Genomic DNA, 55567 nt, shown 5'->3' with positions numbered 1-55567 from the left:
ACGGGCGCCGCCTACCTCGAGCACTGCCGCAAGCTGCTCGACGAGCTGGCGCAGGCGGAGGACATGGTGGCCCATTCCACGGCGCACGTGACGGGCCGCTTGCGCATCAACGCGCCGCTGACGCTGGGCGTGGGCGAGCTGGCCGAGGGCCTGGCCGATTTCATGGCCGACTGGCCCGCGCTGCGCCTCGATGTCGACCTGAAGGATGAATATGTGGACCTGGCGGCCGCCAATTACGACCTGGGCTTTCGCGTCACCACCGCCCTCACCGATTCGAGCTACGTGGCGCGCCACATCCACGACTACCGCCTGCACATCTGCTGCGCGCCCGCCTACCTGGAGCGCCACGGCCCCTTGGCCGAACCCACGGATCTGACGCGCCAGCGCTGCTTCATCTACAGCCACGCCCTGTTCGGCAGCCGCTGGCCGCTGCGCCATGCGGGTCCCCACAGCGACATCGAAGTGCCGAACTGGGTGCGCACGAACAACACGCTGTTCATGCGCAGCCTGATCCTGCGCGGCCTGGGCATCGGCATCCTGCCCACCTTTGTCTGCCGCGAAGAGCTGGCCAGCGGCGCCCTGGTCGAGCTGTTCCCCGACGTCGAGCGCCCCAGCCTGGCGCTGTTCGCCATCTACCCGTCGCGCCAGCTGGTGGCGCCCCGCGTGACGCGCTGCATCGAGCACCTGAAGCAGTGGTATGCGCAGCGCTATCCCACGCCGGCGGCGTGAAGCCGGTAAAATCATGGCCACTCTCAATCAAGGATGACCCATGATCAGCTGGCAATGGAACACGTTCGACGAACTCGGCCCCCACGATTTGTACCAGGTGCTGGCCTTGCGCCAGCGCGTGTTCGTCATCGAACAACAATGCATTTATCCGGACCTGGACGGCCATGACCAGCAGGCGATGCATCTGCTGGGCTGGCAAACGGACGATGGCCAGCGCCGGCTGGCCGCCTACCTGCGCGTGCTGGCGCCGGGCGCCAAGTATGTGGAAATGTCGCTGGGCCGCGTGCTGACGGCGCCCGAGGCGCGCAGCACGGGCGCCGGCAGGCAGTTGTTGCTTGAGGGCATCGCGCGGGCGGAACGCCAGCACCCTGGCCACGCCATCCGCATCGGCGCCCAGCACTACCTGGAACGCTTCTACCAGTCGTTCGGCTTTGTCACCGTCAGCGCACCGTATGACGAAGACGGCATCCAGCACGTTGACATGCTGCGCGCGGAGCCAGCGGCATGACGACGGCCCTGATTTCCTGGAGCGGCGGCAAGGATTCCTGCCTGGCCCTGTGGCGCGCGCGCAATGCCGGCCTGGCCGTGCCGCTGTTGATCACGGCCATGGATGAAGATGGACGCAAGTCGCGCTCGCACGGCGTGCCGCCCGAGTTGCTGGCGGCGCAGGCGGCCAGCCTTGGCGCGCGCCTGCAGCGCTATCACGCCAGCTGGGCCAGCTATGAAGAGAAATTCATCGCCATGCTGCGCGCGGCGAAGGAGGACGGCATAGCCCACGCCATCTTTGGCGACATCGATCTGCAGCCGCACCGCGACTGGGAAGAAAAAGTCTGCGCCGCGGCCGGCCTGACGGCGCACCTGCCCCTGTGGGGCGAAGGGCGGCGCGCGCTGGTCGACGAATTTCTCGCCGCCGGCTTCAAGGCCATCGTCGTGTGCATCAATGGCCAGCATCTGCCGCGTGAATTTTGCGGGCGCGAGTTCGACGCCGCCTTCCTGGCCAACCTGCCGCCCGGCGTCGACGCCTGCGGCGAAAACGGCGAATTCCACACCTTCGTCTACGACGGCCCCGCCTTCAGCGCGCCCGTGGCACTGCGCCGCACGCAGGTGCTGCAATATGATGCGCCGGCCAGTCTGGGCGGCGCCACGTATTACTTCCAGGAGCTGGCGCCCGCTTAAACCGGCCAGCAAAGCAAAAAGGGCGATTCCGTGGAATCGCCCTTTTCGTGTGCCTTGCGCGCGCTTACTTTTTCGTCACGGCCACCAGCTTGATCTCGAACAGCAAGCCCGCGTAGCCAGGAATCTTCGGCGCGCTGCCCGCCTTGCCATAGCCGAGGTCATACGGAATGGCCAGGGTGCGCGTGCCGCCCTCCTTCATGCCGACCAGGCCGCGGTCCCAGCCCAGGATGACCTGGCCGATGCCCAGGGTGAACTTGAAACCGCTGCCGGCCAGGCTCGCATCGAACTGCACGCCCTTGTTGCCCGGCTTGCTTGCGTCATACAGCCAGCCCGTGTACGTCACCAGCAGGGTATCGCCCGCCGCCGCCGCCGTGCCGGTGCCCACCACCGTATCGGTAATGGTCAGTTCCTTCACTTGCGTATTCGGGTCCAGCACGACCGGCTTCTCCGTGTTGGCAGCGGCACCGCAGGCGGTCAGGGCCACGGCGCAAGCGAGGGTGGCGATCAATTGAAATACCGATTTCATGGTTTCCCTTTAAATATTGGAGTGTGGCTGAGGCCCGTACGGTGCGGACCGGTACGGGCTGCAGTTTAACAGGACTCACGCAGCCCATTTGTAAGCAGACGTAAGCATGGCGCGAGTTGTGTGCCGATACAACGTTGACACAATAGCCACATTATCTAGATTTCCACCTGCGTGCCCAGTTCGATCACCCGGTTGCTCGGGATCTGATAGTAGTCGGCCGCCGTGCGCGCATTGCGCGACATGGTGACGAACAGGTGCTCGCGCCACGGCATCATGCCGGCGCCCGGCGTCGAGATGATGGTCTGGCGCGCGATGAAGAACGACGTTTCCATCATCTCGAAATCGAGTCCCTGCTCGGCGCATTGCGCCAGCGCCGCCGGAATGTCCGGTTCATCCTTGAAGCCGTAATGCACGTTGACCTGGTAGCACTGGTGGCCCAGGTCCACCACGCGCACGCGCTCGGACGGCGCCACCCACGGCTCTTCATGCATGAAGACGGTGAGGAAAATGACGCGCTCATGCAACACCTTGTTGTGCAGCAAGTTATGCAGCAGCGCATGCGGCACGCCATCCGTTTCGCCGCGCAGGAAGATGGCCGTGCCCGGCACGCGCAGCGGCGGCGCGATGAACAGCGACGAGAGGAAATCGGCGAGCGGAATCGCATGCTTTTCCAGGTTCTGGAACACCAGCTGGCGGCCCCGTTTCCAGGTCAGCATGACGATGAACAAAATCGAGCCCAGCAGCAGCGGGAACCAGCCGCCGTGGAACAGTTTCAATGCGGTCGCCGACACCAGGTTGACGTCGATGATCAGGAAAAAGCCCGTGGCGGCCCAGCACAGCGCCAGGTTCATCTTCCAGCGGTAGCGGATGACGAAGAAGGTCAGGATGGTGGTCGACAGCATGGTGGCCGTGACCGCAATGCCGTAGGCGGCGGCCAGGTTTTCCGAAGAGCCGAAGCCGACGACGGCCAGCAGCACCACGGCCAGCTGCAGCCAGTTCACGGCGGGGATGTAGATCTGCCCGATTTCGCTTTCCGACGTGTGGCGCACGCGCATGCGCGGCAAGAAACCCAGCGCGATGGCTTGCTTGGTCATCGAGAAGGTGCCGGAAATGGTTGCCTGCGAAGCGATCACGGTGGCCATGGTCGACAAAATCACCAGCGGGTACACGCTCCACGCGCCCAGCTGCTGGTAAAACGGATTCGAGACGGCTTCCGGATGGGCCAGCAGCAGGCCGCCCTGGCCCAGGTAGTTCAGCGCCAGCGCGGGAAAGGCGATCAGGAACCAGGCCAGGCGGATCGGCTTCTTGCCGAAGTGGCCCATGTCGGCGTACAGCGCCTCGGCACCCGTCAGCGCCAGCACCACGGCGCCCAGGGCGACGAAGGCGACGAAGCCGTTATTCATCAGGAAGGTCGCCGCGTGCAGGGGATTGAGCGCGGCCAGGACGGCGGGCGACTTGATGATGTTGACCACGCCCATGCCGGCCAGCGCGGCAAACCACAGCACCATGACGGGGGCGAAATAGCGGCCGATGCCGGCCGTGCCGTGCGACTGCACCGAATACAGGCCCACCAGCACGGCGATGGTCAGCGGCACCACGTAGGGACTGAAGGCGGGCGTGGCCACTTCCAGGCCTTCGATCGCCGACAGCACGGAAATGGCCGGCGTGATCACGCTGTCGCCATAGAACAGGGTGGCGCCGAAGACGCCGATCACCATCAGCGGGAAATGCCAGCGCGACAGGCGGCTGACGGATGACAGCACCAGCGCCATCAGGGCCATGATGCCGCCCTCGCCGCGGTTGTCGGCGCGCAGCACCAGGGTCACGTACTTGAGCGAGACGATCAGGGTCAGGCCCCAGAAAATCAGCGAGACGATGCCCAGCAGGTTCTCGTGCGAGAGCGCCAGGCCGTGGGCCGGGTCGAAGACCGTCTTCAGGGTGTACAGCGGACTGGTGCCGATATCGCCGTAAACGATGCCGACGGCGGCCAGCGTCAAGCCGGCCAGGCCGCTTTTTTTATGTTCCGACGTCAAGATTGCACCCGTTTTTGTTTTGTTGCATCGCACAATATGATAGGTATTAGCAAATAGCAAGAGTATTTTTGCATGGTTCCGGGCTGCCCCAATGTCGTGGTTTTGTGCCGCTCCGCCTTGCTGCGCGGGCTTGCGGCCATTGATTTGTTGCCATTCTACGCCTCGCCAGCGGCGCCGGGCAGCCCCCGATGTTTTCGGACATAATGACAGACTGTCTACTCTCCAGCGAAGCCCATCATGAATCCAGGCATGCTCTACGCCTCCCTCGCCTTCCTGTGCTGGGGCCTGTTCCCCCTGTATTTCCATGCCATCGGCGAGATCGCGCCGCAGGAAATCCTGGCGCACCGCATGGTCTGGTCGCTGTTGTTCCTGGGCATCGTGCTGACCGTGCGCCGCCAATGGAGCTGGCTGGCGGCCCTGAAAGGCCAGCCGCAGGTGGTGGTCAGCTTCGTCGCCAGCGCGTTTTTGCTGTCCGCCAACTGGTTCATCTATATCTGGGCCGTCAACAACGGCCACGTGGTCGACGCCAGCCTCGGCTACTTCATTACGCCCCTGATCAATGTCATGCTGGGCTTTTTGCTGCTGCACGAGCGCCTGCGCCGCCTGCAGTGGCTGGCCATCGGCCTGGCCGCCTGCGGCGTGGCCTGGCTCACTTGGCAGGCGGGGCAGGTACCGTGGATCGCCCTGCTGCTGGCGGCCACCTTCGGCGGCTATGGCTTGCTGCGCAAGACGGCCGCGCTGGGCGCGCTGGAAGGCTTGTCGTTCGAAACCTTGATCCTGTTTCCCCTGGCGCTGGCCTATATGCTGTGGCTGGCCTGGCATGGCCAGAGCGGCTTCGTCAATACGGATTCCACCGCCACGCGCGCGCTGCTGCTGGCGTCCGGCCCCATCACGGCCATTCCCCTGCTGCTGTTCGCGGCCGGCGCGCGCCGCCTGCCGCTGGCCGTGCTGGGGCTGTTGCAATACATCGCCCCCACGGGCCAGCTCCTGATCGGCGTATGGGTCTTCCACGAATCGTTCACGCCAGAGCGCATGCTGGGCTTCCTCGTCATCTGGACGGCGCTGGGCCTGTATGCGGCCGAAGGGCTGTGGACGGCCCGCCGCGCGCGCGCAACCGCCTAGCCCTGCCCCTGGCGCCCGTTTCCGCAGCGCACAGCGCTGGCCGGAAGCGGGCGTTTACCGTATCCTGTCCGTCTTTGTATATCACCCGAGATTTCTAATGGCAAATTACGTCTACACCATGAATCGCGTGGGCAAAATCGTCCCGCCCAAGCGCCAGATTCTGAAAGATATTTCCCTCTCCTTCTTCCCAGGCGCGAAGATCGGCGTGCTGGGCCTGAACGGCTCCGGCAAATCGACCCTGCTGAAAATCATGGCAGGCATCGACACCGACATCCAGGGCGAAGCCGTGCCGATGCCGGGCCTGAACATCGGCTACCTGCCGCAGGAACCGCAGCTGGACCCGGCAAAAACCGTGCGCCAGGAAGTCGAATCGGGCCTGGGCGAAGTGTTTGAAGCGCAAGCCAAGCTGGAAGCCGTGTACGCCGCATATGCCGAGGAAGACGCCGATTTCGACGCCCTGGCCACGGAACAGGCGCGCCTGGAAGCGATCATCTCGACCTCCGACGGCGGCAATCTGAATCTGCAGCTGGAAATGGCCGCCGACGCGCTGCGCCTGCCGCCATGGGACGCCACCATCGGCGTGCTGTCCGGCGGTGAAAAGCGCCGCGTGGCGCTGTGCAAGCTGCTGCTGTCCAAGCCCGACATGCTGCTGCTCGACGAACCGACCAACCATCTGGATGCGGAATCGGTGGACTGGCTGGAACAATTCCTGCTGCGCTTCCCCGGCACCGTGGTGGCCATCACCCATGACCGCTACTTCCTCGACAACGCGGCCGAGTGGATCCTGGAGCTGGACCGCGGTCACGGCATTCCATGGAAGGGTAACTACTCGACCTGGCTGGACCAGAAGCAAGCCCGCCTGAAACAGGAAGAAGCGACGGAATCGGCGCGCCAGAAGGCGCTGCAGAAGGAATTGGAATGGTCGCGCCAGAACCCGAAAGCGCGCCAGGCCAAGTCGAAAGCCCGCCTGGCCCGCTTCAACGAGCTGTCCGAGCACGAATACCAGAAGCGCAACGAGACGCAGGAAATCTTCATTCCCGTGGCAGAGCGCCTGGGCAATGAAGTCATCGAGTTCAAGAACGTGTCGAAAGCGTTCGGCGACCGCCTGCTGATCGATAACCTGAGCTTTACGGTGCCGCCAGGCGCCATCGTCGGCATCATCGGCCCCAACGGCGCCGGTAAATCGACCCTGTTCAAGATGATCACCGGCAAGGAAACGCCGGACAGCGGCGAAGTGGCCATCGGCCAGACGGCGCGCGTGTCCATCGTCGACCAGAACCGCGATAGTCTCGCCGACAACAAATCCGTGTTCGAAGACGTCTCCGGCGGCGCCGACATGCTGACGGTCGGCCGCTTCGAAATGCCGTCGCGCGCCTACCTGGGCCGCTTCAACTTCAAGGGCTCGGACCAGCAGAAGCAAGTGGGCAACCTGTCCGGCGGTGAGCGTGGCCGTCTGCACCTGGCGAAAACCTTGCTGATGGGCGGCAACGTCCTGCTGCTCGATGAACCGTCGAACGATCTGGACGTGGAAACCCTGCGCGCGCTGGAAGACGCCCTGCTGGAATTTGCCGGCAGCGTCATGGTCATCTCGCATGATCGCTGGTTCCTCGACCGTATCGCCACGCACATCCTGGCGTTCGAAGGCAATTCGCAGGTCACCTTCTTTGACGGCAACTATCAGGAATATGAAGCCGACAAGAAGAAACGCCTGGGTGAAGAAGGCGCGAAACCGAAGCGTATCCGCTACAAGCCTTTGACCACGTAATTTCGGTCCGGCAATGCAAAAAGGCAGTTACCTCGCGGTAACTGCCTTTTTTTTCAGCAAACTTCCGGTAAATTAGAAGTTGTAGCGTGCGCCTAAAGCGAGCCCGGTGGCCTTGCGGCCCTGGTCGGCGCTCTTGCCGAAGTGTTCCACTTCCGCCGTCAGCGAGACTTTCTCGTTGATCGCGTACTGGGCGCCGACGGAAGCGTACACGCCCGTCTTGTCGTTGCCGCTGATGCCGGTCGACAGGCCCGTGCCGCTCAAGCTGTTCTTGACCTTGGCCACGCCCAGCTTGCCGAACACGCCGACTTTGTCGCTCACGGGCATGGTGGCCTTGCCTGCCAGGTAATAGCCATGCGAATCGCTTTTCACGGAACCGTTGCCGGCGCCCGTGACATAGCTGTAATCCTTGCTGCCGAAATCGGCGTAGCCGCCCTCGACCGCCCAGGTTTTATCGAAATCGTAACCGGCGAAGATCTTGGCGCCGGCCTTGTAGCCGCTGTGATTGTCGGCGCTGGTGGCGCCAGGAATATCGAAGTTGTAGCGGTTACCCGTGACGCCGGCGCCCACATAGGCGCCTTCGGCGTGCGCGGCGCTCATGCCGGTGAATGCGGTAACGGAAGCGATCATTGCAAACAGGATTTTCTTCTTCATCATGTTCTCTCTCTCAATTAGTGAATGGTGCCTGGATTCGCAGTTCAGCGAAGTGCGATGAGTACACAATAACAGCCGAAAAAAGCTACGTCTTTCTCCATTCCGTAAGAACTGTGACAAGATGTAAGCGGACATTGCAAACTGACAATAACCGTAAAATGTGCACCGTTGAGCGAACTTAAGATAGACTTAAGGACATTAGCGATTTTCAGTCAAGAGGAGAAGTGCATGCATAAACGCCAGTTTCTCGCCGCCGCCATGGCTGGTGCGGCCCTGCCCGCCATCGCCCGGGCGGCGCCCGCCGGCCTGCGCGGTCCTGCCCTGCTGACCGTCACGGGCAGCATCGACAAGCCGAACCGGGGACCGTTCGACGCCGTGCGCGACCAGATGATGCACAAGCAAAAAATCAGTTTTGAGCGGGCGCGGGCATTCGACTTTGCGGCGCTGGCGAACTTGCCTGCGCGCACTATCCACCCCACCCTGGAATACGACGGCAAGGCGCACGCCCTGCGCGGGCCGCTGCTGGCCGATGTCTTGAAGGCGGCGGGCGCGCCCGAGGAAGATGCCGTGCGGCTGCTGCTGCGCGCCGTGGATGGCTATGCGGCGGCGCTGACCATGGCGCAGGCGCGCGCACAGCGTTTTATCGTCGCCACCCACCTCGATGGGCAGCCGATGGCGCTGGGCGGCCTGGGCCCGCTATGGGCGATCCATGACGCCGACCGCATCGCGGCCGTGGCGGCACTGCCCCTGGCCGAACGGTTCGCCAGCTGCCCGTGGGCGCTGTATCACATCGGCGTGGAGGCGGGTTGAACTATCTAAATAAAACGCCAGACAAAACCGTAGCGAGCGGAAGGGAGAGGTGGCTGAGAAGCGGAGCTGTGCTAATGCACGGGGCCGCCGAGGCAGTGAGCATCGCAGGCCGCCTATACCGACGCGCAGCAGGTTTTGACAGGCGTTTAGGCGTAGGCTTCCGCCATCGACATGACCCGCGGGGCGATAGCAATGCCATGCTCCTCGAACAGGGCCGTGATGGCCGCCAGGTTGTGCGCGCACTCTTCGGTTTTCCAGCCCTTGAAGATATCCGTGCCATCCTTCTGGAAATGCAGGTCCAGCACCTTGCCTGAATCCTTGTGCAGGTAGGGCGAACTATAGGTGTTCTCGAAACCGAGCGCCTTCAATTGCCCCAGCAAGGCCAGCGGCGGATGGTCGGGATCGGTGGCGAGAAAAATGCCGAAGGTCTTGCCGGGCGGCTTGGCCGCGATGTCGACCTCGTAGATGCCGGGGGCCTTGCTGACGGACGTACTCTTTAAAAATAACATGCAACACTCCCTGCGCGGAATGTCCCGCGCCTGAAACGGGCGACAAGACAGGGGCGGTGCGCAATGATTCCCCTCGTCAAATCTTATTGCTAATTTGCATCTTTGTCGACAAATCGGCACTTTTATTTGGTAAGTCGTGGTTATCTTGTCGCGTTCGCCGGCTTAAATTATCAAGAAAACCAGTTATCATTGCGCCAATATCCGCCCTGTTGCATACTTTTAGCTTGCCTCACGATGGCCTTCCCGCTGCCACTACCTCGTCTCCATGCGTCTTCTGTCGATCAAGTACCGCCTGCTCATCCTCCTGACCCTGATCCTGGGGGCGGGCTTCATGGCGACCAGCCTGGCCAGCTACCTGGCTTCGCGCCAGGCCATCGAGCACGGCATCGCCGACCAGACCTTGCCGCTGACGGGCGACAACATTTACTCGGAAATCCAGAAGGACATGCTGCGCCCCGTCTTCATCTCTTCGCTGATGGCGCACGACACCTTCGTGCGCGACTGGATACTCGCCGGCGAAAACAAGCCGGAACAGATCGTGCGCTACCTGGCCGAGGTCAAGAAGAAATACGGCGCCATCACCAGCTTTCTCGTGTCGGACAAGAGCAGCAAATATTATTATGCGGAAGGCACCTTGAAATCCGTCAGCCCGCAAGCGACGCGCGACATCTGGTATTACCGCGTGCGCGCCATGGACAAGACCGACTATGAAACGAATGTCGACGTGGACATGGCCAACCGCGACAGCATGACCATCTTCATCAACCACCGCGTCTACGATTACAACGGCCAGTTCATCGGCGCCACCGGCATCGGCCTGACCCTGGCCACCATGAGCCACATCATCGACCGCTACCAGGCGCGCTTCCACCGCAACATCTATTTTGTCGATGCCGCCGGCACCCTGGTGCTGGCTGGCAAGACCATGCGCAACGGGCATGGCAACATCCGCAGCTTGCCTGGCGTGAACGCCATTGCCGGGCAAATCATCAACCACCGCAGCGAACCGACGCATCTGTCGTACCAGCTGGGCCGCGCGCAAATCCTCGTCAACTCGCGCTTCATTCCCGAACTGGGCTGGTATCTGGTGGTCGAGCAGAACGTCAGCGACGAAGTCCAGTCGCTGCAGCGCGTGTTCATCTTCAATCTGGCCATCAGCTTCGGCGTCACCCTGCTGGTGCTCGTGCTGACCTTGCTGACGGTGAACCGCTACCAGCGCCGCATCGAGCGCATCGCCTCGACGGATGCGCTGACCGGGCTATTGAACCGCCAGTCGCTGGAATTGCTGTTCCAGCGCGCGATGTTATTGTCCAAACGCAACGAGCAGCCGATGTCGGCCATCCTCTTCGACATCGATTTCTTCAAGCGCGTCAACGATACCCACGGCCACCTGTGGGGCGACAAGGTCATCCGTGGCGTGGCGGACGTGGCGCGCGCCACCGTGCGCGAAAGCGATGTCATCACGCGCTGGGGCGGCGAGGAATACCTGGTGCTGCTGAATGACTGCAGCCTGGCCAAGGCGGCGGAAGTGGCGGAAAGCCTGCGCGCGGCCATCGAACGCCACGATTTCGGCCTGCCCGAACCGCGCGTCCCCGTGACGATCAGCCTGGGCGTGACCGAGTACCGGCCAGAGGAAAGCGAATCGGCCTTCTTTTCGCGCGCCGACAGCGCCTTGTACCAGGCCAAGGAGCAGGGCCGCAACCGCCTGCACGCCGCCTAAAGCACGGACTTGCGCCGGGCCAGATCCTGCGTGGGCGCCACCAGCGCCCGGTACAACTCACCCGTGGCGGCATCCCAGCTTTGCACGGCCAGCTGCTGGCGTTGCACGGTGGCCGAATCGCCGCGCGCGATGGGACCGGACAGCGCGGGCGCGGCGCCCAGGCGGAACACGTTCGCCACCGCTTCCGTCACCAGCGGCTGCGCCAGTTCGCGCGCCACCGGTTCCGGAATGCCGGCCGCCTGGTAGGCGCGCAAGGCCGCGTCGAGCACCGTCACCAGGTAATTGCTGGCGAAGACGGCAGCGGCGTGATACAGGGTCTTGGCGGCCGGATCGATGGGCACGGGGCGCGCGCCGATGGCGATCAAGGCCGGCGTGAGGAAAACCAGCGCCAGCGGGTCGCCTTCGACGCCGCAAAACGTGCCGTCGAAGGTGGCGGCCACCTGCCGCGGGTCGGCAAAGCTGCGGATCGGGTGGGCGCTGGCGACAAAGGCGCCGGCCTGCGTGGCCGCCAGCAGCACGTTCGAGGCCAGCGCGCCGCTGCAGTGAAACACGATGGCGCCCGCCTGGCGTCCCTCGGCCACCAGCGCCGCGCAGGCCGGGCCGATCTGGTCGTCCGACACGGCCAGCAGGGTGACGTCGGCGCGCCGCAAGGCCGCATAGCTGTCGACGGGAGTGCCGGCGCCGATGAAGTCCACGGCCGCCTGCGCCGACGCCATCGAGCGCGTCAACACATCCTGCAGCGCGATCCCGTCCACGCCGGCGAACAGCCGGCCCAGCACCTTGCCCACGTGGCCGGCGCCGATGATATTCAATGTCACGTTCATGATGATTGTCTAAAAGCTCGATCCCGGCTGGCGCAGGAATTCCACTTCTTCGGGCGTGGAGGGGCGGCCGAGGATGGCATTGCGATGCGGGAAGCGGCCGAAGCGGGCGATCACTTCCTGGTGGCGCCCGGCGTAGTCGAGCATGCTCTCAAAACCGGGCTGCGCCTGCGACAGGCGCTGGAACAGCTCGACGGCGCGCGCCTGCATGGCCAGGTCTTCCGCATGTTCGAACGGTAAATACACGAAGGCGCGCAGCATCGGCGGCAGCTGCTGGTCGAGTCCCTGCTGCGTCATGGCGACGGCCAGCGCCAGCGCCTGGGCGTCGCCGGCAAAGGCGCGCGGCGTGCCGCGGTACACATTGCGCGTAAACTGATCGAGCACGATGAGGCGCGCCAGCGCGCCGTGCGGCATGGCATCCCAATCGCGCAAGCCGCCGGCTATGGCGGCATCGATCAGCGCGCCGAAACGCGCGCGTATCTGCGCATCGAAACCGTCGTCCTTGCGGAACCATTCCATGCGCGCCTGGCCGTGGCCGGGGTGATCCGGCGGCAGGAACCAGAAATCGAGTACTTTTTGAGCCCGGGCGTCCATGTCCATCCTTTTCAGTTGCGTGCATGCGACAGCTGGAAGCCGGCGATGCCTTCGAAGGCGGCCAGTTCGGCCGACATGGCCGACAGGCTGGCGCCCGTGTTCTTGCCATGCGCGATGGCGACAAAGCGCCATTCCTGCATGCCGTCGTTGCTGCCGATGGTCAGCGAGCCGCCCGCGATGTCGTAGCCGCGCTTGGCGGCCATGCGCCGCAGCGCATCCTCGCGTGGAATGAAGCCTTGCTTGAAACGCATGGTGATGGCCACCGCGTGGCGCGACGGCAGCCAGTTCTCCAATTTTGACAGGAAAATCATCGCCATCGCGCACAGGAAGGCCAGGCCCATGGCCGACAGATAAAAGCCGATGCCGACCATGATGCCGATCACGGACGAGGCCCAGATCGAGGCGGCCGTCGTCAGGCCGCTGATATTGAAGCCCTCGCGCATGATGACGCCGGCGCCCAGAAAGCCCACGCCCGTGACGATGCCCTGGATGACGCGCGTGGGATCGCTGCCGACGATGGCGCCATGGCCGCCGTACCAGAACTCGGGATAGCCGCCCAGCACCGTCAGCGCGGCCGAGGCCATGCAGACGAGGCTGTAGGTGCGCATGCCGGCCGCGCGCCCGTGATACGAACGTTCATAACCCACCAGCAAGCCCAGCAGCAGCGCGCCCAGCAGATTCAGCAGGATCACGCCGTTCGTCGCCAGCTCGGCCGGCGACCAGTAGGCGCGCAGGAAGTCGATGGTCGGCATCTAGAGCTTTTTGGTCAGCTGCTTTTCAAACGCCACGTCGAGCTTGCTGACGCGGCGCGCCTTTTGCGGCCCCAGGCCATTCACGAAGGCGACAAAGGCGTCCAGTTCCAACGGCGGGCACAGGGGCGGCAAGCCGGGGCCTTCCGTGAGGAAGAACAGTTCATCGCCCGTGCGCGCCATCGTGTAGAGGCGGTTGCCGGTGCGTTCCTTGAGCCGCTCGATGGCGGACGTGGCGCGGGTCGAGCGCATCAGATGGCTCCCGTGCGCTGTTCCAGCCACGCCAGCGCAGGCGCATCGGCCGGCGCCGCCAAGTGCGGCGCCAGGCGCGCGCGCACGGTGGCGTGGTAGTCGTTGAGCCAGGCCGCCTCGTCGTCGCGCAACAGCGAGCGTTCCACGCAGCGCGTGTCGATCGGGCACAGGGTCAATGTTTCGAAGCGCAGGAATTCCCCGAACTGCGTCGTATCGGCCGGCACGTTCAGCACCAGGTTCTCGATGCGGATGCCCCACTGGCCGGGACGGTAGATGCCCGGCTCGATGGAGGTGATCATGCCCGGTTCCATCGCCGTCTGCGGCTCCGGCATGGCGGACTGCGAAATCGATTGCGGCCCTTCGTGGACGTTGAGGAAAAAGCCTACACCATGACCCGTGCCGTGGCCAAAGTCGATGCCTTCGGCCCACAGGGGCGCGCGGGCAATCGAATCGAGCATGGGCGACTTCACGCCGCGCGGGAACTGCGCGCGCGACAGGGCGATCATGCTGCGCAAGACGAGGGTGAAATCGCGCCGGTGTTCTGCCGTGATCGTGCCGACGGGGACCACGCGCGTGATATCCGTGGTACCGCCCCAGTACTGGCCGCCCGAGTCGATCAGCAGCAGGCCGTCGCCTTCGATGGTGGCAGCCGAATCCGCATGCGCGTGGTAATGCATGATGGCGCCATGCGCATTGAAGCCGGCGATGGTGCCGAAACTGGGGCTGACAAAACCGGCGCGGCGGGCACGCGCGGCCGTCAGGTGCGCGTCGACGCCGATTTCCGTCAACGGCGCGCGCTGCGGGTCGGCCAGGGTGGCGTCCAACCAGCTGAAAAATTCGCACAGGGCGGCGCCGTCCTGCTCCATGGCGGCGCGCACGTGCGCTGCTTCGCTGTCCGTCTTGCGCGACTTGGCCAGGGTGGTGGGGTTGATCGATTCGACCACCCGCACGCCCTCGGCCACGGCCTGGCGCGTGCCGAACGTGACGCGGCGCGGGTCCAGCAGCAGGGTGGCGCCGGCCGGCAGGGCGGCCAGCGCGGCGGCCGCGCGGTCATACGCGGCCACGTCCACGCCTTCGCTCTCCAGGATGGCGCGCAGGGCGGCGGGCAGCTTGCCGTCGGCGACGAACAGGGTGGCGCGCTCAGGGCCCACCAGCGCATGCGCGAGGAAGACGGGGTTGTAGTTCACGTCGGCGCCGCGCAGGTTGAACAAATACGCGATATCGTCGAGGGTGGAAATGACGTGGTGGCTGGCGCCGTGCGCCGCCATGCCGGCGCGCAGGGCCGCCAATTTCTCACTGCGCGACAGGGCCGGATACGCTGCCGCATGCTCGTACACCGGCGCGGCAGGCATGGCCGGGCGATCCGGCCAGACGGCTTGCAGCACGTCGGTACCCGTGCGCAGGGTCACTTGCTCGCCCAGCGCCTGCTGCAGCAGGCGCGCATTGGCCAGGCCCAGCACGGCGCCATCGACGGCCACCGTCTGCCCCGGCTGCATGGTCTCGCCCAGCCAGTCGATATACAGCACGCTGGCGCCGGACGGGATTTTCTTCAGGACGATGCCGCTGCCGGCCAGTTCGTCTTCCGCCTGCTCCCAGTAGCGGCCATCGGTCCACACGCCGGCGAAATCCTGCGTCACGACCAGGGTACCGACCGACCCCGTGAAGCCCGACAGCCACTCGCGGCCCTGCCAGCGGGCCGGCAGGTATTCGGACAAATGCGGGTCGGCGGATGGCACGATCAGGGCATCGATGTGCTGCGCGCGCATGGCGTCGCGCAGCTGCGATAAACGGGAAGCGGGAGTGGATTGGTCTGGTGTCTGCATGGGAGCGAAAATGGAGCGGTACCGGGAAGCGTCTATGATACCGCGATTAGCGGCCGGACTGCACTCGGTGCTGCGCCAGCAGCGCCCCGGCGGCGGCGGCGATTTTTTCCAGCAGCGCCTCGTCGTAGGGCAGCCACGGCACGGCGCCCAGCTTGCTCCCCATCGCTACCACCTCGATCACCGCCTCGGCGCCCTCCTTCGTGGCCCTGCCGGTGCTCAGGTGGATCGCATGCCCGCCCACCATCAGGTGGCGCGCTTCGAACGCCATGCGGCCGTCCTCGATCTGGTCCGCGAATACCTGTTCCAGCACGGCGCGCCGCATGCCCGCCATCGGCCCCGGTGCCAGGTTGGACAGGTAAAACAGGCGCTGTTCGCGCTCCACGCTTTGCTCGTCCTCGACCAGCGCCAGCGCGCTGGCGCTGACCAGCAGGTCCACCGCGCGGCACGCTTCCGAATAGGCCACCGGCGTCATCGGCATCATCTGCGCGGGCGCCAGCCCGTTTGACGTGCAGGCGCCGCCCGCCCCCGGATACACGTGCCCCTCGAGGCGAAGCAATACGCGCCAGGCGCCGAACTGGCGCGACAGGCCTTCATCGCAGTCCAGGCGCCAGCCTTCGCGGCGCGCCAGTCCCAGCAAGGTGGGCAGCGACAGCTGGTAGCCGGCAAATGCGGCACTGCCGTCGCCGGGCGGCGCATATATTTCGCGATAGACCTGGCGCAGCGGCTGGCGCAGGCGCCGCTGCGCGATCAGCGCTTGCCAGGCGGCGCGCTCCTCCACGCTGCCATGCAAGGGGTGCCACAGGCCGATCTCGCCTTGCCCAGGCAAATCCACTGGCTGCCCCTGCGCATCGATGGCGCCTTTCCCGTCGAGCATGAAGGCCAGCCCATCGCCCGTGCGCCAGACCAGCGCGCGCGCCACCGCGTCGATATCGGCATCGTCGCGCAGGGCACGCCATTGGTCCAGGCCAAACCACACCTCGCTGGCGTAGCCCGCTTCCAGGCGGCGCGCCAGCATGGCCTGGCGCCGCTTGCCCATGGGGCCCGGCATGCCGACCCTCCAGGCGATATCGGGCCGTTCGGCCAGCGCCCGTTCGGCCGGTTTCAGATTGCGTTCCAGTTTCTTGCGGATGCCCGCATGGCGTACCTGGGCCAGCGCCGCGCGCAGGGCCTGCAGGCTTTCGGGCGTGGGGATGGTTTCCACCGCATGGCCCAGCGCCATCGCCAGCGACTGCGACGGCGCGCTCTTGGCCGCGCCGGGCGCCACGCATGCCAACGGCAGCAAGACGGTAATCACGGGCCTGAACCAGGCATCATCGCGATAGGACGCCACCCGCGCGGCGCGCGCCAGCACCGGAGAATCTGCCGTGGCAAAGGCGGCATCGGCCGCATACGGCACGCTGCCGTCATGGATGGCGGCGATATGGCGCGCCGCCTGTTCCAGTATCGTGCGGGAAAAATCCACATACGCCGCATCGTCGGCCAGCACGTCGGCGGGATCGGCCTCGCCGATGCTGTCGCGGTTCCAGTGGCCGCTGTAGCGCGAGCCGGCCAGCGCCAGCAGGGATGCTCGCGCCAGTTGCGGCAGTACGGTGAGTTCCTGCAAGGTCAAGGGCATCGGGTAGCGCGCATGGCGCTCCTCCATCATCTGCCCGAACTGGGCCGGGGCGTCGCCGCCGGCCAGCTGCGCCAGCAGCCAGGCGGCAAAATGCTGTTCGCCCCAGTGCTTCGGTTCATCCAGGATGCGCAGCGCCAGCTGCGCGCTGCCTTCCGGTGGCGCGCCGCGCAGACAATCCAGGCAGCCGATTGCGTAGTCCCAGTCGTGCACGCGGGCCGCATCCAGCGCGTCGAGGAACACATCGCCTGCCAGCGCCGGTGCCAGCTTCATGCTGCTCGCTTGTGCCAATAGCGCCATCGCCAGTTCGCGCCGCGCAGGATCGTCATGGCCAAAGCGCGCCGCGCGGTGCAGCGCCCCCCAGACAGCGCCCAGTTCTTCGGGAGTCCAGTCGCTGAAATCGACCGGCGGCCCCGTGAAACGCGTATGCTCGACAAAGCCGCCATCGAGGCGCGCGCGCAGCGCCGCGGCGCGAGTGGACTCAGATGGCATCATCGGCCTCGTAGCGGCGCAAGCCTTCCAGGTCCAGCACGCGGATGCCGCCGTAATCGAGGCGCAACAAACCCTTTTTTTCCAGCACCTGCAAGGCCTGGTTGGCACGCTGGCGCGAGGAGCCCGACAGCAGGCCGATCTCTTCCTGCGACAGCTGCACCAGGGTTTCCACGCCCGGGTACAGATGCGAGTTGAACATCGACGCCAGGCAGCGCGCCACGCGCGTATTCAGGTCCAGCAGGCGCTCGTTTTCCACCATGCCGATGAACTGGCCCAGGCGCTCGTTGAGCTGCATCAGCAAAAAGCGCGTGAATGGCAGGCTCGTTTCCAGCAGCCAGTGGAAAGTGGCGCCGGGCAGGCGCGCCACGCGCGTGTCGCGCAGGGCCATGGTGTCGTATTTGCGGATCTCGTTCTTCAGCAATGAACCTTCGCCGAACCAGCTGCCGGGGGGCACGCCGATGAAGGTCATGGCCTTGCCGGAGGCGGAAAAATTATTCATCTTGACCATGCCGCTGATGACGCCGATCCAGTTGTCCACCGGTTCGCCCTTGCGGCAGACAAAGCCGCCTTTCGGCACGAAAGTCTCGAACACATCCGCCTCGACCCGGGCCATTTGCTGGGGATCGAGCAGCTGCGCCCAGTTGGCCGCGCGCACGGCATCCTTGAGGCTGATATCAGGGTTGGTCATTGTGCGATGCACCATCGAAAAGTGGGTAAATGTCCCCGAAAAGACAACTCGGCAAACTAACGCAAGCTACTATCATTGCACAAACGCCTTACACATAAAAAATACAGAGCGCCATCCGACGAGGTGGGGCCTGAGACAAGCAACAGGGAGACACTGGTGCAAACGCATACCACAGCAGCAATGCCAACTTTTCCGCGGCGCTTATTGCAACACGGGACAGTACGATCCGACAAGCCCGCCTTTCGCGAAAAACACCTGGGCATCTGGCAGACCTGGACCTGGGCCGAGGTCAACGAGGAGGTGCGCGCGCTGGCCTGCGGCCTGGCCGCCATCGGCTTCCAGCGCGGCATGAACCTGGCCATCATCGGCGACAACCGTCCCCGCCTGTACTGGGCCATGCTGGCCGCGCAAAGCCTCGGTGGCGTGCCCGTGCCCCTGTACCAGGACGCGCCGGCCGCCGACATGGCGTACGTGCTGCAGGATGCGGAAATCCGCTACGCCATCGTCGAAGACCAGGAGCAGGTCGACAAGCTGCTCGAACTCAAGGCCCTGTATCCGCACGTCGCCCACATCGCCTATGACGATGAGCGGGGCATGCGCCATTACCGCCAGCCGGAGCTGACGTCCTTTGCCGCCCTGCAGACGCTGGGCCGGGCCTACGACCGCGAGCATCCCGGCTTCTTCGACGCCGCCGTGGCAGCGGGCCAGGGCAGCGACTCGGCCGTGATCCTGTACACCTCGGGCACCACGGGCAAACCGAAGGGCGTGTGCCAGAGCCATACGGCGCTGCTGGCGGCCGGCGAAGGCGGCGTGGCCTTCGACCAGCTCACCGACGAGGAAGACATCCTGTCCTACCTGCCCATGGCGTGGGTGGGCGACTGCCTGTTCTCGCTGGCGCAGGCCATGGTGGCCGGCTTTACCGTCAACTGCCCCGAATCGGGCGACACGGTGATGATCGACATGCGCGAAATCGGCCCCACCTGCTACTTTGCGCCGCCGCGCGTGTTCGAGAACATGCTCACCAGCGTGATGATACGCATGGAAGACGCCAGCAGCATCAAGCGCCGCATGTTCAGTCATTTCATGGACGTGGCCAAGCGCTGCGGCGCGCAGATCCTGGATGGCAAGCCCGTTTCGCTGGCGGACCGCCTCGGCTACAAGCTGGGCGAGCTGCTCGTCTACGGCCCCCTGAAAAACGTGCTGGGGCTGTCGCGCGTGCGCGTCGCCTACACGGCCGGCGCCGCCATCGGCCCCGACCTGTTCCGCTTCTACCGCTCGATCGGCGTCAACCTCAAGCAGCTGTACGGCTCCACCGAAACCTGCGCCTACGTTTGCTTGCAACCGGACGGCAATATCAAGTTCGACAGCGTCGGACTGCCGGCGCCAGGCGTGGAAGTCAAGCTGGCGGCCAATGGCGAAGTGCTGGTCAAGTCGCCCGCCACCATGAGCGGCTACTTCAAGCGCCCTGACGCCACCGCCGAAGTGATCGACAACGACGGCTACTTCCATACGGGCGACGCGGGCGTGTTCGACAGCGAAGGCCATCTGAAAATCATCGACCGCGCCGCCGACGTGGGCAAGATGAATTGCGGCGCCATGTTCGCCCCCAACTACATCGAAAACAAGCTCAAGTTCTTCCCCTTCATCAAGGAAGTAGTGGCCTTCGGCAATGCGCGCGACCAGGTTTGCGCCTTCATCAACATCGACATCGAAGCGGTGGGCAACTGGTCGGAGCGGCGCGGCATCGCCTATTCCGGCTACACGGACCTGGCGGCGCGCGCCGAAACCTATGGCCTGATCCGCGACTGCATCGAGCAGGTCAACGCGGAACTGGCGGCCGACCCGCTGATGGACCGCACGCAGGTGCACCGCTTCCTGGTGCTGCACAAGGAACTCGACCCGGACGACGACGAGCTGACGCGCACGCGCAAGGTGCGCCGCAAATTCATCGCCGAAAAATACGCGGTGCTGATCTCCGCCCTGTACGAGGGCAAGGCAACGCAATACATCGAGACCCAGGTGAAATTCGAGGATGGCCGCCTTGGTTCGACCAGCGCCAACCTGCAGATCTGGGACAGCAAAACGTACCGGCCCCAGGGCCTGGCCGCATGATGGAGCACAGCACGATGCAAATGAACGAACCCGACGCCCATTTCGGCACGGCCCGCAAGACGGGTCCCGTGATCCTCGACCTGAAGAACATCTCGCTGTCGTTCGGCGGCGTGAAAGCGCTGACCGATATCTCGTTCGACGTGAAGCAGCATGAAATCCGCGCCATCATCGGTCCGAACGGCGCGGGCAAAAGCTCGATGCTCAACGTGATCAATGGCGTGTACCGCCCGCAGCAGGGCGAGATCATCTACCGGGGCGAACACCGGCGCGGCATGGATTGCTACGCGGCCGCCAAGTCTGGCATCGCCCGCACCTTCCAGAACATCGCCCTTTTTAAAGGCATGACGGTACTCGACAACATCATGACGGGGCGCAACCTCAAAATGAAGTCGAATTTCCTGCTGCAGGCCCTGTACTGGGGTCCCGCGCGGCGCGAGGAAATCGAGCACCGCAAGAAGGCCGAGGAGATCATCGACTTCCTGGAAATCCAGGCCATCCGCAAGACGCCCGTGGGACGCCTGCCCTACGGCTTGCAAAAGCGCGTGGAACTGGGCCGCGCGCTGGTGGCCGAACCGGAGATTCTGCTGCTGGACGAACCGATGGCCGGCATGAACGTGGAGGAAAAGCAGGACATGTGCCGCTTCATCCTCGACGTCAACGACCAGCTGGGCACGACCATCGTGCTGATCGAGCATGACATGGGCGTGGTGATGGATATCTCCGACCGCGTGGTGGTGCTCGACTACGGCAAGAAGATCGGCGACGGCACGCCCGACGAGGTGCGCAGCAACCAGGACGTGATCAATGCCTATCTCGGCGTGGCGCACTAGACAAGGAATAGCAATGAATATCAATTTTTTCTTTGAAGTGCTGATCGGCGGCCTGCTGTCGGGCGTCATGTATGCGCTGGTGGCGATCGGTTTCGTCCTGATCTACAAGGCCTCGGGCGTATTCAACTTCGCGCAGGGCGCGATGGTGTTCTTCGCCGCCCTCACCTGCGTCGGCATCATGGACAAGTTCGGCCTGTCCTTGTGGCTGGCCATCCCGCTGACGATGGTGACGATGATCGTGCTGGGCATGGCGATTGAAAGGGTGGTCTTGCGGCCCCTCGTCAACCAGCCCGAAATCACGCTCTTCATGGCCACCATCGGCCTGACCTTTTTCATCGAGGGCCTGGCGCAGCTGATGTGGGGCTCGCAGGTGCACAAGCTGGACCTGCCCATCGAAGACGTGCCGATGCCCTTCCTGATGGACCATTTCAATATCATCATCTCGCAGTTCGACATGGTGGCGGCCGGCATCTGCGCGCTGCTGGTGATTTGCCTGGCCTTGCTGTTCTCGAAGACCAAGGTGGGCCGCGCCCTGCGCGCCGTCGCCGACGATCACCAAGCGGCGCTGGCCGTGGGTATTCCGCTGCAGCGCATCTGGGCCGTGGTGTGGGGCGTGGCGGGCCTGGTGGCGATGGTGGCCGGCTTGCTGTGGGGCGCGCGCAACGGGGTGCAGTTCGCCCTCACCTTCATCGCCCTGAAAGCGCTGCCCGTGCTGATCCTCGGCGGCTTTACGTCGGTGCCGGGCGCCATCGTCGGCGGCCTGATCATCGGCGCGTCGGAAAAGCTGGCCGAAGTCTACCTGGGCCCCATGGTGGGCGGCGGCATTGAAGGCTGGTTCCCGTATGTGCTGGCCCTGCTGTTCCTGCTGGTGCGCCCGGAAGGCCTGTTCGGCGAAAAGATCATCCGTCGCATATAACACCACCGAAACAGCATCGTAGGTCGGGTTAGCGCATGGCGCGTAACCCGGCAACAGCCAAAACAGCCCGCAAAGGACACGCCATGATTTACCGTGAAGCAGGACAATTCAAGACCAGCTACCAGGCTGACAACCAGATTTTCCCGATCCGGCAAGACCGCCTGGCGCTGACGGCCACACTGCTCGTCGCCGTCTTCCTCCTGCCGTATTTCGCCTCGCCGTACATGCTGTCGGCGATCCTGATCCCCTTCCTGATCTTCGCCCTGGCGGCATTGGGCCTGAACATCCTGACCGGTTACGCGGGCCAGCTGTCGCTGGGCACCGCCGCCTTCATGGCCGTGGGCGCGTTTGCCTCGTATAACTTCATGGCGCGCCTGCCCGGATTGCCGCTGCTCGTGTCGTTCATCCTGGGCGGCCTGTGCGCGGCAATGGTGGGCATCGCCTTCGGCCTGCCCTCCCTGCGCATCCGCGGCTTTTACCTGGCCGCCTCCACCCTGGCGACGCAGTTCTTCGTTGTCTGGTGCCTGACCAAGATCCCGTATCTGACCAACTACAGCTCCTCGGGCGTGATCACGGTGCAGAAGATGACCATCCTCGGCTACCAGTTCGACACGCCGCAAAGCAAATACCTGCTGGTGCTGGCCATCGTGGCCGGCATGGCCCTGCTGGCCAAGAACATGATCCGCTCGAACGTGGGCCGCTCGTGGATGGCCGTGCGCGACATGGACATGGCGGCCGAAGTGATCGGTTTTCGCCTGATGCGCACCAAGCTGCTGGCGTTTGCCGTCAGCTCGTTCTACTGCGGCGTGGCCGGCGCCCTGTATGCGTACGCCTACCTGGGCACGGTGGAACCGGAAGCCTACAACCTGGACCTGTCCTTCCGCATCCTGTTCATGATCATCATCGGCGGCGTCGGTTCGATCCTCGGTTCCTTCCTGGGCGCGGCCTTCATCGTGCTGCTGCCCGTCTTCCTGAACACCATCGCGCATGGCCTGGCATTGCCCACCAGCGTGGCCTCGAACCTGGAACTGATGGTGTTCGGCGCGCTGATCATCTTCTTCCTGATCGTCGAGCCGCACGGCCTGGCCAGGCTGTGGCAGATTGCGAAGGAAAAGTTGCGACTCTGGCCCTTCCCCCATTAAGTTTTGCAGTCGATGTCGGTTCACTTGAATACCAAATAAAACAAGAGGAGACACACAATGAAACACATCAAATCGCTCATGCTGGCCGCCGCCATCGCCAGTGCCGCACTCACCATGGCCGGCAGCGCCCAGGCGCAGGACAAGGAACAGTACATCGCCCTGCCGTCCTACCGCGTAGGACCGTACGCGGCCGGCGGCTCCGGTTTCTACGGCGGCATCATCGACTACTTCAACCTGGTCAACCAGGCCGGCGGCGTCAATGGCGTCAAGATCAGCTGGGAAGAATGCGAAACCGAATACAACCCGTCGCGCGGCGTCGAATGCTATGAACGCCTGAAAACCAAGCAGGGCGGCGCCACCCTGGTCGAAACCCTGTCCACGGGCGTCGCCTACGGCATCCTCGACCGCGTGGCGCAGGACAAGATCCCCATGACGATGATCGGCTACGGCCGCTCGGATGCCGCCAACGGCAAGGTCTTCCCGTATGTATATCCGCTGATCTCCAGCTACTGGAGCCAGGCCGCCGCCATGATCAAGTATTTGGGCGACAAGGATGGCGGCATGGACAAGCTGAAAGGCAAGAAGATCGTCCACCTGTACCACGACTCGGCCTTCGGCAAGGAACCGCTGCCGGTGCTCGAAGCGCTGTCGAAACAGTACGGCTTTGAACTGGTGAAAATTCCCGTCGCGCCGCCCGGCAGCGAACAGCAATCGCAATGGCTGCAAATCCGCCAGGCCAAGCCGGACCACGTGATCCTGTGGGGCTGGGGCGTCATGAATTCCGTGGCCATCAAGACGGCGCAGCGCAACGGCTTCCCGCGCGACAAAATGCTGGGCGTCTGGTGGGCCGGTTCCGAGGAAGACACGATTCCATCGGGCGACGCGGCCAAGGGCTACACGGCGATGACGTTCAATACGCCGGGCAACTACCCCGTGCTCGACGACATCCGCAAGAAACTCTACGCCACCGGCAAGGGCAACCTGTCCGACCAGTCGCGCATCGGCTCCGTCTACCACATGCGCGGCGTGACGGCCGGCATCCTGTGGGTCGAAGCGATCCGCGTGGCGCAGGAAAAATTCGGCAAGGGCAAGCCGATCACGGGCGAGCAGATGCGCTGGGGCCTGGAAAACCTGAACGTCGACGATGCGCGTCAAAAAGCTGTGGGGGCGCTGGGCATGTTCCCCACCGTGAAGACCAGCTGCGACGACCATGAAGGCTCGGGCGCCGTGAAGGTGCAGCAGTGGGATGGCAAGAAGTGGACCGCCATCACGCCGAAATGGATCGTCGGCGACAAGGCCCTGGTGCGCAAGCTGGTCGAGGAATCCTCGAACAAGTACGCCGAAGAGAAGAAAATCACGCCGGCGTGCATGAAGTAAATCGCTGCCGATGGTGGTGTCGGATTACGGCCTGCGGCCTAATCCGACCTACGCCGCATTCACGTAGGTCGGATTAGCGTAGCGTAATCCGACAGCATCGCCAACACATATGAAAACGAAGCAGCCATGAGCCACACTGCCACGCAAACACCAGACGCCGCACCGCCGCCCTACCTGTCGGTCAACAATATCGAAGTCATCTACGACCACGTGATCCTGGTCCTGAAGGGCGTGTCGCTGCAAGTGCCGCAAGGCAAGATCGTGGCGCTATTGGGCGCCAACGGCGCCGGCAAGTCGACCACCCTGAAAACCATCTCGACCCTGCTGCGCGGCGAACGGGGCGACGTCACCAAGGGCGAAGTCCAGTTCAAGGGCGAGCGCGTGGACCAATTGACGCCGAATGAACTGGTCAAGCGCGGCCTGTCGCAAGTGATGGAAGGGCGGCACTGTTTCGGCCACCTCACCATCGAGGAGAACCTGCTGACGGGCGCCTACACGCGCAGCCTGTCGCGCGGCGAACTGAAAGACGCGCTGGACAAGGTGTATCACTACTTTCCGCGCCTGAAAACGCGGCGCAGCAGCCAGGCCGGCTATACCTCGGGCGGCGAGCAGCAGATGTGCGCCATCGGCCGCGCGCTGATGGCCAAGCCGTCGATGATCTTACTGGACGAGCCCTCGATGGGCATCGCGCCGCAGATCGTCGAAGAGATCTTCGGCATCGTCAAGGATTTGAATCACAAGGAAAACGTGTCTTTCCTGCTGGCCGAACAGAACACCAACGTGGCGCTGCGCTACGCCGACTTCGGCTACATCCTGGAAAACGGCCGCGTCGTGATGGAAGGGCAAGCGCAGGAACTGGCCAGCAACGAGGACGTCAAGGAGTTTTACCTGGGCGTGTCCAGCGCCGGGCGCAAGAGCTTCCGCGACATGAAGTTCTACCGCCGCCGCAAGCGCTGGCTGGCCTGATACAGGAAGCAAGTCATGGACCTGGAACGGGCGAAGCAAGTGTGCCGCGGCTTTCCCGGCGCGACCGAAGACATCAAGTGGAGCAACGTGCTGGCGTTTTGCGTCGGCGGCAAGATGTTCGCCCTGTGCGGCGCGGAAGCGCACAGCACGCGCGGCATGAGCTTCAAGGTCGATGCGGAGCGCTTCCTGGAATTGACGGACCGTCCCGGCATCCGCCCGGCGCCCTACCTGGCGCGGGCCAAATGGGTGCATATCGCCAGCCCCGACGCCCTCGGCGACGGGGAAATGGCCGCCCTGCTGCACCGCTCATACAGCCTGATTTTTGCCAGGCTGACGAAAAAACTGCAACGTGACATTGGAGAATCCGCAACATGACCGATACGCTCGACAGTCTGGAAGCACGCGCCCCCGAAGCGCGCGAACGCGAATTGATGGCCGGCCTGCCGCAGCTGATCGCGCGCGCGCAACAGGCGCCGGGCTGGGCCCGCATCCTCGACGGCGTCAACGCGGCCGGCATCACCAGCCGAGCCGCGCTGGCGCAGCTGCCCGTCACGCGCAAGTCCGACCTCAAGCAATTGCAGCACGCGCAGCTGCCCTTTGGCGGCTTGAACACGACGCCGAAAAACGCCCTGTCGCGCGTGTTCGTCTCGCCCGGCCCCATCTTCGATCCGGAAGGCCGCGGCCCCGACTGGTGGCGCTTCGCGCGGCCCATGTATGCCGCCGGCGTACGCGCCGGCGGCTTGCTGCAGAACTGCTTTTCGTATCACTTCACGCCGGCCGCCTTCATGGTCGAAGGGGGCGCCGCGCGCATCGGCTGCACCGTCATCCCGGCCGGCATCGGCCAGACGGAAATGCAGGTGCAGGCGATGGCCGACCTGAAGCCGGACACGTATATCGGCACGCCCTCATTTTTAAAACTGATCATCGAGAAGGCGCGCGAAATGGGCGCCGACATCAGCAGCGTCACCAAGGCCCTGATGGGCGCGGAAGCCTTGCCCGAATCCTTGCGCAGCTGGTTTGCCGAGAACGGCGTGCCGCACGTGTTCCAGACCTATGCCTCGGCCGATATCGGCAGCATCGCCTATGAAACGGCCAGCCATGGCAAGCTCAATCCCGGCATGGTCGTCGATGAAAACGTGCTGCTCGAGATCGTCCATCCGGGCAGCGGCATTCCCGTCGCGCCGGGCGAAGTGGGCGAAGTCGTCGTCACCGTCTTCAATGCCGACTACCCGCTGATCCGCTTTGCCACCGGCGATCTGTCGGCCGTGCTGATGGACGCGCCGGAGTCGCCGTGCGGGCGCACGAATACGCGCATCAAGGGCTGGATGGGACGCGCGGATCAAACCACCAAGGTGCGCGCCATGTTCGTGCATCCGTCGCAGGTGCATGAGATCGCGCGCCGCCACCCGCAAATCAGGAAGGCGCGGCTGGTGGTGTCGGGTCGCATGGCCAACGATGAGATGGCCCTGCATTGCGAAGTCGACGATCCGGCGGACGCCAGCGGCGTGGAAGCCATCATCGGCTCGATCCGCGAACTGACCAAGCTGCGCGGCGACGTGGTGCTGGTGGCGGTGGGCAGCCTGGCCCAGGACGGGAAAATCATCGACGACATGCGCGATTACAAATAAGGCCGATTTGCGGGATAATACCGGCATTGACCATCAGCCCTATTCATCGCCATGCAAGAGTCCATGCAAGAATTTCATCACAACCGTGCCCGTGACCTGATCAAGAACGCGGAACTGCTGTTCGACCAGGAGGCCGTGCAGGCGTCGATCACGCGCATGGCCGATGTGCTCAACACGCGCTTCAACGCCGAGGATTCGAAAGAGTTCCCGCTGGTGCTGGGCGTGATGGGCGGCGCCGTCGTGTTTACGGGCAGCCTGCTGCCGCAACTGAGCTTCCCGCTCGAATTCGACTACATCCACGTCAGCCGCTACGGCGACGACGACAAGGGTGGCGAAGTGGTGTGGAAAGTCATCCCCCGCTCGAACGTGGCGGGCCGCACCGTCATCGTGCTCGACGATATTCTCGACGAAGGCGAAACCCTGGCGCACGTCAAGCAGCGCCTGCTGGACATGGGCGCCTCGGAAGTCATCCTGGCCGTCTTCGCCGACAAGGCCATCGGCAAGAAAAAGCCCGTACAAGCCGACATCGTCGGCCTGGTGATCCCGAACCGCTTCGTCGTCGGCTTCGGCATGGATGCGTACGGCTACTGGCGCAACCTGCCGGGTTTGTGGGCCATCAAGCCGGAGGATTTGAAGCAGGAGTGATTGTGGTGTTGTCGGATTACGCGCTGCGCGCTAATCCGACCTACCGAATCCATGGTCGTAGGTCGGATTAGCGCAGCGTAATCCGACACCACCATCATCGCAACAACGATTACAGCTTCAACCGCGCGCGCGCCGCATCGTATTCGGCCTTCAGGCGCGCCACCATCTCTGCCACGCTGGGCACGTCGTCCATCAAGCCCACGCCCTGGCCCGCGCCCCAGATGTCGCGCCAGGCCTTGGCGCTGCCGGAACCGAAGTTCATCGCGCTCTTGTCCGCTTCGGGCAAGGCTTCCGGATCGAGTCCGGCCGCTTCGATCGATTTTTTCAGGTAATTGCCGTGCACGCCCGTAAACAGGTTCGTGTAGACGATGTCCGCCGCGCTGGAATCCACGATGGCGTCGCGGTAGCCGTCGCTGACGTTCGATTCCTTGGTCGCCAGCCAGCGCGAGCCGATGTAGGCAAAGTCGGCGCCCATCGCTTGCGCGGCCAGCACGGCGTCGCCCGTGGCGATGGAGCCCGACAGCGCCAGCGGGCCGTCGAAGAATTTGCGCACTTCGCCCACCAGCGCGAACGGCGACAGGGTGCCCGCGTGGCCGCCGGCGCCGCTGGCGACCAGGATCAGGCCATCGACACCGGCTTCCAGCGCCTTTTTCGCGTGGCGGATCGAGATCACGTCGTGCAGCACGATGCCGCCATAGCTGTGGATGGCGTCGAGCATTTCCTTGGGAGGCGCGCGCAGCGAGGAAATGATGATGGGGACCTGGTGTTTCACGCACACTTCCACGTCGTGCGCCAGGCGGTCGTTCGACTGGTGCACGATCTGGTTGACGGCGATCGGCCCCACTTTTTTATCGGGATTGGCGGCCTGGAAGGCGGCCAGCTCGGCCTGCAGGTCGGTCAGCCACGTGTCGAGCAATTCGGCGGGACGCGCGTTCAGGGCCGGGAAGGAACCGACGATGCCGGCCTTGCACTGCGCCGCGACGAGGGCCGGGCCGCTGGCGATGAACATCGGCGAGGCGATAACGGGTAAGGAGAGGTTTTGCAACGCAACAGGCAATGCCATGGCGGACTCGCTGGAAAGTTGATCGGACGTGAAAGACACACTGAACGTTGATTATAGTGCAGAAAAAGTACGATCGTGCTGAATTTATCGCAAGTCCCGCTCAACCCTCGTTGAGCAAGTACTCACCCTCGACACGCGCCGCAGCAGCCCTGCATAGCTGCGATATGGCCCACTCGGCCAGCGCGGCCGCCTCCTGGCGCAGGAAGCGCCGGTTGGCCTCCTCGAAGATCGGCATGCCGCGCAGCATGGCCGGTATCCCGGCCAGGGCGATGCGCTGGCGCTCCAGCAGCAAGAATTTCAGCAGCACTTTGACCGCATTCTGCGCATTGCGCACGGGGTCGGACGCCAGGTAATCGAGGCGCGAATAGGCGCGCTGCAGGGCGCCGGCGGCGTCCGTAAATGGCCGCCCGTGGCCGGGAATGACGACCCGCACGTCCAGGCCCGCGATCAGGTCCAGCGTGGCGCGCGCTTCAGGAAAGCCGGAGCCGCCATCGAGTTCCGGGAAGATCACGCCAAAGCCGTTTTCCCACAGGGCGTCGGCGGAAATCAGGATGCCCTCGCCGGCGCAGTAAAAAATCAGCGAGTGCGGGTCGTGGCCCGGTGCGCCCAGCGCCTGCCAGGCCATGCCGGCCAAAGTCAAGGTGTCGCCGGGAGAGACGGTGGCGTCAAAGCCGAAGCGCGGGCATTGCTGGCCCGTGGCCTGGAAGCTGAGGGCATCGGCATCCCACGCGCGCACCTTGTCCGCTTCCGCCACGGGAATGGCCGTGTGGCAGCCGTATGCGGCTTGCAGCAGCGCGTTGCCGCCGCAATGGTCGGAGTGCAGGTGGGTGTTGAACAGGCGGTCCAGCGGCCGGCCGGCCAGGCTGTGGCGCAGCAGGGCCAGGGTTTGCGGCGCATGCGTGACATAGCCGCTGTCGATCAGGGCCGTGTCATCCGTCCCCTGGAACAGGATGTTGTTCGACGACAGCCAGCCGCGTTCGAACACCTGCATGGCATCGGGGAACAGCGCTGGCGATCGCGGCATGGGCTTCCTCAGTAGTCGGGCTCGAAATCGAGCAAGGATTCGCGGCCTGGCAATTCGGCCCACACGGCGCGCTTGAAGTCGTCGTCGGCCTTGCTCCAGGCGATGATCTCGTCGAGCGTGCGCAGGCAGCCTTCGCACAAGCCGCTGTTGCGGTTCATCTTGCACAGGCTGACGCAGGGCGACGGCACCGGCGACGGGAACGGAACGGCTGGCGGAGGTGGGGGAGCGACCATCATGGAGCGGCATCGGTAAACGTGAAGGCTTTCATTATGCCGCGAAACCGCGCCGGCGAGGCGATGGCATCGCCTTGCAATGTTTCCGTGAATATATTTTCCAGCGAAACAATGGTCAACAACTGCTCTTCCGGAAATATATTTTTCACACATTCTCACTCTACGGGTGCCCGTCCTACACCACGATCAGGCCAGATCCTGCTTGACTTGAGACATTTCAGAACTATACTACCATCCATACAGATGGCAAATGGATGCCACGTGGAGTTTTTGGAGAGATATGGCCAAGCAAGACAGCAAGCCCAAAATTGGGGAATCCGAGAAAATCACCATCAACCTGGGCTTGATCGACCTGGGGCAGATCGATCTGCTGGTCCAGGAGGGATTTTATTCCAACCGCACGGATCTGATCCGTACGGCCATACGCAACCAGCTGGGCACCCACGCCGACGTGGTGAAACAGACCGTCGCCCGTAAAAGCCTGGTATTGGGCATGCAGCATTACTCGCGCGCCGACCTGGAAGCGATCCAGGCAGCCGGCCAGCGCCTGCAGATACAGGTGCTGGGACTGGCCAGCATCGCCAGCGACGTCTCGGTGGAACTGGCACTGGCCACCATCGAGTCGATTTTCGTATTAGGTGCCCTGCACGCCAGCACCGTCGTCAAGACGGCGCTCGCAGGGCGAATTCACTAGCGTATTGGTTCGCGGCGATGACCCGGCCGATGCGCGGCACCGTTAAGGATGGTCATGAAACTACCTCTCAACATGCTGGCGCAGATGCGCGCCGCGACCCGTAATCTGATGGGCAGCGGCCCTGCCGCCGCCACCGAAGCGATCCAGCAGGCGCTGTCTGCAGCCGGCCTGGCGCCGCAAGCGGCCGCCACGCAAGCGCCGCCACCGCAGCCGATGCGCGACATTAATCCGCCACCTGCGCCGCCACCTGCGCCGCCACCGGCACAGGCCCGGGCCGGGCAGCCGCAAGCTGACGCCGCACCGGAAGCGGCATCGGTGCCGCCCACGCCCGCGCAGGCGGCGCAGGACTTCGCACAGGATTTCATGGCGCGCCTGGGCGTGCCGGCCGGCCTGGGCCAGCACAGCTTCGACATGCCCAGCTTCGAGCTGCCGAATTTTCATCCGCCCGGCTTCAACGCGCCGGCCGCCACGCCGGCGGAGATCCCCGCCGGCGCGCAGTTCATCGATGGCGTGTACCGCAACCATGCAGGCACGCGTTCGTACAAGCTGTATATCCCCAGCAGCTACCACGGCCAGGCCATGCCGCTGATCGTCATGCTGCACGGCTGTACGCAAAATCCCGACGATTTCGCCGCCGGCACGCAGATGAATGCGCTGGCCGAAGAAAAGGAGTGTTTTGTCGTCTACCCGGCGCAGACGCAGGGCGCCAACAGTTCGCGCTGCTGGAACTGGTTCAACGCCATCGACCAGCAGCGCGGCCAGGGCGAACCGTCGCTGATCGCCGGCATCGCGCAGCAAGTCATCGACGACTACCCGGTCAACGAGCGTGAAGTGTTCGTCGCCGGCCTGTCGGCGGGCGGCGCCATGGCCGTCATCGTCGGCACCCTGTACCCCGACCTGTTTGCCGCCGTCGGCGTGCATTCGGGCCTGCCCTTCGCCTCGGCGCAGGACTTGCCGTCGGCGCTGGCCGCCATGAAGGGCGGCGCCATGCCCAATGCCCAGCGCAAGGCGCCGGCAGGCGGCGTGCCCATCATCGTTTTTCACGGCGACCGCGACACCACCGTCAACCCGCGCAATGGCGATGAACTGATCGCCCAGGGCGTGCGCAGCCAGGCGGGCGGCAAGGCGGCCAGGGCCGCCTCCGTCGACGGCAGCGTGCCGAACGGCCACCGCTACACGCGCACCACGCACAGCCAGGCCGACGGCTCGCCGCTGGGCGAACACTGGGTCATCCACGGCGCCGGCCATGCCTGGTCCGGCGGCAGCAACAACGGCAGCTATACGGACGGAAAAGGGCCGGACGCCAGCCGGGAAATGCTGCGCTTCTTCAAGACCGTCAGCTGATGTTCTCGATGTAGGGCGCGATCTGCCGCTGCTTGTCGGCGATCTCGCATACGCCGTCGGCATAGCGGTTGGAGATGGCGATGAACTGGTCCTGGATCTGCAGGAAGGCGTCGACGATCTCGGCGTCGAAGTGCGAACCGCGTCCCTCGACGATGATCTGCACGGCCTGCGCGTGGTCCATGCCCTGCTTGTAGATGCGCCGGCTGATCAGGGCGTCGTACACGTCGGCCAGCGCCATCAGGCGCGCCGAAATCGGGATAGCGTCGCCCGCCAGTCCTTGCGGGTAGCCGCTGCCATCCCATTTTTCATGGTGGCTGTAGGCGATCTCTTTCGCGTACTTGAGGAAATCGACCTCAATGCCCAGCTCGTGCTCGGCCGCCAGGATGGCGTCGCGCCCCAAGGTGGTGTGCGTCTTCATGATGGCCATTTCATGCGGCTCGAAACGCCCCGGCTTGAGCAGGATATGGTCGGGGATGCCCACCTTGCCGATATCGTGCAGCGGCGCCGTCTTGAACAGCAGTTCGATATTCTTGTCCGTCAAAAAGTCGCGGAAACGCGGCAAGTTGCGCACCTTCTCGGCCAGCGCCTTCAGGTAGTGCGAGGTGCGGCGGATATGGTTGCCCGTCTCGCTGTCGCGCGTCTCGGCCAGCGAGGCCATGGCGTGGATGGTGACGTCCTGCAGCGCCGCCACTTCCTGCACGCGGCGCTCCACTTCCGTTTCCAGGTACTGGTTCTGGTCGCGCAGGAAATCCTGCATCTGCTTCATCGCCAGCTGCGTCTTGATACGGGCCAGCACGATGGGCGCGGAAATCGGCTTGGTGATGTAATCCACGGCGCCCAGGGCCAGGCCCAGCTGCTCGTCGGCCACCTCGCTCATGGCGGTGACAAAAATCACGGGGATGCCGGCCGTGGCGGGATCGGCCTTCAGCGCGCGGCACACATCGTAGCCGCTCATGCCCGGCATCATGATGTCGAGCAGGATCAGGTCGGGCTGGTCGCCGCCGGCGGCGATCTTCAGGGCGCGCTCGCCATTGACGGCGATCTTGGTGCGGTAGTCGTCTTCCAGCACCGCGCGCAGCAGGTCGATATTGTCTGGCGTGTCATCGACCACCAGGATGGTTGGCTTGCTTGCCGGCGCTCTCATGCCCGTCCTTCGCTCTGCATAGTTATCCTTGTCACAGTGTCAGCTCCAGCGCATCGGCCACCTCGCCCAGCTGCGCCAGCGCACCTTCGAAATCGTATTGTCCCAGCATGCGCTTCAACTGGCGCGCATGTTCCGCCTGCCCCGCCGCGACCAGCACGGGACCGATGCCGTCAAGGTGCTTGACGGCCTGCGCATCGTCCTGCTGCAGCAGCTGCGACAGCTCGCGCAAGCCCGCTTCCAGGCAGGCCCGGTCCACCGGCGCCACGTGCGCCACCGGCGCGCCGCCCGCCTCGGCCGCGTTGCCGCGCGACTGCATCGCCAGCACGATCTTCGGCACCAGCTCGTCGAGCGCCAGGGTGCAGGCGGACAGCGCCTGCGGCAAGCCATCGTGCGAGCCCAGGCTGAGCAGGTGCTCGACCCGCGCGGCGCTGTCGGCCAGGCCGCCGGCGCCGATATTGCCAGCCAGGCCCTTCAGGGTATGCGCTTCGCGGATCGCCGTCTCGAGCTGGTTGTTCTCGATGGCGGCAACGATGCGCTGCATGGCGTCGAACTGGGTTTCCACAAAACGGTCCAGCAATTTTCGCATCAAAGCGGCATTGCCGCCCACGCGGCGCATGGCCTCCGTCATTTTCAGGCCGGCGATCACGGGCAGCTCCGCTTCCGGCTGCGCCGCTACCGACGTCATTGCCTGCGGCGCGGCCGGCGCGATCCAGCGCGCCAGGGTGCCGAACAGCTGCGCCACGTCGATCGGCTTGGCGATGAAATCGTTCATGCCGGCGTCCAGACATTTTTCCTTGTCGCCGACCATGGCATTGGCCGTCATGGCGATCACGGGCAAATTCGAGTAACGGGGGTCCTGGCGCAGCTTGCGCGTCGCCTGGTAGCCATCCATCACCGGCATCTGGCAATCCATCAGCACGCCGTCATAGGCGTTTTCCTCGATCTTCGCCAGCGCGATGGCGCCATTGCCGGCGATGTCGACGCGGATGCCGGCGTCGTTGAGAATATGCTGCGCCACTTCCTGATTCACTTCATTATCCTCGACCAGCAGCAGCCAGGCGCCGCGCAGGGCGCGTTCGTCGTCGCGGTAGCTGCTCTGGCGCTGCGTCTTGCGGCTCTGCCCCGTCACGCCGCCAAACACGAACGATATCTGGTCGAGCAGGGTCGAAGCGCTGACGGGCTTGTTCAACACGCCGTCGAGCGGCAAATCGCGCTGGCGCGCCGCCTCCAGCAGCGCTTCGCGATGGAAGGCCGTGACCATGATGCAGGCCGGCGTGGCATCGATGCCGGCGGCATCGGCGCGGATGCCGGCCAGGGTATCGAGGCCGTTCATGCCCGGCATTTTCCAGTCCATCAGCACCAGTCCGTACGGCCTCCCCTCGGCGCGCGCCTGCGCCACGGCGCCGATGGCCGGCACGCCGCCAAACACGGCCCGCGCCTCGAAGCCGAGCGCCGTCAGCATGCTGACGAAGATTTCACGCGCGCTGGGGTTGTCGTCGACCACCAGCACGCGCAAGCCCTCGAAGCGCTGCGGAGCAAGCAGGCTGTCGCGCGGCACGGCGGCCAGGCCGAAGCGGGCCGTGAAGAAAAAGGTGCTGCCCACGCCCGCTTCGCTGACCAGGTCGATCTCGCCTTCCATCATCTCCACCAGGCGCTTGCTGATGGTCAGCCCCAGGCCCGTGCCGCCATGGTGGCGCGTGGTGGAGGTGTCGGCCTGGGTAAAGGCCTGGAACAACTTGCTGCGCTGGGGCGGCGTCAGGCCGATGCCCGTGTCGCGCACGTCCACGCGCAAGACAGCCGCATGCTCTTCCAGCTGCTGCAGGCGGATGGTGACGACGATCTCGCCCTTGTCCGTAAACTTGATCGCATTGTTGGTGAGATTGATCAGTACCTGGCCCAGGCGCAGCGGGTCGCCCTGCAAGGCGTTCGGCACGTCGGGGGCGATGTCGAACAGCAGTTCGAGCCCCTTGTCCTGCGCCCGCATCACGGACAGGTCGGCGATCTGCGCCAGCACGTCCTCGAGGAAGAAATCGACTTTTTCAAAGGCCATCTTGCCCGCCTCGATCTTCGAGAAATCGAGAATGTCGTCGATGATGGCCAAGAGGTTCTTCGAAGCCGACTCCACCTTCTCCAGGTAGTTGCGCTGGGTCGACGTGAGCTCCGTCTGCAGCGCCAGGTGAGTCATGCCGATGATGCCGTTCATCGGCGTGCGGATCTCATGCGACATATTGGCCAGGAAGTCCGACTTCATCTTGGTCGCATCCTCGGCCACTTCGACGGCATGGCGTAGGTCCTGCTCGACGGCCAGGCTGGTGCTCATGTCCTTGAGCGCCTGCAGCAATTCGCCCGTCTCGTCGCGCGACGTCACTTCGATGACGGAACTGAGATCGCCATTGGCCACGCGCGTGGCGATCGCCACGGCCTCGCCCAGCGGACGCGTGATCGAGCGCGCCGACCAGGCAAAGGCCAGGCCCGTCAGCAGGGCCGCCAGGCCGATGCCGCCCATCAGCAGCAGCGAGGTATCGATGTCGTTGCGTATCCTGGCCGCGCTGTCGCGGATCAGCTGCTGCTGCAGGTCGTCGAGCTGGCCCACGTACAGCAGCACTTTTTCCAGCACCGGCAAGGTCTGCGTCTGCATGGCCTGCTCGGCGCGGGCATCCTCGCCGCGCTCGACCAGCTCGAACATCGTCTTGAGCGAGCCATAGTAATCGGCGCGCGCCAGGTGCATCTGTTCCAGCAGGCGCCGTTCCTCGGGCCGCGCATCGAGACCGTCGAGGATGCGCACCTGCTCGTCGATGCCTTGCTTGATCGCTTCCAGGCGCGCCTGGTTCGCCTGGCGCAGCGCCAGCTCGTGCTGGTTCGGCAGGTTGCCGATGCGCGTGGCCGCCTCGCGCGCCAGCCCGTGGATCTTGCTGGTGGCCTTGGCGGCGACCCAGTCGCGCTGCAGGATATCGTCGGTCTCGGCGCGGATGGCATAGATGCGGCTGCCAGACAGGACGATGACGACCAGCATCAGCACGATCAACATGGCATAACCGGCATTGATGCGCACGCCGATACTGATATCCCTGAAGCGCATAACTTTCCTATAAGAAATTCTTGAAAATCGAAGTCTGAACGTATTCCCCTACGGAAAGCAAGGTTTATTGCAAAGCAATTGCATGCCGAAGCACTTAATTAGCCGACGTTAGGGCTTGGCAGGAGGTGCCAGGGAGGCGATGTGCGCTTGCAGGCAGGCGGGGCACCAGCAGCCCGCGGCGGCGCTGCCGGGCACGGGAACGGCGGGCGGCAGGGCGAGGCACCAGCAGGGTTCCTTGGCGTCCGGGTCGAGCTGGCCGCACTGGAAAGTGGCGCCGCACAGGGTGCACTGGCTCATGGCTGTGTTTGAATTGGCAAGTGTGTGTCATGCTGCGCCGGGATGCGACGCAGATGTAACGGGCGGTAAAAGGGCTGGCTGGGGCACATATCGGGCCAGACTATAGGATCATCAGGGAAAATACAACAAGATCGCCCTATAATGCCTCCAGGATTTTCTTCTTCCCTGTAAAATCGCACAAATCTATTTTCCGGACTCGCCATGAATCAACTAGCTAACTTGAACCTGGACATGAATGACGACTTGACGGCGGTGTCGCCGCAAATCAAGGCGCAGATTCTGGCCGAGGCCCTCCCCTACATCCGCAACTTCCACGGCAAGACCATCGTCATCAAATACGGTGGCAACGCCATGACGGACGAACGCCTGAAGCACGGCTTCGCGCGCGACGTCATCCTGCTCAAGCTGGTCGGCATGAACCCGGTCGTGGTGCACGGCGGCGGACCGCAGATCGACAACGCGCTGAAAAAAATCGGCAAGCAAGGCACCTTCGTGCAAGGCATGCGCATCACCGATGAAGAAACCATGGAAGTGGTGGAGTGGGTGCTGGGCGGCGAAGTGCAGCAGGATATCGTCATGCTGATCAACCATTACGGCGGCCAGGCCGTGGGCCTGACGGGCAAGGATGGCGGCTTGATCCGCGCGCGCAAGATGCAGATGCCGGACCGCGAACATCCGGGCGAATTCCTCGACATCGGCTTTGTCGGCGAGATCGACGCGATCAACCCGGCCGTCGTCAAGGCGCTGCAGGACGACGCCTTCATTCCCATCATTTCGCCGATCGGTTTTGGCCAGGATGGCCAGGCCTACAACATCAACGCCGATGTCGTGGCGGGCAAGATCGCGGAAATCCTGAAGGCGGAAAAGCTGATCATGATGACCAACATCGCCGGCGTCCAGGACAAGCAGGGCAACCTGGTGACCGACCTGTCGGCGCGCGAAATCGACGAGATGTTCGCCGATGGCACGATCTCGGGCGGCATGCTGCCGAAGATCTCGTCCGCGCTCGACGCCGCCAAGTCCGGCGTGAACACGGTGCACATCATCGACGGCCGCATCGAACACTCATTATTGCTGGAAGTGTTGACCGAGCAGGCTTTTGGTACTATGATCCGTTCGCACTAAAAAAATCGCAATGCATCACAGCGAGTAGTTTGGCGGCGCAGATCACCTGGCGCCGCTTTTAATTTGCCCTTGTAGCTCAGTGGTAGAGCACTCCCTTGGTAAGGGAGAGGCCACGTGTTCGATCCACGTCAAGGGCACCAGTATCCTTTTCCCGCAGCTGTAAAAATGCCCATGGCGGCGTTGTCCTTCCTCGCCGTACATGCGTACTGTCTTCGTCAGTCCGCCTTGCCCTGAACATTTTTCCATCTGCTCTGCTATCTGTCGCCCGCATCGCCTCCGCGTTTCAATACACCCGCTCGACCTTCAAGCCCTTCTGACGCAATAAATCCGGCACGCTTTTCGCTCCGACCAGGTGCAGCACGCCGATGGCGGCCAGGCTGTGCTTTTCGCGCGCCAGCAGCTTGGCGATGCCGTCGGCCAGGGCCGGGTTGCGGCCGTCCAGCAACACCTTTTGCACGAACTGCGCGGCGAACGAGGGGTCTTGCGCAGCCTTGGCCGCCAGCTTGTCGAAGGCAGCCGCGTCGGCGTTGCGCCAGGCGTCGGCGATCTCGCGCGCTTCCTGGCTTTGTTCCTGGTCCTCGATCGAGGCCACGCCGTCTTCCAGGAATCGGCACTGCTCAAACGGCGACATGGCGCCAAACAGCGCCATCTGGCCTTCCATCGATTCGAGTTCCAGCACGGGGATCTTGCGCGCCTTGGCTTGCCGCGACAGATAATTGTCGACAGCCAGGTCGGAGCGGTAGCCCAAGGTGGAAAATTCGCCGATGGCCAGGATGCTGGCCAGCATCCATGGCTTCATCGGCGCCACCGATTCGGCCGGAATGCCGTATTTTTGCAACAGCGGCGCCAGACGCGGGGCCAGGGTCTGGCGGCAGTCGGCAGGCGCTTTGCTGCCCGGCGCCTCCATGCCGTATTTCAGCACGGCGCCCATGGCGGCGCGCGGATCGGCGCCGGGATCGATCTCCAGCGCCAGCGCCCCGGCCTGGTGCAGCGCCTGCGTTACCGTCGGCTCGAGCGGATAAAAATCGGGCGCGCCGACGTGGATGGTGCCGAACAGATACAGGGTGTGGGCCGCGTCCTGCACCTTGAACAGCGCGCCCCGGTTTTGCGCCACGGGCGGCGCTTCGGCGAAGGCCGCCCGCAACGGCAGCAAGAATAATCCGCAAAACATCACTATAATCTGGCGTCGCATGGTTTTCCTGATTGTTGAATTTTTCATCTTCTCTCGCTAGCAAAGACTCTCGTGCCTGTGTCCCATCTTAACCGCTCGTCGCCGGTCTGGCTGTTTGACCTCGACAACACGCTGCACAATGCCTCGCACGCCATCTTCCCCACCATCACGGCCAATATGAACACGTATATTGCCCGGGTGCTGGGCGACGGCGTGACGCCGGCCGACGACGCCATCGTCAATGCGGCGCGCGCGGCCTACTGGCGCCGCTATGGCGCCACCTTGCTGGGCATGGTCAAGCACCATCAGGTACAGGCCGCGCATTTTTTGCACGAGACGCACGCCTTCGACGATTTGCGCGCCATGATACGCGCCGAGCGGGGACTGGGGGCTTTACTCAAACGCCTGCCTGGCCGTAAAATTTTACTCACCAACGCGCCGCTGCGCTATTCGAGCGACGTGATGCGCCACCTGGGACTGCGCCGGCACTTTTCACACCACGTCGCCATCGAGGCGATGCAGGTGCACCGCCAGCTGCGGCCCAAGCCATCGACGCTGATGCTGCGCAAACTGATGCGCAAGCACCAGATCCGCCCTGGCCGCTGCATCCTGGTGGAAGACACCCTCGCCAACCTGAAGGGCGCAAAAAGACTGGGCCTGCGCACGGTCTGGGTCACGCAATACCTGAAAATGGCCGATCCGATCGGCGTGGCGAAGCTGCCCAAGGCGTTAAATCGCCCCGCTTACGTCGATGTCAAAGTAAAATCTGTCCGGCATTTGGCACGCCGCCTTCACCGTCTGCGTTGAAGGGGACTCCTGGGCTTGCGGCTGACGCCGGAAGCCGCACCGCTAGCGGCGGTGACGGACCTCCCCATCAAGGCAGCATTTTTTTTAACGACAAGAGAAAATATGGCAAGCACACCGCCGGGCCAACGCAGGCTACAAATTCTTCAGGCCCTCGCCGCAATGCTGGAGCAGCCGAAAGGCGAAAAGATCACCACCGCCGCACTGGCGGCCAGACTGGCCGTCTCGGAAGCGGCCCTGTACCGCCATTTCGCCAGCAAGGCGCAAATGTTCGAAGGGCTGATCGAATTCATCGAGTCGAGCGTCTTCGGCCTGATCAACCAGATCGCGGAAAAGCACAGCGACGGCATGACGCAGACGCGCGACATCATCGGCATGCTGCTCAATTTCGCCATCAGCAATCCGGGCATGACGCGCGTGCTGATCGGCGACGCCCTGGTCAATGAGGACGAGCGCCTGCAAGTGCGCATGAACCAGTTCTACGACCGCGTGGAGCTGGCGCTCAAGCAGGCCTTGCGCGTGGCCGCCGCCGAAGGCCATGGCAAGGAAAGCGAAGTGGCGGCGCGCGCCACCCTGATCGTCAGCTTCGTCATCGGACGCTGGCACCGCTACGCCAAGAGCGGCTTCAAGATCAATCCCTCCCAGGAAGCGGCGCTGCAAATCGCCATGCTGCTGGGGTAAGTCACCGCCGCGGCTGTCCCCATGCATACCGACTGTTTCGCCCTGCTCGACGACGCCAGCACGCCCGGCGCCGCATCGCGCCTGTACACGGGCCTGACGGCGGTCCTGCGGTGCAGCGAGGGGGAGCAGTGGCCGGCCCTGCTCGAAGGGCTGCAAGCGGCCTTGGAACGCGGCCAGTACGCCGTCAGCGTGTGCAGCTACGAGCTGGGCGCGCACTTGCTGGCCATGCCGCCGCGCGCGGCGGATCCCGGCGCGCCGCCGCTGGCGCAGGTGCTCGTCTTCGAACACTGCACCCAGCTGTCGCAGGACGAGGTGCTGCAGTGGCTGGCCGCACGTACGCCGACGATGGAAACGCCGGCCTGCATCGCCGGCATCCGCGCGAACGTGGATCAGGCCGAATTCACGCGCGCGCTGGGGCGCATCCACGACTACATCGTGGCCGGCGACACCTATCAGGTCAACTATACGTATCGGCTGCGCTTCGATGCCTTCGGCTCGCCCCTGGCCCTGTATGCGCGGCTGCGGGAACGCCAGCCCGTGCCGTATGGCGCGCTGGTGATGCTGCCCGATGGCGGCGCCCTGCTGTCGCTGTCGCCGGAACTGTTCGTGCGCCATGCGCAGGGCGAGCTGACGGCGCGTCCGATGAAAGGCACGGCGCCGGCGGCCCCGCCTGAACAAACGGACGAAAACGCGCGCCGCGCCGCCGCCCTGGCCAATGATCCGAAAAACCGCGCGGAAAACCTGATGATCGTCGACCTGCTGCGCAACGACATCGGCCGCATCGCTGCCACGGGCTCCGTCAAGGTGCCGGCCCTGTTCCAGGTGACACGCTACAGCAGCGTGCTGCAGATGACGTCCACCGTGCAGGCGCGTTTGCGCGGCGACGCCAGCCTGGCCGACATCTTCCAGGCCTTGTATCCATGCGGCTCGATCACGGGGGCGCCGAAACGCCGCACCATGGAAATCATCGCCGAACTGGAGCCGGCGCCGCGCGGCATCTACACGGGCGCCATCGGCTGGTTCGATCCGCCGGCCATCGGCACGGCCCACCCAATGGGTGACTTCTGCATGTCGGTGCCGATCCGCACCCTGGCCCTGCAGCCGGCGGGCCCTGACGGCCTGCGGCGCGGCGAGATGGGCGTGGGCGCCGGCATCGTCTTGGACAGCGACCCGCACGAGGAATTTGCGGAATGCCAGCTCAAGGCCCGCTTCCTGACGGGGCTGACCAATGACTTCGAACTGTTCGAGACCCTGCACGCGAGCCGCGCCGGCGGCTGCCGCCAGCAGGAGCGCCACCTGGCGCGCCTGGCCGCCTCCAGCGCCTACTTCGGTTTTGCCTGGGACCAACATGCTGCCCGCGCCGCGCTGCAGGCAGCGTGCGCGGCGCGTCCCGACGATATCCCCTTCCGCCTGCGCCTGGCGCTGCGCCAGGATGGCCGCTTCACGACGCAAAGCGGTGCGCTCAGCGCCTTGCCGGACACGGTCACCATCCTGCTGGCGTCCGACGCCACCACGGCGGATGACCTGTTCCTGCGCCACAAGAGCAGCGTGCGCGCGGGCTATGACGCAGCGTGGCGCGCGGCCGAGGCGCAAGGCGCCTTCGACATGCTGTTCTTTAACGAGCGGGGCGAGCTGACGGAGGGCGGGCGCAGCAATGTCTTCGTCCGGCTCGATGGCCGCTGGCATACGCCGCCCCTGTCCTGCGGCCTGCTGCCCGGCGTGCAACGCGCGGCCATACTGGCCGATCCCGCCTGGAGTGCGCAGGAAACCATCATCACACGCGCCATGCTGGCGCGCGCCGAGGCCGTCGTCGTGTGCAATGCGCTGCGCGGGGCGCTGCCGGCAAAACTGATTACTTGATGTCAACCTGCATCTCGTAGCCGCCGTAGATCATCCGCTTGCCATCGAACGGCAGCTTGGCCGGATCCATCATCTCGGCCAGGCGCGGGTCTTTCATGACCTTGTCGTTGATTTCATCGCGCTTGGCACGCGACGCATACACGATCCATGAAAACACCACCACTTCGCCATCCTGCAAGTCCACCGCCTGCGGAAACGAAGTCAGCTTGCCCGGCTTGACATCGTCGCCCACGCATTCGCGAAATTCCAGCGCGCCATACTCGCGCCAGACGGCGCCGCAGGCGCGCGACATGGCCAGATAGGTATCGAGCTTGGCCTTCGGTACGGGCACCACAAATCCATCGACATACGCCATGATGTTCTCCTTTGTTGTGACAAACGCGAACAACCAGCTTAGGACAATGATGGCAAGACGACAAGCGCGGCATTGAAAAAAAAAGCAGGCGCGCTGGCCTGCTTGTATGTCGGCAACTTACATCGCCAGCGCTTTTTCCACCGCGCCAACGAGCTTCTTGTCGTCCGGCGTCACCTTGCTGGGGAAGCTTTCCAGCACTTTACCGTGGCGGTCGATCAGGTATTTATGGAAATTCCAGGCCGGGGTCTTGCCCGTCTGCTTGATCAGGTCCACGTACAGCGGGTTCGGATTGGGGCCGGAGACGACGGACTTCGAAAACATGGGGAACTTCACGCCGTAGGTGTTGTAGCAGAAATCGGCGATTTCCTTGCTGTTGCCCGGCTCCTGCTTGCCGAAATCGTTCGACGGAAAGCCCAGCACCACCAGGCCCTTGCTGCCGTACTTGGCGTACAGCGCCTCGAGTCCTTCATACTGGTTGGTAAAACCGCAATAGCTGGCCGTATTGACGACCAGCACGACCTTGCCCGCGTACTGGCACAGGTTTTGCGGCGCTTCATCCTGCAGGCGGTTGAAGGTCTGCTTGAGGATGGCGGGGCAGGCGGCTGGCGCGGCGGCGGCTGGCGCGGTTTCGGCGGCATGGGCCGGCATGGCCAGGCTGGCGCCGGCGGCAAGGGTGGTGAGCGCAAACAGCTGGGCAAGGGTCTTGGACATGAGGGGCACCATGGTTGAACGGAAAAAAACCATTCTATGTCAAACGCCGCGCGCACGTACAAGACGGTCAACAACAGCGATAGCTTGAGCGACATCAACGACGGTGCAGTACTTGCCCAGCGCACAGTTTTTTTACCTATGCTCGGCCTTCCTGTCCCTTTTCTTGCCTTTTGGAGTAGCCATGCCCTTCCCGCACCTGAGCGCATTACCCACCGCCCTGCTGGCCGCCAGCCTGCTCATCCTGGCGCCAGCAAGCGCCCACGCCGCCACGGCTGCCAAAGCCGTCAAGCCCGCCGCGACCAAGGACGCCCCCGCCCTGCCCGCCTACCAGGCCGATCTGAGCCAGACCACGGTGTCCGGCCTGTCCTCGGGCGGCTTCATGGCGGCGCAGTTTGCCGTCGCCTACTCGGCCACCGTCGCCGGCGCCGGCATCATCGCGGGCGGCCCGTATTTCTGCTCGGGCCAACCGGGCCGCTTCCCGTATATTCCCTACCTGACGAATGCCCTGACCACTTGCATGAATCCAGGCAGCTCGCAAGTGGCGCCGCCCGTGGCCAGCGAATTGCTGCGCGCGGCGAACGATTTTGCGCAGGCCCGTCTCATCGACGACACGGCCAACCTGAAACGCCAGCGCGTATATCTGTTCAGCGGAACGAAAGACCAGACCGTGACGCGGCCGGTGGTGGAACAGGTGGGAAAATTCTATCAACTGGCGGGCACGCCGGCGGCGCAGATCCGCTTCGTCGACACGCTAGGCGCGGGCCACGCCATCCTGACCGACAGCAATCAGGACAAGCCCTGCGCCGTGACGGAGTCGCCCTTCATCAACGACTGCGACTACGTGCAGGCGCGCGACATCCTGCAGCACCTGTATCCGGACCTGCAACCGTCGTCGACCACCCTGACGGGCAAGCTGATCGCCTTCAACCAGCGCAGCTTCATCCAGAACGCGTATTCGAGCATGAACAATACGGGCTATGCCTACATCCCGAAAGCCTGCGACAGCGAGAGCTGCCGCGTGCACGTGGTGTTCCACGGCTGCCTGCAAACGACGCAGGCGATCGGCGACCGTTTCTATACCAGCACCGGCTACAACCAGGTGGCGGACGCCAACAAGATCATCGTGCTGTATCCGCAGGCCGAACCGAGCCCCGTCTATCCGTACAACCCGAAAGGCTGCTGGGATTTCTGGGGCTACACCAGCATCAACCCGATCGATCCGGATTTCTACCGCAAGAGCGGCACGCAGATGGAAGCGGTCAAGGGCATGCTGGACAGGTTGGGATCGGCTCGCAACAGCCGCCGATAACGGACGTCACGGATGCTTGAGAAAATCGTAGCGAGCGGCAACGAGGCTCGGCGCCCCCATCTGGCTAAGAAGCGCAGCTGTACTAAAGTACAGCGAGCATCGCAGGCCGGAAAGCGCGCCGCGCAGCAGATTTAATCAAGCATTCTAGATGCCGCCCATGCAGATGTACTTGATCACGAGGTAGTCTTCGATACCGTAGGTCGACCCTTCGCGGCCCAGGCCCGATTGCTTGACGCCGCCGAAGGGCGCGATCTCGTTCGAGATCAGGCCCGTGTTGACGCCGACCATGCCCGTTTCCAGGCCTTCGGCCACGCGCCAGATGCGGCCGATGTCGCGCGAATAGAAGTAGGCGGCCAGGCCGAATTCCGTGTTGTTGGCCAGGGCGATCACTTCATCGTCCGTCTTGAAGCGGAACAGGGGCGCCAGCGGGCCGAAGGTTTCCTCGGTGGCCACGCGCATGTCGTTCGTCACGTCGGCGATGATGGTCGGCTCGAAGAAGCCGTTGCCCAGCGCATGGCGCTTGCCGCCGGCCAGCAGGCGGCCACCCTTGCCCAGCGCGTCGGCCACGTGCTCTTCCACCTTGGCGACGGCCTTGGCGTCGATCAGCGGGCCTTGCGTGACGCCCGCCTCGATGCCATTGCCCACCTTCAGCTTGGCCACGGCGGCCACCAGCTTGGCGGCAAACGCGTCGTACACGCTGTCCTGCACGTACAGGCGGTTGGCGCACACGCAGGTCTGGCCCGCATTGCGGTATTTCGAGGCGATGGCGCCTTCCACGGCCGCATCCAGGTCGGCGTCATCGAAGACGATGAACGGCGCATTGCCGCCCAGTTCCAGCGACAGTTTCTTGATCGTCGGCGCGCACTGTTCCGCCAGCAAACGGCCCACTTGCGTGGAACCCGTAAACGTCAGCTTGCGCACGATGGGGTTCGAGGTCATTTCGCCGCCGATATCTTTCGGCGCGCCCGTGACGATGCTGAACACGCCAGCCGGCACGCCGGCGCGTTCGGCCAGCACGGCCAGCGCCAGCGCGGAAAACGGCGTCGCTTCGGCCGGCTTCAGGACCATCGGACAGCCGGCGGCCAGGGCCGGGCCGACCTTGCGGGTGATCATGGCGGCGGGGAAATTCCACGGCGTGATGGCGGCGCACACGCCGATCGGCTCCTTGGTGATGACCAGGCGGCGGTCGGGCCACGGCGATTGCAGGGTATCGCCCGCCACGCGCTTGCCTTCTTCGGCAAACCACTCGATGAACGAGGCGCCGAACTGCACTTCGCCCTTCGCTTCCGGCAGGGGCTTGCCCTGCTCGGTGGTCATGATCAGCGCCAGATCGTCGGCGTTTTCCAGGATCAGGTCATGCCAGCGGCGCAGCACGGCCGCGCGCTCCTTGGCCGTCTTCTTGCGCCAGGCGGGCCAGGCGGCATTGGCCGCCTCGATGGCGCGGCGCGTCTCGGCCGCGCCCATCAGGGGCACCGTGCCGATATGCTCGCCCGTGGCGGGATTGCTCACATTAATCGTCTGGCCACCATCGGCGTCCATCCAGGCGCCATTCACGTAAGCCTGGTGACGCAACAAGGTAGGATCTTTCAACTGCAGCATATGGATCTCCGGTCTGGTTTGAATTATCGACGAGGGATACTATGCCACAGCGCGGCCGATTCCGCAGGCGGACAGCCGAATCCCCCGCGTATTTACTCGACCTTGAACGACGACAGTTTCGGGTCCGGCGCCGGATATTCGAGCTTCATGCCCTGCAGCGTTTCCAGCAGCAGCGAGGCCACCACCAGGTTGCGCTGCGTCTTGGAATTCGATGGCACCACGTACCACGGCGCGTGATCGGCATCGGTCTCGCGGATCGCCGTTTCATAGGCGCGCTGGTAGCCATCCCACTTCTTGCGCTGGGCGATATCGTTGGGATCGAACTTCCACTGGCGGTCGGGATCGTCGAGCCGCTCCTGCAGCCGTCCCCGTTGCTCGTCCTTCGAGATATGCAGGAAGACTTTCAGGATGATGGTGCCCGTTTCGCTCAGCATGCGCTCGAAATCGCGGATCTGCGCATAGCGGCGCCGGCATTCCGCCTTGTCGATCATGTCCTGCACGCGCGTGATCAGCACATCCTCGTAATGGCTGCGGTTGAAGATGGCGATCTCGCCCTTCACGGGCACGTGCTGGTGCACGCGCCACAGGTAGTCGTGCGCCAGTTCGATATCGGTGGGGCCCTTGAACGCCACGGCGCGGATGCCCATCGGGTTGATATTGCTGAAGATGGCCTTCACCGTGCCGTCCTTGCCCGAGGTATCCATGCCCTGCAGGACCAGCAGCACCTTCTTCTTGCGCTGCGCATACAGCATGCTCTGGCACTCGGCGATCTGCGCCGTCAGCGCCACGGTTTCTTCGATGTCCAGGGCCTTGCACTGGGCTGGCGTCAGCTTCTTGTTCGCCGCCTTGGTGGCCGCGCCCAGCAGGCGCTTGCCGGCGAACTCCTCGTTCAGGTCGAAGCCCTTACCGGCGCGAAATTGCGTGCGCGCCTTCATGCCGCCACCGCCAGCTTGCGGTGCTCGATTTTTGTGCAATGGTCCATCACCACGTCCAGGCCCGCCGCCCGCGCCAGCTGCGCCGCCTGCTCGTTGACGATGTCGAGCTGCAGCCACAGGCAGCCCGCCTTGACGGCGATGGCTTCCTCGGCGATGGGCAGGATATCTTCCGGCTTGCGGAAGCAGTCGACGATGTCGATGCGCGCCGGCGCGACAGCCGCCGCGGCCTGCGCCAGGGTGGCATAGGCGCGCTGGCCCAGCACGTCGCGCCCGGCCAGGGCCGGATTGACGGGCAGCACGCGGTAACCATGCCGCAGCAGGTAGTCGGCCACTTCGTGGCTGGCGCGTTCGGGCTTGTCGGACATGCCGACGATGGCGATGATGCGGCTGTCTTGCAGGATGCGGGCGATGTTGGGCATATTCGGGGCGTGGTTAGGCGTGCGACATTGCCCGCCTAGCGTAGCAGAATTATCCAGCGCAGGGAGCTATCCAGAAGACCTGGAACTCCGCACGGCCGCCATCTGCGCGACAAAAGCCTGCGCGCGCGCCGTCACGGCCGCGAAATCTCCCGTGGCGCCCGGGCCACTCAGGCTGCTGCCGATGCCCACGGCCACGGCGCCGCTGGCAAACCACGCATGCAGGTTCTCCACCGTCACGCCGCCCGTCGGCATCAGCGGCGCTTGCGGCAGCGGGGCGCGCAAGGCCTTGATGTAGGCGGGGCCGAACATCTCGGCGGGGAAGACCTTGACGATGTCCGCGCCCGCCTGCAGGGCCGTGACGATCTCCGTCGGCGTCATCGCCCCCGGCATGGCCAGCACCTGATAACGCTGACACAGCGCGATGGTCTCCACGTTCACGCCGGGCGAGATGATGAACTGGGCGCCGGCCAGGATCGCGGCGCGCGCCGTTTCCGTATCGAGCACCGTGCCCGCGCCCAGCAGCACGTCAGGACCATGGCGTTCGCGCAAGGTGCGCAGCACGCCCAGGGTGTCGGGCGTGGTGAACGCCACTTCCAGCGCCGTGATGCCGCCGGCGATGCACGCCTCGGCGATCTGCAGCGCCGCATCGGGCGAGTCGGCGCGCACGATACCGACCATGCCCCGCTCGAGGATGCCATTGAAAACCATGTGCTTTTGCATCTGCTCTCTCCTGTCAGGCCGGCAGGGCGCCAAAGCGCACTTCCGGCAAACCGCGCACGCCCACCTGACGTGCATGAAACAATCCGCCGGCCAGCGGTTCGCCCGCCAGCTGCGCCGGGGTCAAGCTTTCCTGCGCCGTGGTGACGAACAATTCGTCGTAATGCGGACCGCCCAGGCTCACGCAGCTGGGCTGCGAGACGGGCAAGGCTATCGCCCGCTCGACGCTGCCGTCCGGCGCGAAGCGCAAGACCCGTCCCGCGCCCCACTGCGCGCTCCACAAGTGGTCATCCGCATCGATGGTGGCGCCATCGGCCGCGCCTGGCCCCGGATCGAGCACGGCAAACACGCGCACCCGGCTGGCGTCGCCCCCCAGGTAATCATCCCAGCGGTAGATCGCCTTCTTCATCGAATCGCAAAAATACATGGCCGTGCCATCGGTGCTGAAGCAGATGCTGTTCGAGATGGCGATCTGCGGCAGCGGCAGCCGTTCCAGGCTCAAGTCCAGGTTGAGGCGATAGAAGCTGGCGATGGCATCGCGGCACGGCCGCTCATCGAGCGTGCCGAAGACAAAACGTCCCTGGCGGTCGCAGCGGCCGTCGTTCAGGCGCGTCATGGGCAGGTCGCCCTCCACCGTGTGCAAGGGCGTGACGGCCCCGCTGCGCGCGTCAAACCACGCCAGGCGCGAGGCCAGTCCCAGCAGCAGCACGTCGTCGCGGTCCGTCAGCGCGAAACAGGCCAGGCGCTCGGGCATATCCCAGCGCTGGCGCTCCCCCGTGCTCAATACCAGCGCATGCAGCTGGCAGCCTTCGATATTCGTCCAGAAAACGCGGCCGCTGCGTTCGCACCAGCGCACGCCCTCGCCCAGGAAATTCTGCGCATCGACCAGTAATTGGGCCTGTGTCCCCATTATTTTTTTCCTTTAACTCTGTATAACGCATGATAAAACCGTCGCGAGCGGAAGTCAGTTGTGGCCGAGACGCGCAACTGACGCGCAACTGTGCTTGAGCACAATGAGCATCGAGGCCGCAAATGACGACGCGCAGCAGGTTTGATCGTGCGTTATCAATGTGACTCGCGCGGCACGGCCGATCCCCGGCAGCCGACGAGGAAATCGAGGTCCGCGCCTTCGTCGGCCTGCGTCACGTGCTTGATGTACATGGACTGGTAGCCGCCCTTCATGGCCGGCTCGGGGGCGCGCCATTCTGCGCGCCGGCGCGCCAGCTCGGTCTCGTCGACGTCCAGGTGCAAGCGCCGTCCCGCCACGTCCAGCTCGATCATGTCGCCGTCGCGCACCAGCGCCAGCGGCCCGCCCACGGCCGCTTCCGGCGCCACGTGCAGCACTACCGTGCCGTAGGCCGTGCCGCTCATGCGTGCGTCCGAGATGCGCACCATGTCGCGCACGCCCTGCTCCAGCAGTTTTTTCGGTAATCCCATATTGCCCACTTCAGCCATGCCAGGGTAGCCCTGCGGGCCGCAATTTTGCAGCACCATCACGCAGCTGGCATCGATATCGAGCGCGGGATCGTCGACGCGCTTTTTATAGTGCTCGATGCTGTTGAAGACGACGGCGCGGCCACGGTGCTGCATCAGCTCGGGCGACGCGGCCGAGGGCTTGATGACGGCGCCGCGCGGGGCCAGGTTGCCCTGCAGGATGGCGATGCCGCCTTCGTCCTTGAATGGCTGCGCCAGCGGCGTGATCACCTCGAGATTGAAATTTTCCGCCTCGGCCACGTTGACGGCCATGCTGGCGCCCGTGACGGTGAGCGCCCCGCCATGCAGTTTGCCCAGCAGGTCGCGGATGATCACGGGCAAGCCGCCCGCATAGTAAAAGTCTTCCATCAGGTACTGGCCCGACGGCATCAGGTTGAGCAGGCAGGGGATCTCGCGGCCCAGGCGGTCCCAGTCGCCCAGGCGCATGTCCACGCCGATGCGCCCGGCAATGGCCAGCAGGTGGATCACGGCATTGGTCGAGCCGCCGATAGCGCCGTTGACCATGATGGCGTTTTCAAACGCTTCACGCGTGAGGATTTGCGACAGTTTCAGGTCTTCATGCACCATGTCGACGATGCGGCGGCCCGTCAGCTGCGCCTGCAGCTTGCGGCGCGCATCGACGGCGGGAATGGCCGCGTTGCCGGGCAGGGTCACGCCCAGCGCTTCGACCATGCTGGCCATGGTGGAGGCCGTGCCCATGGTCATGCAGTGGCCGGCGGAGCGCGACATGCACGATTCGGCCTGCTTGAATTCGTTTGAGGTCATGCGCCCGGCGCGCACGTCTTCGGAAAACTTCCACACGTCCGTGCCCGAGCCGATCGGCTTGCCCCGGTAATTCCCATTCAACATGGGGCCGCCCGACAGCACGATGGTGGGCAAGTCCACGCTGGCCGCGCCCATCAGCAGGGCCGGAGTGGTCTTGTCGCAGCCCGTCAGCAGCACCACGCCGTCGATCGGGTTGGCGCGGATCGATTCTTCCACATCCATGCTGGCCAGGTTACGGAACAGCATGGCCGTCGGGCGCAGATTCGTCTCGCCCAGCGACATGACGGGAAATTCGACGGGAAAGCCGCCCGCTTCGAGCACGCCGCGCTTGACCATCTCGGCCAGGTCGCGGAAATGGCCATTGCAGGGCGTCAGTTCGGACCAGGTATTGCAGATGCCGATGACGGGACGGCCATCGAAAGCGTCGCTGGGATAGCCCTGATTCTTCATCCAGCTGCGGTGAATGAAACTGTCCTTGTCGTCGCCGCCAAACCACGCTTGCGAACGCAAAGGACGCTTGTTCTTGTTGCTGCTCATACTGTCTCCTGCGGGGAAATCAAGCCGCGCGCGGCGGCGATCAGCAGCGCACCGTGACCGGCCAGATTGGCCTGCTGCTGGTCGTCGACGATGATGCGCTTGCCATAAAAAAATCCATGTTCTTCGATCAGCAGCCCGAGCGCCTGGCGCAGCATGGGCTTGCCGGTAATGACGAGCGGCGTATCGGGCCGCATCTGGATGGCGGTGCTGTTGCGCAGCGCCAGCAGGTCGCCGCTGAGGACGGCGCCCATCAGGAAATTGGCCCGTTCATTGCATTCGATGGCGCTGAACTGGCCCAGGGTGCGCACGCTGAAGCAGGCGCGCGCCAGCCCCGTTTTTTGCGCCGCAGCCGCGCCGGCCAGCAGCATTTTCGGCACCAGGGTCTGCGCAAAACCGCCATCGACCGATTGCTTGATCAGGGTGTGCTGCGTGATCGCCTGCAGCAGCTCGCCCGCGATGGTGGTGCTGCAGCCGAGGATGCGGCGCTGCTCGTCCACGCTGATCAATTTGGTATGCGAACCGGGCATGATCAGGGTCGCCGCGCCGCGCAACTGCAGGCGCTCGAGCAGCGCGACGACTTCCGTCTCTTCGCCGCGCATCATGTCCATCGCTTCGACGTTATGCAGGCCGACGGCGCCGTGCTGGTTGCGCACGCCGGGAATCAGCCACAGGGGCTGCGCCAGCACGTCGGGCAAGTCCACCGCCTGCATGCCTTGCGCCAGCTGGGCCAGGCCGGCGGGCGCCGGCAAATGCGGTACTTCCCGCACGCCCATGGGCGAGCTGATCATGCCCGAAGCGAGCGCCAGGTCCACGCCGGACGGCGCGATGCCGGCGCTGGCCAGCACGCTGGCGATGGTGTCGCGCAGCGCCTGTTTCAGCGCGCCGTTATGGCCATCGATGGCAGTATTGCGCACGCCCGTTTCCAGCTGCGCCTGGGCGACGACGGCGCCGGCGCGCCACAGCAAGGTACGCGTATTGGTGGTGCCGGCATCGATGGTGAGTATGTTCATGGGCAGGTTCGCAGCGTCGCTAAGGGCAAAAATAAATAAGGGAAAAACTACCCCATGGTAGAACTGCCCCGCATATCTGACCAATCACTTATTTGACATCATTGATACCGGTTCGGATATGTCAAACGCGTCGATATCCTGCACGCCCAAACGGTAGGCGAGCTTGAAGCGCCTCAGCTGTCCCGGCTGCAATTGCACGCCCTGCGCCAGCAGAGAAAAACAGCGCATATCGGAATGCAAATGGCAGCTGTCCTGGCTACTGGAAAAACGCAGGACCCGGCCGGAAGCGGGATCAGCAATCCGCGCCACCTCACGCAGCTGGCCGCTGCCCGTCCAGTAAAAGTCATGCCGGAACCCCGGCAAGTTCACCAGCGCGGGCCAGGCCAGGCGCGATGCGAGCGGCGCGGGCTGGCGGAAGTCAAACGCGCTGCCCGCCACATCGAGCGGCGAGCCGTCCGCACAGCCGCCAGGCCAACAGCGGTCCGCGGCCAGGCGCAGCACATGGTCGCCTACACTGGCATGGTGGCCCTGCAGATTGAAGCGGGGCGCGGCAAGAGAGAAATGGGAAACCGTATCGGCCGTGGCGGCGCAGTCGAGCTGCAGGCTGCCATCGTCATCAAGCCGGTAAGCCAGGCGCACTGACAGGCCGTCTTGCATCAGGCGCAGCAGCAGGTGGCCATCGTCCGGCGGCGCGCACTGCCAGCCCGTGGCCGCACGCGCCGTCGGGGATGCCGCGCCCAGCACATCGGCCAGCCGGCCATAGCGGTCGGGCGCCCACCAGGCCCGCACGCTGGCATCGTGCGCATCGATGGCCACGCGCATGCCGCGCGCGTTGCGCAAGGTAAAAATCGTCATGGCGGTGGCTGGCTGCGCTGCTGGAATTCGCGCGGCGTGCAACCGAGTTCGCGCTTGAAGACGGCGTGCATATACTGCACCGTGGTAAAGCCGCAACGCACGGCCACCTCGGCCACCTGGCCCGGCCCGCGCGCCAGCAGGGTCTTGGCCGCATCGAGCTTGAAATGCAGGATTTCATCGTGCACGCTGCGCCCCAGCTCCTGACGGAAGTGCGCTTCGAGCGAGGAGCGCGACACGCCCACATAATCGGCCACCTGCTCCGTCTTGATGCCCTGGCAGGCGTACTGGCGGATGAAGTGGCGCGCCTGCATCACCTGCGGATGCTGGAAGGGCTGGTGGCGCGTGGACGCGAGCACGTTCAGGCCCGCCGGCGGCACCAGGATGCGCGTGCCGGACAGGCGCGCGCCGTTCAACATCTGGTGCAGCAAATGCGCGGCCGTGCGGCCCATTTCCTCGGTGCCCTGGATCACGGAGCTCAAGGGAATGCGCGTGAGCATGCGCGCCAGCGGGTCGTTGTCGATGCCGATCAGGGCCACTTGCTCCGGCACGGCGATACCCGCGTGCATGCACGCCTGCAGCAGCTGGCGCGCGCGCGCATCGCTGACGGCGATGATGCCGACGGGTTTTTCCAGGCTGTTGAGCCAGGCGATCTGCTGCTCCACCGCCTCGTCCCAAGACGGCGCGCTGGTGGCCACGCCCCGGTACACGTCGGCGCGCATGTGGTCGCGCTCCATCAGGGCGCAAAACGCCGTTTCGCGCTCCTGGGCCCAGCGGTTGACATCCGCCTCGGGCAGGCTGAAACAGGCAAAGCGGCTCAGGCCCGCTTCCACCAGGTGTTCATAGGCCAGCTTGACGATCTTGAAATTATCGGTCGCCACGTACGGGATGCCGGCAGGGTAATCCTCGGCGTGCGCATACGAGCCGCCCACGGCCACCACGGGCAGGCGGCTGTGCGCCAGCGCCGCGCAGACGGCGGGATCGTCGAAATCGGCGATGATGCCGTCGCCCTGCCAGCGTTCGATACCGGGCAGGCGACAGCGGAAATCCTCTTCCAGGAACAGATCCCACGACACGCGCGTGGTGTTCAGGTAGGCGGCGATGCCCGCGATGATGTCGCGGTCGTAGATCTTATTCCCGTTGAACAGCAGCGCGATCCGGTGCGCGGTCGGTAACTTCATGCTGGCGTCTCCTCCATGTGGCGGCCGGGACGTATTTTCGCCCCTGGCTGCCGGTCACGCATCGGTCTTACCGGCGTCCCGCCCTTGTACTGACATCGACCCAGACGGCGAGGGTGAGAATACTGCCTTTCACGATCATCTGCCAGTAGGTGTCCACGTCCAGCATGGACATGCCGTTATCGAGGCTGGCCATCACCAGCGCGCCGATCAGGGCGCCGTACACGGTGCCCGAGCCGCCGCGCATCGAGGTGCCGCCGATGAAGCAGGCGGCAATCGCGTCGAGTTCGCTGAAGGTGCCGGCGGACGGCGAACCGGCCGCCAGGCGGCCCGTGTTGATCAAGCCAGCCAATGCGCACATCAGGCCCATGATGCCGAAGATCCACAGCTTGACGGCTTTCACGTTGATGCCGGACAGGCGCGTCGCTTCCATATTGCTGCCCACGGCGTAGATGCGGCGGCCGAACACGGTCTGGCTGGTGATGTAGCTGAACAGCCCCAGCAAGGCCAGCAGCAGCAGAACGGGCAGCGGAATGCCTTCATAGCCGTTCAGTGTCTGTACGAAGGCATACAGCACGGCGCCGATGACGGCCAGGCGCAAGCCGTCGGCCCAGGGCGCCGTCTGCGGCAAGCCGTGCTGGGCGCGGCTGGCGCGCGCGCGCCACGTCAGGAAGGCGGCCAGCAGGAACAGGCCGACGCCCAGCACGACGCCGGGCACCGCGGGCAGGTAACCCTGTCCCAGATAGACCATCGGCTCGGAGACGGGGGCGATCGTGATGCCGCCCGTGATGCCCAGCAGGATGCCGCGGTACGCCAGCATGCCGCCCAGTCCCACGATGAAGGAGGGGATGCCGCGGTACGCCGTCAGGTAGCCATTCAAGAGGCCGATCACCAGGCCGCAGCCCAGCACCGCCATCAGGTTCAGCGCCAGCGGCCAGTGCTGCGTGACGTCCAGCACGGCGGCGATGCCGCCGAGTAGCCCCAGCAGGGAGCCGATCGACAGGTCGATCTCGCCGGCGATAATCACCAGCACCATGCCGCAGGCGAGGATGCCGGTGACGGACATCTGGCGCAGCAGATTCGACAGGTTGCGCGGCGTGAGGAAGCTGCCCTGCGTTTTCCATGAAAAGAAGGCCCAGATCAGCGCCACGGCGATCAGCAGGGCCAGCATCTTGTATTGGGTGAACAGCTGTTTGATACTGTGCGGTTTCATGCTGCGGCTTCCTTGTTTGCGGTGTTGACGGCGGGTGCCGGGCGCTGGTCCAGCGCCGCCGCCAGCACGGTTTCCTGGCTCAGGCCATCGTTGATAAAGTCGCCGCGCAGGCGGCCTTCGCCCATCACCAGCACGCGGTCGGACACGCCCAGCACTTCGGCCAGTTCCGACGAGACCATGATGATGGCCACGCCCCGGTCGGCCAGCGCCAGCATCAGTTTGTAGATTTCATATTTGGCGCCCACGTCCACGCCGCGCGTGGGTTC

At 64.4% G+C, this 55567-nt stretch carries 55 protein-coding genes and 1 tRNA gene (2 of these 56 only partly in view); 24 read left to right on the top strand and 32 right to left on the bottom strand.

Features of this window, described 5'->3' with window-relative positions:
• The 3 genes in view from AC0V2Y_RS07315 to AC0V2Y_RS07305 are tightly spaced (at most 40 nt apart) and all read left to right on the top strand, a layout consistent with a single transcriptional unit that may run on beyond the window.
• Positions 1-729, top strand: the 3' portion of a protein-coding gene (locus AC0V2Y_RS07315; RefSeq protein ID WP_475415724.1) for a LysR family transcriptional regulator. Its footprint begins 180 nt before the window's first position; 729 of the gene's 909 nt are visible here — the last part of the coding sequence; its start codon lies beyond the left edge, outside the window; it ends in the stop codon at positions 727-729.
• Positions 730-769: 40 nt separating this feature from the next.
• Complete coding sequence (locus AC0V2Y_RS07310) at positions 770-1237, top strand: GNAT family N-acetyltransferase (RefSeq protein WP_475415725.1); 468 nt, start codon at positions 770-772, stop codon at positions 1235-1237.
• The gene (locus tag AC0V2Y_RS07305; RefSeq protein ID WP_475415726.1) at positions 1234-1905 is read left to right on the top strand and encodes a Dph6-related ATP pyrophosphatase; all 672 of its coding nucleotides are present in this window, start codon (positions 1234-1236) and stop codon (positions 1903-1905) included. The genes AC0V2Y_RS07310 and AC0V2Y_RS07305 overlap by 4 nt, the downstream gene beginning before the upstream one ends.
• A 64-nt stretch (positions 1906-1969) precedes the next feature.
• On the opposite strand, the gene AC0V2Y_RS07300 is transcribed toward AC0V2Y_RS07305, so the two are convergent.
• The gene (locus tag AC0V2Y_RS07300) at positions 1970-2431 is read right to left on the bottom strand and encodes an FKBP-type peptidyl-prolyl cis-trans isomerase (RefSeq protein ID WP_475415727.1); all 462 of its coding nucleotides are present in this window, start codon (positions 2429-2431) and stop codon (positions 1970-1972) included.
• Between the two features lie 155 nt (positions 2432-2586).
• Positions 2587-4464 carry a potassium transporter Kup gene (locus tag AC0V2Y_RS07295; RefSeq protein ID WP_475415728.1) on the bottom strand — a complete coding sequence of 626 codons (1878 nt, stop codon included), beginning with the start codon at positions 4462-4464 and terminating at the stop codon, positions 2587-2589.
• 237 nt (positions 4465-4701) lie between these two features.
• Here AC0V2Y_RS07295 and rarD point away from each other — a divergent pair, with 237 nt between their 5' ends.
• Positions 4702-5586, top strand: a complete 885-nt coding sequence (gene rarD / locus AC0V2Y_RS07290; protein WP_475415729.1) for an EamA family transporter RarD — start codon at positions 4702-4704, stop codon at positions 5584-5586.
• 97 nt (positions 5587-5683) lie between these two features.
• Positions 5684-7351, top strand: a complete 1668-nt coding sequence (gene ettA, locus AC0V2Y_RS07285) for an energy-dependent translational throttle protein EttA (protein ID WP_034752850.1) — start codon at positions 5684-5686, stop codon at positions 7349-7351.
• A 72-nt stretch (positions 7352-7423) separates the two neighbouring features.
• Here ettA and AC0V2Y_RS07280 read toward each other — a convergent pair whose 3' ends face one another.
• A complete protein-coding gene (locus tag AC0V2Y_RS07280; RefSeq protein WP_326457003.1) occupies positions 7424-8005 on the bottom strand; it encodes a porin family protein in 582 nt (193 codons plus the stop codon).
• A gap of 225 nt (positions 8006-8230) precedes the next feature.
• Here AC0V2Y_RS07280 and AC0V2Y_RS07275 point away from each other — a divergent pair, with 225 nt between their 5' ends.
• Positions 8231-8812: a putative pterin-binding protein gene (locus tag AC0V2Y_RS07275; protein ID WP_475415730.1), complete on the top strand. Its 582-nt coding sequence runs from the start codon at positions 8231-8233 to the stop codon at positions 8810-8812.
• Positions 8813-8958: 146 nt separating this feature from the next.
• Here AC0V2Y_RS07275 and AC0V2Y_RS07270 read toward each other — a convergent pair whose 3' ends face one another.
• Positions 8959-9321, bottom strand: a complete 363-nt coding sequence (locus AC0V2Y_RS07270; protein ID WP_475415731.1) for a hypothetical protein — start codon at positions 9319-9321, stop codon at positions 8959-8961.
• A 265-nt stretch (positions 9322-9586) separates the two neighbouring features.
• Here AC0V2Y_RS07270 and AC0V2Y_RS07265 point away from each other — a divergent pair, with 265 nt between their 5' ends.
• Positions 9587-11041: a sensor domain-containing diguanylate cyclase gene (locus AC0V2Y_RS07265; RefSeq protein ID WP_475415732.1), complete on the top strand. Its 1455-nt coding sequence runs from the start codon at positions 9587-9589 to the stop codon at positions 11039-11041.
• Here AC0V2Y_RS07265 and AC0V2Y_RS07260 read toward each other — a convergent pair.
• Genes AC0V2Y_RS07260 through AC0V2Y_RS07230 form a run of 7 tightly spaced genes read right to left on the bottom strand, consistent with a single transcriptional unit; the run spans position 11038 to position 18072 of the window.
• A complete protein-coding gene (locus AC0V2Y_RS07260) occupies positions 11038-11865 on the bottom strand; it encodes a Rossmann-like and DUF2520 domain-containing protein (protein ID WP_475415733.1) in 828 nt (275 codons plus the stop codon). The two genes, AC0V2Y_RS07265 and AC0V2Y_RS07260, sit on opposite strands and share 4 nt — an antisense overlap.
• A 9-nt stretch (positions 11866-11874) precedes the next feature.
• A complete protein-coding gene (locus AC0V2Y_RS07255; RefSeq protein ID WP_475415734.1) occupies positions 11875-12462 on the bottom strand; it encodes a DUF924 family protein in 588 nt (195 codons plus the stop codon).
• Between the two features lie 5 nt (positions 12463-12467).
• Entirely contained in the window at positions 12468-13208 is a 741-nt protein-coding gene (locus AC0V2Y_RS07250) for an MgtC/SapB family protein (protein ID WP_092713279.1), read from the bottom strand.
• A complete protein-coding gene (locus AC0V2Y_RS07245; RefSeq protein ID WP_475415735.1) occupies positions 13209-13457 on the bottom strand; it encodes a hypothetical protein in 249 nt (82 codons plus the stop codon).
• Positions 13457-15280 (bottom strand): aminopeptidase P family protein, encoded by a 1824-nt coding sequence (locus AC0V2Y_RS07240; RefSeq protein ID WP_475415736.1) that lies wholly within the window; start codon positions 15278-15280, stop codon positions 13457-13459. The genes AC0V2Y_RS07245 and AC0V2Y_RS07240 overlap by 1 nt, the downstream gene beginning before the upstream one ends.
• Positions 15281-15326: 46 nt before the next feature.
• Positions 15327-17387, bottom strand: a complete 2061-nt coding sequence (locus AC0V2Y_RS07235) for a DUF4132 domain-containing protein (protein ID WP_475415737.1) — start codon at positions 17385-17387, stop codon at positions 15327-15329.
• A complete protein-coding gene (locus AC0V2Y_RS07230; protein ID WP_475415738.1) occupies positions 17374-18072 on the bottom strand; it encodes a Crp/Fnr family transcriptional regulator in 699 nt (232 codons plus the stop codon). Before AC0V2Y_RS07230 ends, AC0V2Y_RS07235 begins: the two co-directional genes overlap by 14 nt.
• 180 nt (positions 18073-18252) lie before the next feature.
• Between AC0V2Y_RS07230 and AC0V2Y_RS07225 the strand changes: the two genes are divergently transcribed.
• From AC0V2Y_RS07225 to AC0V2Y_RS07185, 9 genes are all read left to right on the top strand, one after another.
• On the top strand, positions 18253-20184 hold the full coding sequence (locus tag AC0V2Y_RS07225; protein WP_475415739.1) for an AMP-binding protein: 1932 nt from the start codon (positions 18253-18255) through the stop codon (positions 20182-20184).
• Between the two features lie 14 nt (positions 20185-20198).
• Positions 20199-21014 (top strand): ABC transporter ATP-binding protein, encoded by an 816-nt coding sequence (locus AC0V2Y_RS07220; RefSeq protein ID WP_029496076.1) that lies wholly within the window; start codon positions 20199-20201, stop codon positions 21012-21014.
• 19 nt (positions 21015-21033) lie between these two features.
• Positions 21034-21930, top strand: a complete 897-nt coding sequence (locus AC0V2Y_RS07215; protein WP_230504509.1) for a branched-chain amino acid ABC transporter permease — start codon at positions 21034-21036, stop codon at positions 21928-21930.
• An 83-nt stretch (positions 21931-22013) separates the two neighbouring features.
• Positions 22014-23072 (top strand): branched-chain amino acid ABC transporter permease, encoded by a 1059-nt coding sequence (locus tag AC0V2Y_RS07210; protein ID WP_034752817.1) that lies wholly within the window; start codon positions 22014-22016, stop codon positions 23070-23072.
• Positions 23073-23129: 57 nt separating this feature from the next.
• Positions 23130-24449, top strand: a complete 1320-nt coding sequence (locus AC0V2Y_RS07205; RefSeq protein ID WP_475415740.1) for an ABC transporter substrate-binding protein — start codon at positions 23130-23132, stop codon at positions 24447-24449.
• 126 nt (positions 24450-24575) lie between these two features.
• Entirely contained in the window at positions 24576-25415 is an 840-nt protein-coding gene (locus AC0V2Y_RS07200; RefSeq protein WP_475415741.1) for an ABC transporter ATP-binding protein, read from the top strand.
• Between the two features lie 15 nt (positions 25416-25430).
• Positions 25431-25790 carry an MmcQ/YjbR family DNA-binding protein gene (locus AC0V2Y_RS07195; RefSeq protein ID WP_475415742.1) on the top strand — a complete coding sequence of 120 codons (360 nt, stop codon included), beginning with the start codon at positions 25431-25433 and terminating at the stop codon, positions 25788-25790.
• Complete coding sequence (locus tag AC0V2Y_RS07190; protein WP_475415743.1) at positions 25787-27043, top strand: phenylacetate--CoA ligase family protein; 1257 nt, start codon at positions 25787-25789, stop codon at positions 27041-27043. Before AC0V2Y_RS07195 ends, AC0V2Y_RS07190 begins: the two co-directional genes overlap by 4 nt.
• A gap of 63 nt (positions 27044-27106) precedes the next feature.
• Positions 27107-27688, top strand: a complete 582-nt coding sequence (locus AC0V2Y_RS07185; RefSeq protein WP_086137290.1) for a hypoxanthine-guanine phosphoribosyltransferase — start codon at positions 27107-27109, stop codon at positions 27686-27688.
• A 109-nt stretch (positions 27689-27797) separates the two neighbouring features.
• Here AC0V2Y_RS07185 and AC0V2Y_RS07180 read toward each other — a convergent pair whose 3' ends face one another.
• From AC0V2Y_RS07180 to AC0V2Y_RS07165, 4 genes are all read right to left on the bottom strand, one after another.
• Positions 27798-28751: an NAD(P)H-dependent flavin oxidoreductase gene (locus AC0V2Y_RS07180; RefSeq protein WP_475415744.1), complete on the bottom strand. Its 954-nt coding sequence runs from the start codon at positions 28749-28751 to the stop codon at positions 27798-27800.
• Between the two features lie 100 nt (positions 28752-28851).
• Positions 28852-29775, bottom strand: a complete 924-nt coding sequence (locus tag AC0V2Y_RS07175) for an MBL fold metallo-hydrolase (protein ID WP_475415745.1) — start codon at positions 29773-29775, stop codon at positions 28852-28854.
• A gap of 8 nt (positions 29776-29783) precedes the next feature.
• Positions 29784-30011 carry a DUF1289 domain-containing protein gene (locus AC0V2Y_RS07170; RefSeq protein ID WP_475415746.1) on the bottom strand — a complete coding sequence of 76 codons (228 nt, stop codon included), beginning with the start codon at positions 30009-30011 and terminating at the stop codon, positions 29784-29786.
• A complete protein-coding gene (locus AC0V2Y_RS07165; RefSeq protein WP_475418101.1) occupies positions 30008-30157 on the bottom strand; it encodes a hypothetical protein in 150 nt (49 codons plus the stop codon). The genes AC0V2Y_RS07170 and AC0V2Y_RS07165 overlap by 4 nt, the downstream gene beginning before the upstream one ends.
• A 131-nt stretch (positions 30158-30288) precedes the next feature.
• On the opposite strand from AC0V2Y_RS07165, the gene AC0V2Y_RS07160 reads away from it, so the two are divergent.
• Both AC0V2Y_RS07160 and AC0V2Y_RS07155 read left to right on the top strand, forming a co-directional pair.
• Positions 30289-30702 carry a CopG family transcriptional regulator gene (locus AC0V2Y_RS07160; protein WP_034752801.1) on the top strand — a complete coding sequence of 138 codons (414 nt, stop codon included), beginning with the start codon at positions 30289-30291 and terminating at the stop codon, positions 30700-30702.
• A 54-nt stretch (positions 30703-30756) separates the two neighbouring features.
• Positions 30757-32046 (top strand): extracellular catalytic domain type 1 short-chain-length polyhydroxyalkanoate depolymerase, encoded by a 1290-nt coding sequence (locus tag AC0V2Y_RS07155; protein WP_475415747.1) that lies wholly within the window; start codon positions 30757-30759, stop codon positions 32044-32046.
• Here AC0V2Y_RS07155 and AC0V2Y_RS07150 read toward each other — a convergent pair.
• The 3 genes from AC0V2Y_RS07150 to AC0V2Y_RS07140 all read right to left on the bottom strand — a co-directional run bounded on the left by AC0V2Y_RS07150 (position 32039) and on the right by AC0V2Y_RS07140 (position 36566).
• Positions 32039-33190: a response regulator gene (locus tag AC0V2Y_RS07150; protein WP_475415748.1), complete on the bottom strand. Its 1152-nt coding sequence runs from the start codon at positions 33188-33190 to the stop codon at positions 32039-32041. The two genes, AC0V2Y_RS07155 and AC0V2Y_RS07150, sit on opposite strands and share 8 nt — an antisense overlap.
• A 31-nt stretch (positions 33191-33221) precedes the next feature.
• Positions 33222-36269 carry a response regulator gene (locus AC0V2Y_RS07145; protein ID WP_475415749.1) on the bottom strand — a complete coding sequence of 1016 codons (3048 nt, stop codon included), beginning with the start codon at positions 36267-36269 and terminating at the stop codon, positions 33222-33224.
• Between the two features lie 108 nt (positions 36270-36377).
• Positions 36378-36566 (bottom strand): cysteine-rich CWC family protein, encoded by a 189-nt coding sequence (locus AC0V2Y_RS07140; protein WP_475415750.1) that lies wholly within the window; start codon positions 36564-36566, stop codon positions 36378-36380.
• Between the two features lie 231 nt (positions 36567-36797).
• Here AC0V2Y_RS07140 and argB point away from each other — a divergent pair, with 231 nt between their 5' ends.
• Both argB and AC0V2Y_RS07130 read left to right on the top strand, forming a co-directional pair.
• Positions 36798-37691: an acetylglutamate kinase gene (argB, locus tag AC0V2Y_RS07135; protein WP_010393729.1), complete on the top strand. Its 894-nt coding sequence runs from the start codon at positions 36798-36800 to the stop codon at positions 37689-37691.
• A 65-nt stretch (positions 37692-37756) separates the two neighbouring features.
• Positions 37757-37831, top strand: a tRNA-Thr gene (locus AC0V2Y_RS07130).
• Between the two features lie 143 nt (positions 37832-37974).
• Here the strand turns inward: AC0V2Y_RS07130 and AC0V2Y_RS07125 are convergent.
• Complete coding sequence (locus AC0V2Y_RS07125; RefSeq protein ID WP_475415751.1) at positions 37975-38844, bottom strand: TraB/GumN family protein; 870 nt, start codon at positions 38842-38844, stop codon at positions 37975-37977.
• A gap of 90 nt (positions 38845-38934) precedes the next feature.
• On the opposite strand from AC0V2Y_RS07125, the gene AC0V2Y_RS07120 reads away from it, so the two are divergent.
• From AC0V2Y_RS07120 to pabB, 3 genes are all read left to right on the top strand, one after another.
• Positions 38935-39669, top strand: a complete 735-nt coding sequence (locus AC0V2Y_RS07120) for a pyrimidine 5'-nucleotidase (RefSeq protein ID WP_475415752.1) — start codon at positions 38935-38937, stop codon at positions 39667-39669.
• A gap of 102 nt (positions 39670-39771) precedes the next feature.
• Positions 39772-40347: a nucleoid occlusion factor SlmA gene (gene slmA / locus AC0V2Y_RS07115; protein ID WP_070313104.1), complete on the top strand. Its 576-nt coding sequence runs from the start codon at positions 39772-39774 to the stop codon at positions 40345-40347.
• Positions 40348-40368: 21 nt separating this feature from the next.
• Positions 40369-42207 (top strand): aminodeoxychorismate synthase component I, encoded by a 1839-nt coding sequence (pabB, locus tag AC0V2Y_RS07110; RefSeq protein WP_475415753.1) that lies wholly within the window; start codon positions 40369-40371, stop codon positions 42205-42207.
• Here the strand turns inward: pabB and AC0V2Y_RS07105 are convergent.
• Both AC0V2Y_RS07105 and AC0V2Y_RS07100 read right to left on the bottom strand, forming a co-directional pair.
• Positions 42200-42562, bottom strand: coding sequence for a DUF1428 domain-containing protein (locus tag AC0V2Y_RS07105; RefSeq protein ID WP_475415754.1), 363 nt, complete (start codon positions 42560-42562; stop codon positions 42200-42202). The two genes, pabB and AC0V2Y_RS07105, sit on opposite strands and share 8 nt — an antisense overlap.
• Before the next feature lie 117 nt (positions 42563-42679).
• Positions 42680-43273 (bottom strand): glutathione peroxidase, encoded by a 594-nt coding sequence (locus AC0V2Y_RS07100; RefSeq protein ID WP_475415755.1) that lies wholly within the window; start codon positions 43271-43273, stop codon positions 42680-42682.
• Positions 43274-43454: 181 nt separating this feature from the next.
• Here AC0V2Y_RS07100 and AC0V2Y_RS07095 point away from each other — a divergent pair, with 181 nt between their 5' ends.
• On the top strand, positions 43455-44582 hold the full coding sequence (locus AC0V2Y_RS07095) for an extracellular catalytic domain type 2 short-chain-length polyhydroxyalkanoate depolymerase (protein ID WP_475415756.1): 1128 nt from the start codon (positions 43455-43457) through the stop codon (positions 44580-44582).
• A 144-nt stretch (positions 44583-44726) separates the two neighbouring features.
• On the opposite strand, the gene gabD is transcribed toward AC0V2Y_RS07095, so the two are convergent.
• From gabD to xylG, 11 genes are all read right to left on the bottom strand, one after another.
• Positions 44727-46181 (bottom strand): NADP-dependent succinate-semialdehyde dehydrogenase, encoded by a 1455-nt coding sequence (gabD, locus tag AC0V2Y_RS07090; RefSeq protein ID WP_475415757.1) that lies wholly within the window; start codon positions 46179-46181, stop codon positions 44727-44729.
• A gap of 92 nt (positions 46182-46273) precedes the next feature.
• Complete coding sequence (locus AC0V2Y_RS07085; protein WP_475415758.1) at positions 46274-47116, bottom strand: PPK2 family polyphosphate kinase; 843 nt, start codon at positions 47114-47116, stop codon at positions 46274-46276.
• Complete coding sequence (locus tag AC0V2Y_RS07080; RefSeq protein ID WP_475415759.1) at positions 47113-47535, bottom strand: CoA-binding protein; 423 nt, start codon at positions 47533-47535, stop codon at positions 47113-47115. The genes AC0V2Y_RS07085 and AC0V2Y_RS07080 overlap by 4 nt, the downstream gene beginning before the upstream one ends.
• A gap of 66 nt (positions 47536-47601) precedes the next feature.
• Positions 47602-48255, bottom strand: coding sequence for a bifunctional 2-keto-4-hydroxyglutarate aldolase/2-keto-3-deoxy-6-phosphogluconate aldolase (locus AC0V2Y_RS07075; RefSeq protein WP_475415760.1), 654 nt, complete (start codon positions 48253-48255; stop codon positions 47602-47604).
• A gap of 13 nt (positions 48256-48268) precedes the next feature.
• Positions 48269-49162 carry an SMP-30/gluconolactonase/LRE family protein gene (locus AC0V2Y_RS07070; RefSeq protein ID WP_475415761.1) on the bottom strand — a complete coding sequence of 298 codons (894 nt, stop codon included), beginning with the start codon at positions 49160-49162 and terminating at the stop codon, positions 48269-48271.
• 155 nt (positions 49163-49317) lie between these two features.
• Positions 49318-51048 (bottom strand): L-arabinonate dehydratase, encoded by a 1731-nt coding sequence (araD, locus tag AC0V2Y_RS07065; protein ID WP_475415762.1) that lies wholly within the window; start codon positions 51046-51048, stop codon positions 49318-49320.
• Entirely contained in the window at positions 51045-52058 is a 1014-nt protein-coding gene (locus AC0V2Y_RS07060; RefSeq protein ID WP_475415763.1) for a 2-dehydro-3-deoxygalactonokinase, read from the bottom strand. Before AC0V2Y_RS07060 ends, araD begins: the two co-directional genes overlap by 4 nt.
• A gap of 84 nt (positions 52059-52142) precedes the next feature.
• Positions 52143-52913: an aldose epimerase family protein gene (locus AC0V2Y_RS07055; protein ID WP_475415764.1), complete on the bottom strand. Its 771-nt coding sequence runs from the start codon at positions 52911-52913 to the stop codon at positions 52143-52145.
• On the bottom strand, positions 52910-54091 hold the full coding sequence (locus tag AC0V2Y_RS07050) for a XylR family transcriptional regulator (RefSeq protein WP_475415765.1): 1182 nt from the start codon (positions 54089-54091) through the stop codon (positions 52910-52912). The genes AC0V2Y_RS07055 and AC0V2Y_RS07050 overlap by 4 nt, the downstream gene beginning before the upstream one ends.
• A gap of 67 nt (positions 54092-54158) precedes the next feature.
• A complete protein-coding gene (locus AC0V2Y_RS07045) occupies positions 54159-55301 on the bottom strand; it encodes a sugar ABC transporter permease (protein WP_475415766.1) in 1143 nt (380 codons plus the stop codon).
• Positions 55298-55567, bottom strand: partial view of a D-xylose ABC transporter ATP-binding protein gene (xylG, locus tag AC0V2Y_RS07040; protein WP_475415767.1) — the end only. The gene runs 1314 nt beyond the window's last position; 270 of the gene's 1584 nt are visible here — the last part of the coding sequence; its start codon lies off the right edge, out of view — the gene reads right to left on this strand; the stop codon is at positions 55298-55300. The genes AC0V2Y_RS07045 and xylG overlap by 4 nt, the downstream gene beginning before the upstream one ends.

It is taken from the genome of Janthinobacterium sp. BHSEK, from assembly GCF_056174685.1.
Note: the sequence above shows the minus strand (reverse complement) of the source record. Positions and strands in the feature narration are given on the sequence as shown.

Coding starts and splice junctions, on each gene's coding strand:
- AC0V2Y_RS07200 (WP_475415741.1), top strand. CDS start 24,576: ATGAGCCACACTGCCACGCAAACACCAGACGCCGCACCGCCGCCCTAC.
- AC0V2Y_RS07265 (WP_475415732.1), top strand. CDS start 9,587: ATGCGTCTTCTGTCGATCAAGTACCGCCTGCTCATCCTCCTGACCCTG.
- AC0V2Y_RS07235 (WP_475415737.1), bottom strand. CDS start 17,387: ATGATGCCATCTGAGTCCACTCGCGCCGCGGCGCTGCGCGCGCGCCTC.
- AC0V2Y_RS07095 (WP_475415756.1), top strand. CDS start 43,455: ATGCCCTTCCCGCACCTGAGCGCATTACCCACCGCCCTGCTGGCCGCC.
- AC0V2Y_RS07210 (WP_034752817.1), top strand. CDS start 22,014: ATGATTTACCGTGAAGCAGGACAATTCAAGACCAGCTACCAGGCTGAC.
- AC0V2Y_RS07045 (WP_475415766.1), bottom strand. CDS start 55,301: ATGAAACCGCACAGTATCAAACAGCTGTTCACCCAATACAAGATGCTG.
- AC0V2Y_RS07060 (WP_475415763.1), bottom strand. CDS start 52,058: ATGAACATACTCACCATCGATGCCGGCACCACCAATACGCGTACCTTG.
- AC0V2Y_RS07220 (WP_029496076.1), top strand. CDS start 20,199: ATGCAAATGAACGAACCCGACGCCCATTTCGGCACGGCCCGCAAGACG.
- AC0V2Y_RS07255 (WP_475415734.1), bottom strand. CDS start 12,462: ATGGACATGGACGCCCGGGCTCAAAAAGTACTCGATTTCTGGTTCCTG.
- AC0V2Y_RS07160 (WP_034752801.1), top strand. CDS start 30,289: ATGGCCAAGCAAGACAGCAAGCCCAAAATTGGGGAATCCGAGAAAATC.
- AC0V2Y_RS07075 (WP_475415760.1), bottom strand. CDS start 48,255: ATGCAAAAGCACATGGTTTTCAATGGCATCCTCGAGCGGGGCATGGTC.
- AC0V2Y_RS07310 (WP_475415725.1), top strand. CDS start 770: ATGATCAGCTGGCAATGGAACACGTTCGACGAACTCGGCCCCCACGAT.
- AC0V2Y_RS07140 (WP_475415750.1), bottom strand. CDS start 36,566: ATGAGCCAGTGCACCCTGTGCGGCGCCACTTTCCAGTGCGGCCAGCTC.
- AC0V2Y_RS07175 (WP_475415745.1), bottom strand. CDS start 29,775: ATGCCGCGATCGCCAGCGCTGTTCCCCGATGCCATGCAGGTGTTCGAA.
- argB (WP_010393729.1), top strand. CDS start 36,798: ATGAATGACGACTTGACGGCGGTGTCGCCGCAAATCAAGGCGCAGATT.
- AC0V2Y_RS07240 (WP_475415736.1), bottom strand. CDS start 15,280: ATGCAGACACCAGACCAATCCACTCCCGCTTCCCGTTTATCGCAGCTG.
- AC0V2Y_RS07230 (WP_475415738.1), bottom strand. CDS start 18,072: ATGACCAACCCTGATATCAGCCTCAAGGATGCCGTGCGCGCGGCCAAC.
- AC0V2Y_RS07250 (WP_092713279.1), bottom strand. CDS start 13,208: ATGCCGACCATCGACTTCCTGCGCGCCTACTGGTCGCCGGCCGAGCTG.
- ettA (WP_034752850.1), top strand. CDS start 5,684: ATGGCAAATTACGTCTACACCATGAATCGCGTGGGCAAAATCGTCCCG.
- AC0V2Y_RS07070 (WP_475415761.1), bottom strand. CDS start 49,162: ATGGGGACACAGGCCCAATTACTGGTCGATGCGCAGAATTTCCTGGGC.
- AC0V2Y_RS07305 (WP_475415726.1), top strand. CDS start 1,234: ATGACGACGGCCCTGATTTCCTGGAGCGGCGGCAAGGATTCCTGCCTG.
- AC0V2Y_RS07155 (WP_475415747.1), top strand. CDS start 30,757: ATGAAACTACCTCTCAACATGCTGGCGCAGATGCGCGCCGCGACCCGT.
- AC0V2Y_RS07180 (WP_475415744.1), bottom strand. CDS start 28,751: ATGGCATTGCCTGTTGCGTTGCAAAACCTCTCCTTACCCGTTATCGCC.
- pabB (WP_475415753.1), top strand. CDS start 40,369: ATGCATACCGACTGTTTCGCCCTGCTCGACGACGCCAGCACGCCCGGC.
- AC0V2Y_RS07185 (WP_086137290.1), top strand. CDS start 27,107: ATGCAAGAATTTCATCACAACCGTGCCCGTGACCTGATCAAGAACGCG.
- AC0V2Y_RS07205 (WP_475415740.1), top strand. CDS start 23,130: ATGAAACACATCAAATCGCTCATGCTGGCCGCCGCCATCGCCAGTGCC.
- AC0V2Y_RS07085 (WP_475415758.1), bottom strand. CDS start 47,116: ATGAAGGCGCGCACGCAATTTCGCGCCGGTAAGGGCTTCGACCTGAAC.
- AC0V2Y_RS07100 (WP_475415755.1), bottom strand. CDS start 43,273: ATGTCCAAGACCCTTGCCCAGCTGTTTGCGCTCACCACCCTTGCCGCC.
- AC0V2Y_RS07280 (WP_326457003.1), bottom strand. CDS start 8,005: ATGATGAAGAAGAAAATCCTGTTTGCAATGATCGCTTCCGTTACCGCA.
- AC0V2Y_RS07145 (WP_475415749.1), bottom strand. CDS start 36,269: ATGCGCTTCAGGGATATCAGTATCGGCGTGCGCATCAATGCCGGTTAT.
- slmA (WP_070313104.1), top strand. CDS start 39,772: ATGGCAAGCACACCGCCGGGCCAACGCAGGCTACAAATTCTTCAGGCC.
- araD (WP_475415762.1), bottom strand. CDS start 51,048: ATGAGCAGCAACAAGAACAAGCGTCCTTTGCGTTCGCAAGCGTGGTTT.
- gabD (WP_475415757.1), bottom strand. CDS start 46,181: ATGCTGCAGTTGAAAGATCCTACCTTGTTGCGTCACCAGGCTTACGTG.
- AC0V2Y_RS07270 (WP_475415731.1), bottom strand. CDS start 9,321: ATGTTATTTTTAAAGAGTACGTCCGTCAGCAAGGCCCCCGGCATCTAC.
- AC0V2Y_RS07080 (WP_475415759.1), bottom strand. CDS start 47,535: ATGCCCAACATCGCCCGCATCCTGCAAGACAGCCGCATCATCGCCATC.
- AC0V2Y_RS07260 (WP_475415733.1), bottom strand. CDS start 11,865: ATGAACGTGACATTGAATATCATCGGCGCCGGCCACGTGGGCAAGGTG.
- AC0V2Y_RS07105 (WP_475415754.1), bottom strand. CDS start 42,562: ATGGCGTATGTCGATGGATTTGTGGTGCCCGTACCGAAGGCCAAGCTC.
- AC0V2Y_RS07170 (WP_475415746.1), bottom strand. CDS start 30,011: ATGATGGTCGCTCCCCCACCTCCGCCAGCCGTTCCGTTCCCGTCGCCG.
- AC0V2Y_RS07190 (WP_475415743.1), top strand. CDS start 25,787: ATGACCGATACGCTCGACAGTCTGGAAGCACGCGCCCCCGAAGCGCGC.
- AC0V2Y_RS07300 (WP_475415727.1), bottom strand. CDS start 2,431: ATGAAATCGGTATTTCAATTGATCGCCACCCTCGCTTGCGCCGTGGCC.
- AC0V2Y_RS07245 (WP_475415735.1), bottom strand. CDS start 13,457: ATGCGCTCGACCCGCGCCACGTCCGCCATCGAGCGGCTCAAGGAACGC.
- rarD (WP_475415729.1), top strand. CDS start 4,702: ATGAATCCAGGCATGCTCTACGCCTCCCTCGCCTTCCTGTGCTGGGGC.
- AC0V2Y_RS07195 (WP_475415742.1), top strand. CDS start 25,431: ATGGACCTGGAACGGGCGAAGCAAGTGTGCCGCGGCTTTCCCGGCGCG.
- AC0V2Y_RS07275 (WP_475415730.1), top strand. CDS start 8,231: ATGCATAAACGCCAGTTTCTCGCCGCCGCCATGGCTGGTGCGGCCCTG.
- AC0V2Y_RS07225 (WP_475415739.1), top strand. CDS start 18,253: ATGCCAACTTTTCCGCGGCGCTTATTGCAACACGGGACAGTACGATCC.
- AC0V2Y_RS07150 (WP_475415748.1), bottom strand. CDS start 33,190: ATGAGAGCGCCGGCAAGCAAGCCAACCATCCTGGTGGTCGATGACACG.
- AC0V2Y_RS07050 (WP_475415765.1), bottom strand. CDS start 54,091: ATGAAGTTACCGACCGCGCACCGGATCGCGCTGCTGTTCAACGGGAAT.
- AC0V2Y_RS07055 (WP_475415764.1), bottom strand. CDS start 52,913: ATGACGATTTTTACCTTGCGCAACGCGCGCGGCATGCGCGTGGCCATC.